This window comes from Streptomyces sp. DH24 (genome assembly GCF_029813775.1).
Lineage (GTDB): Bacteria > Actinomycetota > Actinomycetes > Streptomycetales > Streptomycetaceae > Streptomyces.
In genome coordinates, this window is sequence record NZ_JARVKW010000025.1 from 1 (window position 1) to 57,671 (window position 57,671).

Sequence of the window (57,671 nt, forward strand, 5' to 3'; positions counted from 1 at the left end):
CACCGGCGGTGCCGGCCGCCCCCAGAGCGCCGGCGCCGGCGAGCAGCGCCCGGCGTCGCGTGAGCAACTGATCCTTCTTCTTGACTCATCAGTCGCCCGGTACGGCACCGGCGCTCGCCGACGACACCGGTGCGGCGGCACGATTCCACCCGCACGGCCGAGCCCTCGCGGCGCGGGAGCGGGACGCGGCGTGGGGCCCACCGGGGTGGCGCCCGCCGGGTGGCGCCCGCCGGGGTGGCGCCCGCCGGGGTGGCGGGCGGGGCCGGGCGGTAGCCTCGGCCGCGTGACGGAACAGCACCCCCACCGGTTCGAACGGGGCACGGACGGGCCCAAGGTCATCGTGGTCGGCATGGACGGCTCCGAGTCGTCCCTGCGGGCCGCGGCGTACGCCGGTGGTCTGGCCCGGCGGCAGCGGGCGCTGCTCGCCGTGGTGTACGTGCAGCCGGTCATGGCGGCGGGCGCGGCGCTCGGCGCGCCGGTCGCCGGCACGACGGACGAGATCGCCGAGGACCTGGTGGCGCAGATCCGGGAGGCCGCCGAGCGGGTCAGGGGGATATTCGACGTGCGCTGGGAGTTCCACACGTTCCGCGGCGATCCCTACAACGGCCTGGTGAAGGCGGCCGACGAACTGAAGGCGGACGCCGTCGTGGTGGGCGCGTCCGAGCAGGCGGGCCACCGGTTCGTCGGCTCGGTCGCGGTGCGGCTGGTGAAGGCGGGGCGCTGGCCGGTGACCGTGGTCCCGTAGCCCGTCGCGGAACCTCGTGCGTGGCGCTTCCCCCGGGCCGGGCCCTGACCCGTCATGACCGCCTCAGGGCGACTGCCGATCGCGAAGAGGTGGCGAAAGCGAAATACCGCGGTTCACCCGACGTCGATGTCGATGTCGAATTCGACGTCGGGTGAACCGCCCGGGACACCCGCTCGACAGGGACGTCCGCCGTTACCGCCCCATCACCAGCCCGTCGGCCGCCGCGCCGCGGCTGAGGGTCGTTTCGCGGATGCGGTCCCGCACGGCGCGGACGTCGGCGCCCCGGGCGAGGGCCTCGTTGAGGTTCACCACCCGGCCGGCGTCCACGTCGAACCACTGCGGCACGAACTCGGCGCGGGTCACCTTCCAGCGCCCGCCGGGCTTGGCGGGCGGGGCGAAGGTGAAGCGGGCGACGGTGGACTGGTTGCCGCGCGGGTCCCGGGCGCCCGAGTGGTTCACCATCGAGCCGGCGATCTGGTCGCCCATGCCGTAGACCACCCAGGTGCCGTTGACCTTCTCGTACGCCTGCGGCACGTGCGCGTGGGTGCCGAGGATCAGGTCGATGTCGGGGCGGCCCCCGGTGCGGGACGCGGTCAGGGTCCGGGCCAGGGTGAGCTGCTGCCGGTCGGGCGCGTCCTGCCACTCGGTGCCCCAGTGCAGGGACACCACGACCACGTCGGCGCCCGCCTGCCGGGCGGCTCGCGCGTCCGCCAGGATGCGGTCCTCGTCGATCAGGTTGACCGCCCAGGGCCGGTCCTCGGGCACCGGGATGCCGTTGGTGCCGTAGGTGTAGGCGAGGTGGGCGACCGACGCCCCGCCCGCGCGCAGGACGGTGGGGGTGCGGGCCTCGGCCTCGGTGCGCGCCGAACCGGCGTGCCGGAGCCCGGCGCGGTCGAAGGCGTCGAGGGTGCGGCCGATGCCGGCGGCGCCGTCGTCGAGGGTGTGGTTGGAGGCGGTGGAGCAGCCGTCGTAGCCGGTGTCGACGAGGCCGCGCGCCACCTCGGGCGGGGACTTGAACAGCGGGTAGCCGGTGTAGTCGCCGTCCGCGCCGTACACGGTCTCCATGTGGCACAGGGCGAGATCGGCGCCGGACACGACGGGCCGGATGCCGGCGAGCATCGGGGCGAAGTCGTAGCCGCTGCCGCCCGCGTCGAAGCGTGCCCGCTCGATGATGTTGCTGTGCGGGAGCACGTCACCGGAGGCGACCAGGGTGAAGCCGCGGGAGGAGCCGGACTCGCTGGGGGCCGGGCCGCCGGCCTGTTCCTGCCGGTCGGCCTGACAGGCCGCTCCCGCGACCAGGAGCGCCGTCAGCGCCAGGGCCACCTGCCGTCTGCGTGCGATCATCACTCACCCCGCCGTAGTCGTATTTACGGATAAACAGGTAAGAATCCGCTTGGGGTGATGGGTGGCTCCGACACGCGTTTTAGGCCGTCCGGCGTGCGCGAACGGGTTCGCCGACCGTTCGTCGTACCGTTCATCGACGCGATCGACCGTCCGTCGCACACTCGTGTGCGTGGCCTGTCCCCCGGCAGCGCCCTGCGATGCCATACGGCCATGAACGCCGGAACCACCATCACGAGCGGGACGACCGCCGAGCACGAGCTCGCCGCGCTGCAGCGCGAGCACGGCCGGCCCCTCTTCGCGCTGCTGCTCCGGCTCTGCGACGGCGACCGGCAGCGCGCCGAGGACCTGGTGCAGGAGACCCTGGTGCGTGCCTGGCAGCACCCGGAGGCCCTGCGCGCCGACGACTTCGACTCCGTACGGCCGTGGCTGCTGACCGTGGGACGACGGCTCGCGATAGACGCGCGCCGCGCCCGGCAGGCCCGGCCGCCCGAGGTCGGCGACGCCGTCCTGGAGAACGCCCGGGTCTGCGCCGACCACGCCGAGCGGGCTGCGGCGACACTCGACGTTCGCAAGGCTGTGAAGACACTCACGCCGGAGCACCGTGAAGTACTGGTGCTCGTGTACTTCCAGGGGGCGAGTGTGGCGGAAGCTGCGAAAACCCTTGGTATCCCGCCCGGTACGGTGAAGTCCCGCGCGTACTACGCGCTGCGCGCCCTGCGCCGGGTGCTTCCGGGCTACGCCACCGACCTGCGGTGAAACAGACCGTTGAGTCAAACCTCCGTAAAGCGCCTTGCTGAGGACCCCGGTTGAGTAATCGGCTGTTCCCATCCGTGTTCCGGACCGGGGACCGGCTCGGGCGACGCGCACGTATCCGGAGGAAGGCAGGAAGGGATGCAGCACAGAGGTCGAGAGAGCACGGACGGTGAACTGACCGTCCCCATGGCCTGGTTGTACGCCGAGTACATCGCCGACGAACTGCTGCGCAGTGGCGACCTGATGCCGCCGACGTCCTTCGAGTTCCGCGCGGGGCGGGACGCGCTGGCGCTGACCGTCTTCCTGTCCGACACGGACGGCGAACTGTCCGGCATCCGCGTCGTCACCCAGCTGGAGACCTGGCTGTCGCTCACGGCGTACGACCAGCCGTGGCAGGAGTGGGTGCGCGAGCGGCTGGCCGAGCTCGCCGCCGACGCCGCCGCCTCGGGGCGTCCCGCACCGGATCTCGCGCTGGCCGAGGCGGCCTGGCGCTGGCTGCAGGAGACCGAGCTGCTCGCGCCCGACCTGAACGCGGTGCCGGGCGGCGCGCCCGTGGTCGGCGAGGACGAGGGACCGAAGGTGTGGACGCCCGCGTGGCAGCTGGGACTCCCGCTGGGCCACCTGGCGATCCACCTCTTCTAGCCCGCTCGGGTTTCCCCGGAACGGGACCGGTCCAGGGGCCGGACCGCTCCGGATGCCTTGGCCGCGTTTTCCGTCCGGACCTTGAATGATTCGGACGCCGGGTGCGTACCGGTGGGAGCACCACGTCCCACCCGCTCCCCACCGCACGAGGATTCGGCATGAGGTCCCTGGAAAGGCATCGCGACGTCGGCGCGTACGCGCTCGGCGTGCTGGACGAGGCGGAGGCCTTCCGTTTCGAGGACCACCTCCTCCAGTGCCCCGGCTGCACCGCCCGGGTGACCGAACTCGCGCCGACCGCCCGGCAGTTGCTGCTCTACCGGCGGGCCACGCCCCGCTTCGTGACCCCGGTCGCCCGCCCCGGCGGCCGGCTGCTGGACCTCCTGCTGTCCGTGGTCGCCGCCCGGCGCCGGACGGGACGCCGGCGGATGCTGTGCGCGGCGGCCGCCTCCGTGGTGGTCGCCCTGGCCGGTCCCGCCGTCGCGCTGCACGCGCGGGGCGGGCCCACCCCGGTGCGGGTCACGGCGACCGACGAGCGGTCCGGGGTGTGGGCGCGGCTGACGACCGAGGACAGGACCTGGGGCAGCGGGGTCGAACTGACCGTCAAGGACGGCGCGGGACCGCGTACCTGCCGGTTGATCGCCGTGGGCCGGGACGGCTCGGAGGAGACGGTGACCAGCTGGCGCGTCCCCCGGCACGACGCCCGCCCGAACACCGTGCGGGGCGGGGCGGCCCTGCACCCCGAGGAGATCGAACGGTACGAGGTGCGCACGTCGGGCGGGGAGCATCTGGTGACGCTGCACTCACCGCCCGGCGGGTGAGCCGGACGGCGAACGCGGCGGCCGGCACGGGCCGCACCGTACAGGGGCCCGCGCGTCACTTGAGCAGCCGGGACAGCCTGCGGTCCGCCAGGGGTTTGCCGCCCGTCTGGCAGGTCGGGCAGTACTGCAGGGAGGAGTCGCTGAAGGACACCTCGCGGATCGTGTCGCCGCACACCGGGCAGGGCTCGCCGGTGCGGCCGTGGACGCGCAGGCCGCTCTTCTTCTCCGCCTTCAGCCGCCCGGCCGCCACCCCCCGGGAGCGTTCGACCGCGTCGGTGAGGGTGGCGCGCAGCGCCTCGTACAGCCGGGTGGTCTCCTCGGGGGTGAGGGACGCGGCCAGCTTGAACGGCGACATCTTCGCGGCGTGCAGGATCTCGTCGCTGTAGGCGTTGCCGACGCCCGCGATCAGGCTCTGGTCGCGCAGGGCGCCCTTGAGCTGCCGGCGCTCGTCCTTCAGCAGCCCGGCGAACCGCGCCTCGTCGAAGTCGTCGGCGAGCGGGTCGGGGCCGAGGCGGGCGATGCCGGCGACCTCCTGCGGGTCGGCCACGACGTAGACGGCGAGGCGCTTCTGGGTGCCCGCCTCGGTGAGGTCGAAGCCCGCGCCGTTGTCCAGGGCGACGCGCAGGGCGAGGGGGCCCTTGCCGGGGCGGGGCGGGCCGTCGGGGAGGCGGTCCTTCCAGTGCAGCCAGCCCGCGCGGGCCAGATGGGTGATCAGGTGCGGGCCGCCGTCCGTGGCGAGGTCCAGGAACTTGCCGTACCGGCGCACGGCGGTGACCGCGCGGCCCTCCACCGCGTTCGGCGGCGGGTCGTACGTCTTCAGGACGCTGATCGCCACGGGCAGCACCCGGACGATCTCGTGGCCGACGAGGTGCTCGGTGAGGAAGTCCTTGAGCGCCTCGACCTCGGGGAGTTCCGGCATACGTCCAGAGTGCCACCCGGGGCGTGTGCGGTCAGGTCCGCGCGGGCGATCGGAGGCCGGCCGGGCGGGCCCATCGCGGGTCCGGCGGTCAGGTTCGTGTGGGCGTGAGGAACTCGCTCCACACGCACTTGCCGCCGCCGCGCGCCTCCACGCCCCAGCTGTCGGACAGCAGCTCCACCAGCAGCAGGCCCCGCCCGGACACGGCGCCCTCCCCCGCGTCACGGCGGCGCGGCAGGGCGCTGGAGGAGTCCTCGACCTCGACGCGCAGCCGCCGGTCGGGGCCCGTCAGCAGGCGCAGGGTGACGACCGCCGCGCCCTCGGTGTGCATCAGGGCGTTGGTGATCAGTTCGTCGGCGGCCAGCTCGATCTCGTCGCTCAGGTCGGCGGCGCCCCAGGCGCGGACGGCGGCGCGGACCAGGTGCCGGGCCTCGGCGAGCGCCTCGGCGTCGCCCGGTGCCACGTGCTGCTGGACCCGGCCGCCGGACTGCGGTGTGTCCGGGACGCGGCGGCGCAGCAGGAGCAGGGCCACGTCGTCGTCCCCGCCGCGTTCCTCGGCCACGTCGATGAGCCGGTCGGCGAGGGCGCGGACGTCGACGGGGCCGGTGCGGACGAGCGTGGTGAGGTCGCTCATGCCCTCGTCGAGGTCGGTGCCGGGCTGCTCCACGAGCCCGTCGGTGCACAGCACGAGCGTGCTGCCGGGGTCGAGCTCCACGGTGCCGACGGGGTAGTCGAGGCTCTCGAACTCGGCGGACAGCCCGAGCGGCAGGCCGCCCTCGACGTGGACGCCCCGGCACTCGCCGTCGGCCTGCCGCACCAGGGCGTCGATGTGACCGGCCCGGACCACCTGGACGACGCCGGTGGCGAGGTCCGCCTCGGCGTACAGGCAGGTCGCGAAGCGGTCGGTGTCGAGTTCGTGGAGGAAGACGGAGGCCCGCGCCATCACGGTGGCCGGCGGGTGCCCCTCGGCGGCGTAGGCCCGCAGCACGATGCGCAGCTGGCCCATGACGGCGGCGGCGTGCGTGTCGTGGCCCTGGACGTCGCCGATGACTGCGCCGACACGGCCGCCGGGCAGCGGGATCAGGTCGTACCAGTCGCCGCCGATGTCGCGGCCGAGGGCGCCGCCGATGCTGGCGGCGCGGTAGCGCACGGCGACGTCGGCGCCGGGCACGCTGGGGATGGTGCGGGGCAGCATCGCCTGCTGGAGGCCCTGCGCGAGGTCCATCTCCTGCTCGTAGAGCATGGCCCGCTGGAGGCTCTGGGCGATGCTGCTGCCGAGGGCGATCAGGACGTCGCGGTCCTCCGGGGAGAAGCCGTGCCGGTCGCTGTAGAGCAGGCCCATCGCGCCGATCGGGCGGGCCTGCGCGATCAGCGGCAGGTAGGCGGCCGAGGTCACCTCGAGGTGGGTGATGCGCGGCCACAGCAGCGGATAGCGCTCGGCGAACTCCTCCGGGGACTCGATGAAGCGGGGACTGAGGTCCCGTACGACCTCGCTCATGGGGTAGGGCTCGTCGACGCGGGTGATCCGGGTGCCGGGGACGAAGCTGTTGTCGGGTCCGTCGGCGACGAGCCGGATGCGGCCGGCCTCCACCAGGCCCATCACGAGGCTGGTGGCGCCCAGTCGGGTGATGCCGTGGGTGTCCCGCAGGACGTCGATGACGTCGTCCACGGTGCGGGCGTGGGCGAGCGCGGCGGTGGCGACCTGGACGGTGGTGGTCTGCTGCCGGTGCGCCTCGTCGGGTACGGCCTGGTCGCGGCGGGTGGCGAGCTCGGCCAGTTCCCGGGTGGCGTCCCGGACGATGCCGACGATCCGGCGGGGGCGGCCGGTCTCGTCGCGCCGGATGTAGCCCTGGGTGTGGGTCCAGCGCAGCGTGCCGTCGCGGCAGCGGATGCGGAAGTAGGTGCCGTAGTTCTCGCTGCCGTCCTTCAGGGCGCTGGAGACCAGGCCGTCGAGCCGGTATCCCTCGGTGCGCGGGACGCGCACGGCGAGGCTCTCGGGGTGCCCGTCGTACTCGTCGGGGCGCAGGTCGAACACCTCGAAGGCCTGGGCGTCCATGTGGAACAGGCCCGCGTCCAGGTCCCAGTCGAAGCTGCCCATGCGGTTGAGCGCCAGGATCGGCTCCGAGTGGGCGGGCCAGCCGTCCGACGGTGACAGGGCGCTCGCTCCCCGGTCAGCCATGGGCCCACCTTGCCAGCATTTGTCCGACCCCTTCGCCTGGGAAGTCGCTGGAGCGCGACCACACCGACCACTGTTCGCCCCCTATTGTCCGCTTTGCTCGCCCTGGTTGCGCAAGCACCGCGGTGGTACACGGAGAGTGACCCCGTCCCGCGGCGCACGCGCCCGCGTGGCACCGGAGGGAGGAGCCCACGGCCGTGGAGTGGTTCACCGCATCCGACTACTGGCTGAGCCGACTGGTCTTCCAGCGCGCGCTGGCCGCCGTCTATCTGGTCGCGTTCCTGACGGCGGCCCTGCAGTTCCGGGCCCTGCTCGGGGAGCGCGGGATGCTGCCGGTGCCCCGGTTCGTCGCCCGGGTTCCTTTTCGGCAGGCGCCGAGCCTGTTCCACTGGCGCTACTCCGACCGGCTGTTCGCCGCGTGCGCCTGGACGGGCTGCGCGGTGTCGGCGGCGCTGCTCGCCGGGCTCGACGGGTTCCTGCCGCTGTGGGGCGCGATGCTGCTGTGGCTGGTGCCGTGGGCGCTGTACCTGTCGATCGTGAACGTCGGCCAGACCTGGTACGGCTTCGGCTGGGAGTCGCTGCTGCTGGAGGTGGGGTTCGTCGCCGTCCTGCTCGGCAACGACGAGGTGGCGCCGCCGGTCGTGGTGCTGTTCCTGCTGCGCTGGATCCTGTTCCGCGTGGAGTTCGGCGCGGGGCTGATCAAGATGCGCGGCGACGAGTGCTGGCGAAAGCTGACATGCCTGGACCACCACCACGAGACGCAGCCGATGCCGGGCCCGCTGAGCTGGTTCTTCCACCGCCTGCCGAAGCCGCTGCACCGGGTGGAGGTGGCCGCGAACCACGTGACGCAGCTCGTGGTGCCGTTCCTGCTGTTCACGCCGCAGCCGGTCGCCTCGGCCGCCGCCGCGCTGATGATCGTCACCCAGCTGTGGCTGGTACTGTCCGGCAACTTCTCCTGGCTGAACTGGATCACCATCGTGCTCGCGCTGTCGGCGGTGCGCTTCCCGGGCGACGCGCCGGCCGGGGTGCCCGGCGCCCCCCTGTGGTACGAGGTCATCGTCCTGGCGGTCGCCGCCGGGCTGGTCGCGCTCAGCCACCGCCCGGTCCGCAACATGATCTCCCGCCGCCAGGTGATGAACCGGTCCTTCGACCCGCTGCACCTCGTCAACACCTACGGGGCGTTCGGCAGCGTCAGCCGCGTCCGTCACGAGGTGGTCGTCGAGGGCACCTGGGACGACGTGCCGCGCGAGGACTCGGACTGGCGGGAGTACGAGTTCAGGGGCAAGCCCGGCGATCCGCGGCGCTGGCCGCGCCAGTTCGCGCCCTACCACCTGCGGCTGGACTGGATGATGTGGTTCGCCGCCCTCTCCCCCGCGTACGCCGGGTCGTGGTTCGGGACCTTCGTGGAACGCCTGCTGGAGGGCGACCGGGCCACCCTGCGGCTACTGCGCGCGTCCCCGTTCCCGCCGGACCGGCCACCGCGCTTCGTGCGGGCCCGGCTGTTCCGCTACCGGTTCACGACCTGGCGGGAACTGCGTGAGACGGGGGCGTGCTGGCAGCGGACGTATGTGCGGGAGTACCTGCCGCCCACGCGGTTGGCGGGGCCGCGGCGCGGGGCGTAAAGGCAGGGGACGCGAGGGCGTGGCCGGGTCGGCGGTCGGCGGTCGGCGGTCGGCGGTCGGCGGTCGGCGGTCGGCGGTCGGCGGTCGGCGGTCGGCGGTCGGCGGTCGGCGGTCGGCGGTCGGCGGTCGGCGGTCGGCGGTCGGCGGTCGGCGGGGCAACGCGGGGCGGGCGCGCCGGTGACGGTGCGGCGCCCTGGGCTGTTCAGAGGGTGTAGGTCCTGGTCGCGGTTTCCTCGAAGAGGGCCGTGCGTTCCGGGCCGCTCAGGTCGGTGGTCAGCTCGCGGGCGGCGGTGAGCACCGTGGCGTAGGGCGCGGCGAGGGTGCACACGGGCCAGTCGGAGCCGAACATCAGGCGCCGGGGGCCGAACGCCTCCAGGACCACCTCCGTGCACGGCCGCAGGCCGGCCACCGTCCAGGAGGCCGGGTCCGCCTCGGTGACCAGGCCGGACAGTTTGCAGACGGTGTTCGGCAGCCGGGCCAGGCGCCGCACGGCCCCTGCCCAGGGTTCGGGGGCGCCGTCGGCGACGGGCGGTTTGCCGAGGTGGTCGAGGACGAAGGTGAGGCCGGGGTGCGCGGCGGCGGCCTCGGCGCAGGCGGGCAGCTGGTGCGGGCGGACGACGAGGTCGTACACCAGGCCCGCGTCGGCCACGGCGGCGAGCCCCCGGCGGACGTCCGGCCGTAGCAGCCAGCGGGGGTCGGCCTCGCCCTGGACCTGGTGGCGGACGCCCTTGAGGTGGTGCCCGCCCGGCAGTTCACGCAGCCGGGCGAGTTCGTCGGCGACGCCGGGGCTCGTCAGGTCGGTCCAGCCGACGACGCCCGCGATCAGCTCGTGCCGGGCCGCGAGGGCGAGGAGTTCCGGTGTCTCCTCGGGCACGGTGACCGTCTGCACCAGCACACTGCGGACGACTCCGGCGGCCCGGGCCTCGACCTCGAACTCCTCCGCCGTGAAGTCGCGCCGCAGCGGCGCCAGTCGAGGGCCGGTGAGCCAGTCCTGGTCCCGTACGGACAGGTCCCAGACGTGGTGGTGGGCGTCGACGGTCACCCCGGCTCCCCGGCCGGTACGGGCGCCTCGGGCGGGAGCAGGCCCGTCGCGCGCAGTTCCGCCCACAGGGCCGCGGGCACGGGTGCCGCGAACTGCTCGGCGCAGTCGTCGACCTCGGCCGCCGAGCGGGCGCCCACGAGGACGCCGGCGACGGCCGGGTGCGCGGCGCAGAAGGCGAGGGCGCAGGCGCGCAGGGTGGTGCCGTGGCGCTCGGCGATCTCCTTCAGGCGCAGGGCGCGTTCCAGGAGGGCGGGGGGTGCGGCGGCGTAGTCGTAAGTGGCGCCGGGTCTCGGGTCGGCCAGCAGGCCGGAGTTGAAGGCGCCGCCGACGAGCACCGAGACGCCGCGGCGCCGCGCGGCGGGCAGCAGGTCGGTGAGGGCGCTCTGGTCGAGCAGGGTGTAGCGGTTGGCGCACAGCACCACGTCGACGTCCGTGTCGCGGACGAAGCGGGTGAGCATCTCCGTCTGGTTCATGCCGACGCCGATGGCGCCGACGACGCCCTCGGAGCGCAGCCGTTCCAGCGCCGGGTAGCCGTCGCGGAAGGCCGTTTCGGCGTGGTCGTCGGGGTCGTGGAGGTGGACGACGTCGACGCGGTCCAGGCCGAGCCGCTCCAGGCTCGCCTCCAGGGTGCGGCGGATGCCGTCGGCGGTGAAGTCCCACACGCGGCGGTGGGTGGCGGGGACGGCGAAGCCGTTGGCCAGGTCGTCGCCGGTGCCGTCGGCGGGTTCCAGGCGGCGGCCCACCTTGGTGCCGACGGTGTACTCGGCGCGGGGGCGGGCCGCGAGGGCGGCGCCGATGCGGCGTTCGGACAGGCCGAGTCCGTAGTGCGGCGCGGTGTCGAAGTAGCGGATGCCCTGGCGCCAGGCGGCGTCCAGCGCGGCGTGCGCCTGCTCGTCGGTGAGCGGTGCGTACAGGTTCCCGATGGCGCCCCCGCCGAAGCCGAGTCGGCTGACGCGCACGGCGCTGCGGCCGAGGCGGCCGGTCGCCGCGCCGCCGCCGCTGCTCGCGCCGGCCCCGGTCACCGTGGCTCCGGGCGGAGCCTGAGGCCCTGCATGCCGCCGTCCACGGCGAGGGCCGTGCCGGTGGTGGCGCCGGACAGCGGGCTCGCCAAGTAGGCGACGGCGCCCGCGACTTCGGCGGCGTCGACCAGGCGGCCGGTGGGCTGGCGGGCCTCCAGGGCGGCGCGTTCGGCGGCGGGGTCGTCGGCCGCGTCCAGCAGGCGGCCGACCCACGGGGTGTCCGCCGTACCGGGGTTGACGCAGTTGACGCGGATGCCCTCGCGGACGTGGTCGGCGGCCATGGCGAGGGTGAGGGCGAGCACGGCGCCCTTGCTCGCGCTGTACAGGGCGCGCCCGGGCAGGCCCGCGGTCGCCGCGATGGAGCAGGTGTTGACGATCGCGGCGTGCGCGGAGCGACGCAGGTGCGGCAGGCAGGCGCGGGCCGTGCGGACCATGCCGAGGACGTTGACGTCGAGGACGCGGTGCCATTCCGCGTCGGGGTTGTCCTCGACGGTGCCCTGCGCGCCGATGCCGGCGTTGTTGACCAGGACGTCGAGGCCGCCGAGGGCGGTCACGGCGGACGCGACCGCCTCGCGCACCGACGTGTCGTCGGCGACGTCGGCGCGGTACGGCAGCAGGGGCGGCCCGACCGGCGACGGGTCCAGGTCGAGGACGGCGACCCGGGCGCCGCGTTCGGCGAGGAGTTCGGCGGTGGCCCGTCCGATGCCGGAGGCGCCGCCGGTCACCAGGGCCGTCAGGCCCGTGAAGTCGCCCATGCCGCCTCCTTGCGCGTGCGGTCGGCGTCCGCGGCCCAGTAGGTGCCGCCGGGGTAGGTGTGACGGGCGATCGACTCGGGCCGCATCGCCGCCGAGAAGCCCGGCGCGGTGGGTGCCGTGTAGTGGCCCGCGCGGATCACCACCGGGTCGAGGAAGTGGTCGTGGAGATGGTCGACGTACTCGATGACGCGGTCCTCGGTGGTGCCGGACAGTGCGACGTAGTCGAACATCGACAGGTGCTGGACGAGTTCGCACAGCCCGACGCCGCCCGCGTGCGGGCACACGGGCACTCCGGCCTTCGCCGCCAGCAGCAGGATCGCGAGGTTCTCGTTGACCCCGGCGACGCGGGCCGCGTCGATCTGCACGATGTCGACGGCGCCCGCCAGGAGGAGCTGCTTGAAGACGATCCGGTTGTGGACGTGCTCGCCGGTGGCGACCTTCACCGGGGCGACGGCCCGGCGGATCGCCGCGTGCCCGAGGGTGTCGTCGGGGCTGGTGGGCTCCTCGATCCAGTACGGGTCGCACTCGGCCAGCGCCCGCGTCCGGTCGATCGCCTCGCCGACGTCCCAGCGCTGGTTGGCGTCGAGGGCGATGCGCACACCGGGGCCGACGACGGAGCGGGCGACGCGGCAGCGCCGCAGGTCGTCCTCGGGGTCCGCGCCGACCTTCAGCTTGATCTGGGTGAAGCCGTCGGCGACCGCCCGCGCCGCCAGCCGGCTCAGCTTCTCGTCGTCGTAGCCGAGCCAGCCGGGCGAGGTGGTGTACGCCGGGTAGCCGCGCTCCAGCAGCCGCGCGGTGCGCTCCGCGGCGCCCTCCTTGCCGCGGCGCAGCAGGTCCAGTGCCTCGTCGGGGGTGAGGGCGTCGGTGAGGTACCGGAAGTCGACCTGGCCGACGAGCCATTCGGGTTCGGCGTCGGCGAGCAGCCGCCACAGCGGCCGGCCGGCGCGCTTGGCGGCGAGGTCCCAGGCCGCGTTGACGACGGCGCCGATCGCCATGTGCATCACGCCCTTCTCGGGCCCGAGCCAGCGCAGTTGACTGTCGCCCGTCAGATCGCGGTACAGCGTGCCCGGGTCGGCGCACAGCTCGTCGACGGACCGGCCGACGACGTGGCCGCGCAGCGCGTCGATCGCGGCGACCTGCACGTCGTTGCCGCGCCCGATGGTGAACGTGAAGCCGTGGCCCTCGTGCCCGTCGGCGGCGTCGGTGCGCAGGACGGCGTCCGCGGCCGAGTAGTCGGGGTCCGGGTTCATGGCGTCGGAGCCGTCGAGCTCGCGCGAGGTCGGGAAGCGGACGTCGTGGGTGTCGAGGGCGGTGATGCGGGCGCGGATCGCGGACACTGCGGTGCCTCCCCGGGAAAGCGGTTACCGCATACCTATCAGACCACTTCGCGCGCACAACACCCTCAGGGCGCCGTTTTCCCCGGAGGAGAGGACGGGGAAGCCGTATTGGTCGGACCACTTCGATGGTTAGACTGCGGCGCCGACGGCAGGAGGAGTGCGTGGACGAGGACGGTCGCGCAAGCGCGCGGCGGACGGACACGGCACCGGGGGACACGGCGCCGCAGCGCGCCATCGAGCGGGTCAAGGCGATGATCGCCGACGGCACGCTCCAGCCGGGGCAGCGCCTGCCGGCCGAGCGCGACCTCGCGGCGCAGCTCGGCATCTCCCGCGGCTCGGTGCGCGAGGCCGTCCGCGCGCTCACGGTGCTGGGCGTCCTGGAGGCGCGGCACGGCTCGGGCATCTACGTCACCCGGCTCGGCGCCGTCGACCTGCTGGCGACCTTCGGGGTGATGGCCGGTCTGTCGCGCGGACCGCGGCTGCTGGAGATGCTCCAGGTGCGGCGCGTCCTGGAGTCGGCGGCGGCGGCGCTGGCCGCGGCCCGCATCACGCCGGACGAACTCGCCGAGCTGGAAGGGCACTTGGCGGCGATGTGCGCCACCGACGACCCGGACGAGGTGCTCGCCCACGACCTCGCCTTCCACCGCACGATCACCGCGGCCGCCGGCAACGAGACCCTCGCGGCCCTGCTGGAGGGGCTGTCGTCGCGTACGGTGCGGGCCCGGGTGCGCCGCGGCCGTCAGGAGGAGGGTGCGATCGGGCGGACGCGCCGCGAACACGCCGCCGTGTTGCGGGCGTTGGCCGCCCGTGACCCGGAGGCCGCGCGGGCGGCCGCCGCGGCGCACGTGGGTGCGGTGGAGGAGTGGCTGCGGGGGCGGCTCGACGGCTGAGCGCCCCCGTGGCGCCCGCCGACGCGGGTCCTGTGACCGGCGACGCGGTCGAGCAGGTCGGCGGGCCGGCCTGCTCCGGTCTGCGCCGACTGCAGGCCGGCGCTGGGTGACAGGCCGCGGACCTGCCCGTGGGCGCCGGCCGGGGCGACCCGTCGCGGCAGAGCGTCCAGCAGGCCACCGCCCGGCCAGCGATTCAGGGCATACCGGCGTAGGCTGGTGCACAGAGACTGAGTTGCTCGGCCCAAGCCGGTCACTCTGACAGGCCGTCCGCTCCAAGATCAACCCTGGGGATTCTCCGCCGCGCGGCGGCGGCCGGGCCGGTTCGGGCGCATGAGGAGCCGCGCGAAGGCGAATGGCTCGAACGCACCGGGCCGCCCGCTCCGTCCAAGGAATCCGGTGCACGCAATGTCCATTGCCGAATCACTCGTCGCCGCCGGGGCGCGTCATGCCCTGGCGGGCGGCGCACTCCTCCCCCTGTGGATCGTCCTGGGTTGCTTCACTCTGGTCGCCCTCGGATTGTTGCTGACCCGCGCGCATTCCCGGCGTGGTCACCGATGACGCGCCTCACCTCGGCCGCCGCGATGCTGGTGGTCCTGGCCATCATCCTGGTCACGCGGGGCGGCACCATGGCGTCCGTCTACGGACCGCCGTCTTCGCCCTGATGTTCGCGAAACTGGGCGCCTCCCTGGTCCGCCGCCCGCGGACGACCGTAGCCCCCCAGGACCTGGCGAAGGTGAACAAACTGACGGTCGGCGCGATCATCACCGTCTACAACGAGGACCCGGAAGCATTCGCCAGGTGCCTCAACAGCATTTTGGCCCAGACCCGCCATCCGACCACGCTGGTGGTTGTCGACGACGCCTCGACGGACACCCGCGCGTTGGCCTACGCGCGCTCGCCCGGAGTCGGCCGACGGTACCGTGACGCGGGCATCGACTACCAAGTGGTGGAATTCACGGAGAACAAGGGAAAACGCCAGGGACTGGCGGCCGGTTTCCGGCTTCATGCGGACACGGACATATATCTGGGCATCGACTCGGACACCGTGCTGGACAAGTACGCCATCGAACGGGGAATGATTCCGTTCGCCTCGGACAAGGTGAACGCCGTCACCGGACTGGTACTGGCCCTCAACGCCCGCAAGAACGTTCTCACCCGGTTGATCGATCTCCGCTACGCCAATGCGTTTCTGTACGAGCGCGCCGCGTACAGCCTGCTGGGGGCGGTCCTGTGCTGCTGCGGATCGCTGGCCTTCTACCGCGGCACCGTGGTGCGCGAACACCTGCACGGCTTCCTCAACCAGCGGTTCCTGGGCCGGCTCTCCACCTTCGGCGACGACCGCCACATGACGAACTACTGCCTGCTGACCGGCAAGGCGGTCCTGCAGGCCAACGCGGTGGCCTGGACGCTGGTTCCCGAGAACGTCAGGCACTACCTGCGGCAGCAGGTGCGGTGGAACAAGTCGTTCTTCCGTGAATCGCTGTGGATCATCCGGGTCGGGAAAGTGACCAGGCCGGGATTCTGGCTGGCGGCGCTGCTCGAATTGATTTCCTGGACCTGTTTCACCGGGGTGCTGATCTTCGCCATGGTCATGATGCTGGTCAGCGCTCAGGGCGCCCTGCTGCTGGTGTACCTCATGCACGCGATGCTTCTCAGCTACGCCTGGTCGGCAAGGTATCTGGAGGCCGGCGACCGCACCCGGATCCCTTGGACGGAGCGGCTGGGCACGTTTCTGCTGGCTCCGCTGTACGGCCTGCTGCACATGGGGGTCCTGCTCTGGGTGCGGGTCTACTCCCTGTGCACGCTGCGGGACACCGCCTGGGGCACTCGCGAAGAGGTGGAAGTCTCCCTGCGGCCATGACCGGTCGCACGCAGGGAACGCCCGGGCGCCCGGCGTCTCAGACCGATGGCCGCCCGAGCGCCCGGTAGGTCCAGCCGGCTTCCCGCCAGCGCCCGGCGTCCAGGCAGTTGCGCCCGTCGAGGATCCGTTTGTGGCACACCCGATCGAGGGCTGCGGGGTCCATGTCCCGGAACTCCTGCCATTCGGTCAGATGAAGCACGATGTCCGCTTCAATGGCCGCGTCCCGGGCCGAGTCCGCGTAGTCGAGTGTCGGAAAGGTTCTCCGCGCGTTGCCGTTGGCTTTGGGGTCGTACACGGTGACCTGTCCGCCGTGCAGCTGGATCTGGGCGGCGACGTTCAGCGCCGGCGAATCCCTGACGTCGTCGGAGTCCGGCTTGAAGGCAGCCCCGAGCACCGCCACTCGCTTACCGAGGAACTCACCGCCGCAGTATTCGCGGGCCATGTCGACCATACGTGTCCGCCGACGCATGTTGATCAAGTCGACTTCCCGCAGGAACGTGAGAGCCTGATCGGCGCCCAGTTCGCCCGCACGGGCCATGAAGGCGCGGATGTCCTTGGGGAGACAACCGCCTCCGAATCCCAGTCCGGCGTTGAGGAACTTGCTGCCGATCCGCGCGTCGTGCCCCAGCGCCTCACTCAGCTGCACGACATCGGCGCCCGCGGCCTCGCACACCTCGGCCATGGCGTTGATGAACGAGATCTTCGTGGCGAGGAATGAGTTCGCCGCGGCTTTCACCAGTTCGGCCGTGGCGAAATCCGTCACCAGGAAAGGCGCGCCCTGGGAAATGGGCTTGGCGTAGACCGCCCGCAGAAGGGATTCGGCGCGTCGGCTGCGCACACCCACGACCAGGCGGTCCGGTCGCAGCGTGTCACCCACGGCGTGGCCCTCTCGCAGGAATTCCGGGTTCCACGCAAGTTCCGCCTCCTCCCCCACGGGCGCCAGAGCCGCCAGCCGCTCGGCCAGCCGGGCGGCACTCCCCACCGGGACGGTCGACTTGCCCACCACCAGCGCCGGACGGCTCAGGTGCGGAGCAAGCGCGTCGACGGCCGCTTCCACGTGACGCATGTCCGCCGCGAGCCCACCGTGGCGCTGCGGCGTGCTGACACACACGAAATGCACATCCGCATGTGCGGCCGCCGTCTCCCACGACGTCGTGAAGCGCAGCAAGCCGGTCGAGCCGGGTTGGCCCACCACGTGCCTGCGAAGCAGCTCCTGCAGTTCCGGCTCGTACACCGGCGCCCTTCCGGCGGCCAGCGTAGCGACCTTCTCCTGGTCGATGTCGACCCCGACCACCTCGAAGCCCATCTCCGCCATGCACACGGCATGAGTCGCCCCCAGATAGCCCGTCCCGATCACCGAGATACCGATGGCCATGCCCCGCCACCTTCCCGTCTCGCCGGACCCGACAGAAAAACCCTTGCACATGAGCGGCGGCCCGTCTCGGCAGCGGAAAGCTCCGGTGCGCGCAGGCGGCCGTCCGCCAGGAGCACAGCGACCCGGGGAGCGGTTCACCGCGCGTACCATGTCCCCCTCGGCGTGACCCTTAGTAGCCATACGGTGCAAACTGGGACATCATGCCTTGATGTCCTGGCAGTGCGGCTCCTCGCACTGACGACATCACCAGCTGCGGTTCAGGGAGGTCGCAGTCACGATGCATGGGCCTCGGTCAGGAGCGACGGCCAGTCCGCGGCCGTCGCCCGCGCTCCCGCCGACGGTCCGCCCGACCACGCCCTCGCGTCCGCCGGTCGTCCCCGGGCGGGAGCCGACGGCCGTGGCCGGGCAACCCGCCCGCCCGCGTGCAGGCGCTTCGCAGGTGGCCCGGCCCGCTCCCAGCCGGCGGCGTCGCACCGCCGCCACGGCGCTCCTCCTGGTCACGTGGGACGCGGGCGCCTTCGCCGAGTCGACCCCCGGAGCCGCCCCGTGACGCCGTCGTGCCACCCCGCTTTGCCGCCCGGGACTCCGGAGCAGCAGCACACCCGGACCCCTGCCGCCGCCCATGACTGGTGGCGCAGCGCGGTCGTCTACCAGGTGTACATCCGCAGCTTCGCCGATGGAAACGGTGACGGCATCGGTGACATCGCCGGGCTGCGGGACAGGCTCCCCCACCTCGTGGATCTCGGGGTCGACGCGCTGTGGCTCAACCCCTGGTATCCCTCACCCATGACCGACGGGGGGTACGACGTCTCGGACTACCGCGCCATCGATCCGCTGTTCGGCACCCTCCAGGAGGCCGAGAGCATGATGCAGGAGGCTCACGACCTCGGGCTCAAGGTCTTCCTCGACATCGTTCCCAACCACACGTCCGACCACCATCACTGGTTCCGCGAGGCACTGGCCGCCGGACCGGATTCCGCCGCACGCGACCGGTACATCTTCCGGACCGGGCGCGGCCCGGGAGGCTCCTTGCCGCCCAACAACTGGCGCAGTGGCTTCGGCGGCCCCGCCTGGGAGCGGGTGACCGAGCCCGACGGAACACCCGGACAGTGGTACCTCCATCTGTTCGCGCCGGAACAACCGGATCTCAACTGGGACAACGCCGAGGTGCGCAGCGAGTTCGAGGACGTCCTGCGGTTCTGGTTCGACCTCGGCGTGGACGGCATCCGCATCGACGTGGCCCACGGACTGGTCAAGGAAGTGGGCCTGCCCGACCTGGGCCACTCGGACATCGAACGTATCGGGATGGCGGCCGAGGGCGGGCATCCGCACTGGGACCGGGACGGCGTGCACGAGATCTTCCGCGGTTGGCGCGCGGTCGCCGACTCCTACGAGGAACCACGCGTATTCGTCGCCGAGGCGTGGATGGGTGCCCCCGACCGGCTGGCCCGCTACGTACGCCACGACGAACTGCACATGGCCTTCAACTTCGACTACCTCACCGCGCCGTGGCGCGCGGACCGCCTGCGTGCGGCGATCGACACGAACCTCGTGGCTTTCGGCGCCGTCGGCGCGCCGGGGACGTGGGTGCTGTCCAACCACGACATGGCACGGCACGTCTCCCGCTACGGCAGGCCCCAGCCCGACGAGCCCGTACGGGCTCTGTCCGACTTCCTTGCGGACAAATCCTTCGACCTGGGGCTCGGCACGAGACGGGCGCGAGCAGCCGCGCTGCTGACCCTTGCCCTTCCCGGAGGGGCCTACATCTACCAGGGTGAGGAACTGGGGCTGTGGGAGATCGAGGATCTTCCCGAGGAGCTTTTACAGGACCCCACCTGGATGCGCTCGGGCGGCACGGACCGCGGCCGTGACGGATGCCGGGTCCCCATCCCGTGGTCGGGCGACCGCCCACCGTTCGGGTACAGCCCACCGGGGGCCGGGGCGGAGCCGTGGCTGCCGCAGCCGACAGCGTGGCGGAGCCTGACCGTGGAGGCCCAGCGCGGTGACGAGACGTCCATGCTGGAGCTCTACCGCAAGGCCCTTCAGCAGCGCCGCGCTCATCCCGCCCTGGGCGACGGAACCATGACCTGGGACTCCCCGGCCCGTGAGGGGGTTCTTTCCTTCACCCGCGAGCCGGGGTTCCGATGTGTGGTCAATCTGTCCGAGCGACCGATCGCCCTACCTGCTCACACCGAGGTGCTCCTCTCCAGCGCACCGGTCCGCGACGGCTGCCTGGGGACTGACACAGCCGTATGGCTGCGCCCATGACCGCCTAGGCGTGTCGCCCGAAACGCAGCGTCACCAGTTCGAACGGTCGCAGCCGCAGAGCCACCCGGTTGCCGTCCAGGCTCGGGGAATCGGGCAGCGGACGCTCCAGCAGGTCGGTCGCCGTGACGCCCGTGGTCTCGAAGTCCGCCGTCAGGGTGGCCCGGACGCGTCCGCCGTGCGCCTCGTGCAGCCGGACCACCACGTCGCCGCTGCCGTCGTCCGCGAGCTTGACGGCCGTGACCACGACCGCGTCCCGGTCGACCGTCACCAGCGGTGCGGTCCCGGCCGCGCCGGTGAGCCGCCGCTCGGGCAGGTTGACGCGCCAGCCCTCGCGGACCGCGTCGCCGATCGAGGCGCCGGGCACGAGCGCGTGCCGGAAGCGGTGCACGCCCTGGTCGGTCTCCGGGTCCGGGAAGCGCGGCGCGCGCAGCAGGGACACCCGGACGGTGGTGGTCGTGCCCCGGTCGCCGTCGGTGCGCACGGTACGGGTCACGTCGTGGCCGTACGTCGAGTCGTTGACGACGGCGACGCCCCAGCCCGGTTCCGCCAGGTGCACGAAGCGGTGGTTGCACGCCTCGAACTTGGCCGCCTCCCAGCTGGTGTTGGTGTGCGTGGGCCGGAAGACGTGGCCGAACTGCGTCTCGGACGCGTAGCGTTCGGCGTGCAGGTCGAGCGGGAAGGCGAGCTTGAGGAACTTCTCCGTCTCGTGCCAGTCGACCTCCGTGTCCACCAGCAGCCGCCGCTCCCCCGCCGCCAGCGACAGCACCTGGGTGACGCGGGACGCGCCGAAGGACCGGACGATCCGCACGGACGCGCCGTCCTCGCCGGCCGTGACCTCGTCGGCGTCGGTGAGGTCGGTGACGGTGTTGCGGTAGAACTTGTCGACGTCCCAGGCGTCCCACTTGTTCGGCAGGTCGGTGTGCAGCTGGAGCAGGTTGGCGGCCTCGCCGGGGGCGATCGTCTCGCGGTCGGCGTCGATGTCGTACGCCGAAACGACCAGGCCCCGCGCGTCGATCTCCACCCGCAGCAGGCCGTTGTCCAGGACGTGTCCGCCGCCGTCGCGCGCGGTGAGGCCGGTCGGCGTCCCGGCGTCGGCCGTCTCGCCCGCGCCGCCCGCGGGGACGCCGGCGAGGGCGTGCGGGGCGGCGTTGAACAGCAGGGGCGTGCCGCCGTCGCCGGCCAGGGCGCGCTGGGCCGCGTCGACGATGCCGTCCAGTTCGGCGGTGATCCGCTCGTAGGTGGCGCGGGCCTCCCGGTGCACCCAGGCGATGGACGAGCCGGGCAGGATGTCGTGGAACTGGTGCAGGAGGACCGTCTTCCAGATGCGGTCCAGGTCCTCGTACGGGTAGCGGAATCCGGTGCGTACGGCCGCTGTCGCCGCCCACAGTTCGGCCTCGCGCAGCAGGTGTTCGCTGCGGCGGTTGCCCTGCTTGGTCTTCGCCTGGCTGGTGAGGGTGGCGCGGTGGAGTTCGAGGTAGAGCTCGCCGACCCAGACGGGTGCGTCGGGGTACTCGGCGGCGGCCTTGTCGAAGAACGCCTTCGGGGTCTCCCACGTGACGGTCGCCGAGCCTTCGAGGTCGCGCAGCCGGGCGGCCCTGGCGATCATCTCGCGGCTGGTGCCGCCGCCTCCGTCGCCGAAGCCGGTCGGGGCGAGGGAGTGCCGGGCGGCGCCCTTGTCCTTGAAGTTGCGGGCGGCGTGGGCGATCTCGGCGCCGGTCATGGCGCAGTTGTAGGTGTCGACGGGCGGGAAGTGCGTGAAGATCCGGGTGCCGTCGATGCCTTCCCACTGGAAGGTGTGGTGCGGGAACCGGTTGGTCTGCGACCAGGAGATCTTCTGCGTCAGCAGGTACTTGGAGCCCGCCGCCCGGATGATCTGCGGCAGTCCGGCCGCGAAGCCGAAGGTGTCGGGCAGCCAGGCCTCGTCGTTCTCGATGCCGAACTCGTCGAGGAAGAACCGCTTGCCGTGCACGAACTGCCGGGCCATCGCCTCCGAGCCGGGCATATTGGTGTCGGACTCCACCCACATGCCGCCGGCCGGCACGAACCGCCCGTCGGCGACCGCCTTCTTCACCCGCGCCCACACCTCGGGCCGGTGGTCGCGCACCCACGCCCACTGCTGGGCCTGCGACATGGCGAAGACGAACTCCGGCTCGTCCTCCAGCAGCGCGGTCATGTTGGCGGCGGTGCGGGCGACCTTGCGGACGGTCTCGCGCAGCGGCCACAGCCACGCCGAGTCGATGTGGGCGTGGCCGACGGCGCTGATGCGGTGCGCGGACGGCGCGGCGGGTGAGGAGAGCACGCCGGTCAGACGGGACCGTGCCTCGGCGGCCGTGCCGCCCACGTCCTGCAGGTCGAGGGCGTCCAGGGCGCGTTCCACCGCGCGCAGGATGTCCCAGCGGCGCGCGGAGTCCACGGGCAGCTCGGCCATCAGCTCGCCGAGCACCTCCAGGTCCGTCACCAGGTTCCACACCGTCTCGTCGAAGACGGCGAGGTCCATCCGGTTGAGGGTGTACTGCGGTTCGGCGCCCGCGGTCTCCTTGTCGCCGAGCGGGGTCGGCTGGAAGGGGCGCGGGCCGAAGACGACGGGGTTGGAGGCGGCCTCGATGTGCAGCCGCACCTGCTCGCCGCCCGCGGCGGGCGCGCCGATCCGCACCCACTGGTTGAGCGGGTTGACGCCCTTCACCGGGGTGCCGTCCGGGCGGTAGACCAGGCCCTCGCACTGGAAGCCGGGCATGTTGCCGTCGAAGCCCAGGTCGAACAGCGCCTCGACGGTCCTGCCCGCCCACTGTTCGGGGACGGTCCCGGTGACGGTGAACCAGCTGGTGCCCCAGGGGGCGCCCCAGCGGGTGCCGACCGTGATCGGCTCGGGTTCGGCGGCCAGTCCCTCGGCGACCGGCACGGGTTCGCCGGGGGCGTGCCAGACCGCCACGTCCAGCGGCACGGACTCGGGATACACGGCGGGGCGGACACGGTCGTCGAGGACCCGCCTGAGGCGGTCCTCGACCAGGCTGCGGTCGTCATGCATGCGGGCTGCTCCGTAGGGTCGTCCGTCGCGGGTGGGACGGAGGGGTGCCGGTGGCGCGTGACGGTCAAAGGGCCGACGAGGGGAAGTGCTTTCCAGCGGCACGGGGTTCGAACCGTGCCGGCGCCGTCCGGAAACCGGCACGGCACGGCCTCTCGACGCGGCGGCCCGGCGCGGGCACAGTTCTCCCTGTCGTACTCGCCAGTAATGCCGTGGAGTCCTGCCGTACCGCACCCCGAGGAGCCCGCGTGACCGCCTGGGCCGGCCGTACCGCCGTCGAGATCGCCGCCGCCGTCCGTGCGAAGCGGGCCACACCCCGCGAGGTGGTGGCCGAGCACCTGGCCCGCATCGAGCGGCTCGACGGCCGCGTCGGCGCCTTCCGCGTGGTGCGCGCGGAGGCGGCGCTCGCGGAGGCGGAGGAGGTGGCCGCCCGCGGCGACCTGGACCGGCTGCCGCTGGCCGGGGTGCCGGTGGCCGTGAAGGACAACCTGGCGGTGCGCGGCGAGTCCCTGCGCGTCGGCTCGGCCGCGACGGCGGACACGCCCGCCGGGGAGGACCACGTCACCGTGGCCCGGCTGCGCGCGGCGGGCGCCGTGGTCGTGGGCCTGACGAACGTGCCCGAACTGTGCGTCTTCGGCACCACGGAGGGCGTGCACGGCACCGCGCGCAACCCGTGGGACCCGAGCCGTACGGCGGGCGGCTCCTCGGGCGGCAGCGCCGCGGCGGTCGCCGCCGGGATGGTGCCGATCGCCCTCGGCAACGACGGCATGGGCTCGCTGCGCATACCGGCGGCCAACTGCGGACTCGTCACGATCAAGCCCGGCCACGGAGTCGTCCCGGCGGGCATCGGCGAGGGCGACTGGTTCGGCATGTCGGAGAACGGCCCGCTCGCGACGACCGTGGCCGACGCGCGTGTGATGCTGGCGGTCCTAGCGGACACCGGGCCCGCGCGGCGGGAGGCGCCCGGGTCGCTGCGGGTGGCGCTCTCGCTGCGCAGCCCGATCGCGGGCGTGCCCCTGAGCGGGCCGTACACGACCGCGGCGCGCGACGCCGCCGACGTGCTGATGCGGGCGGGGCACCAGGTGCGGCGCGCCGACCCGCCCTCCCCGGCGTCGCTCGGGGTCACCTCGCTGATGCACTGGACGGCGGGCACGGCCGTGGACGCCGCCGGTCTTGACCCGCGTCTGCTGACGCGCCGCACGCGCGTGCACGCGCGGATCGGCCGGCGCTTCCTCGGCAGGGTGCGCACCGGCCGGGCCCGCGAGAAGCTGCGCGGTCGTCTGGAGCCGTTCCTCACCGAGTACGACGTCCTGCTCACCCCGGCGCTGGCCCGCCGCGCCCCCGAGGCCGCGCCCTGGCACGAGCGGGGCTGGCTGCGCAACATCGCGGCGAACACCGCGTACTCGCCGCTGACGCCGCCGTGGAACCTGACGGGCTGGCCCGCGATGTCCGTCCCGTTCGGCGCTCTGCCCTCGGGCGCCCCCTGCGCCGTGCAGCTGGTGGCGCTGCCCGGCCGCGAGGCGGACCTGCTGGACCTGGCCGCCCGCCTGGAGGAGCTGCGCCCCTGGCGGCGGACGGCACCGCTCGACTAGCCGGACACGGACCGGGCCCGTCTAGAGCGCGCGGTGCATGACGTGCAGGGCGACCCGGCCGTGCCGGGGGTGGTCGTAGGCGTCCGGGACGGTGCCGACGATCGTGAAGCCGAGGGACGTCCACAGGCGTACCGCCGGGTTGGTCTCGACGACGGCGTTGAAGACCATCGCGCGGTAGCCGGCGGCCTTGGCGGCGGCGAGGACGTGCTCGGCGAGGGCGCGGCCGATGCCTCGGCCGGCGTGGTCGGGGTCGACCATGAATCCGGCGTTGGCGATGCCGGCGGCGGGACCGCCGTAGTTGGGGGTGATGTAGGCGGAGCCGACGACGGCGCCGGTGGCGTCCTCGGCGACGTAGACCTGTTTCGCCGGGTTCATCCACAGGGCGCGGGCGTCGGCCTCGGAGGTGTCCGGGTCCCAGGTGTACGTCTCGCCCGCGGCGACGATGCGGTGCCAGAACGGCCAGATCCGCGGCCAGTCGTCGGCGGTTGCTTCCCTGATCGGCATGGGTGTGAGTCTCGCACGCCCCTGCCGGTCGTGATCACGACGGGGGCGTCAGTCCACGCTGGGCAGGATGTGCGGTTCGGCGAGGTCGTCCTCGTAGCCGGCGAGCCGGATGGGGGCGGACCTGGCCCACACGTCGAGGCTGCCGAGCTCGCCGGGGCGGCGTCCCGCGCGTTCCGGGCGTTCCTTGGGGCGTTGCTCGCGAGTCGTCTTCTCCGGTGTCACCGCGCACTCCTTAGGTGTCGGTCACCCTGCCGGATGGCCGTCGACCTACAGACTAACCAAATGAGCGGGGGTCCGCTCGATGGGGCTGAAAACAAGGCGTAACGATCGCGAGTCACCGCGTGACCGGATGGACTGGTTTGTCGCTTCCTGTTAACCGGTGGGCGATTTGGGCGTCATCCGTTCGTCCGATCCGGGCGAACGCGCGCGCGGCACCGCACCGGCCTCCTGCCGCGCAGTTCAGGTCCCGTTGGCTGAGCCGAAAGCTCGCCATGGTCTGCTGCGTGGCGCAACGGCTGACTCGCGGGAGGACTGACGCATGGAGCTGCGCAGCGTCGAGGAGCTGATGGACCTGCTGTACGCGTGCCGGGGCACGCGGGACACCGCGGGCCCGGGCGGCGCCCCGGCCGACCTGCACGACCACGCCCTGCGGACCGCCGCGCTGCTGCGCCGCCGGCGGCCGGCCGACAAGGAGCTCCAGGTGGCCGGCCTGGTGCGGGGCGTCGGCGCCCTGCTGTGGCAGGGCGACGCGGCGACGCGGGCGGAGCGGACCGCGGACGCCGTGCGGGCCCTGCTCGGCGAACGCGTCAGCGGCCTGGTACGCGCCCACGCCTGCCCCGACGCGCCCGCCGACGACGACGTGCTGCGCCTGCGTCAGGCCGGCGAGGAGGGCCGCGTCACCGTGTTCGACGCGGGCGTGCTGGAGGACTGGCGCACCGTGCTGGAGCTGGTGGCTGCCCGCAACTCGCGGCTCGGCGCGGTCGACTGACCGCGCCCGCGGCCCCGCCGGGTCACCACTTGCCGGGCGCGTAGTCCTTCAGGAAGACGCCGTACAGGTCCTCGCCCTGCTCGCCGCGCACGATCGGGTCGTAGACCCGGGCCGCGCCGTCGACCAGGTCGAGCGGAGCGTGGAAGCCTGCCTCGGCGAGGCGCAGCTTGTCGTAGTGGGGACGCTCGTCGGTGATCCAGCCGGTGTCGACCGAGGTCATCAGGATGCGGTCGGTGTCGAACATCTCCTGGGCGCTGGTCCGCGTCACCATGTTCATGGCCGCCTTGGCGGCGTTGGTGTTGGGATGGCCCGCGCCCTTGTAGCCGCGGGCGAACACGCCTTCCATCGCCGAGACGTTGACGACGTAGGCGCGCCCGGCCGACGCCCTGCGCGCGGCCTCGGCCATCGCCGGCCGGAGCTTGCTGATCAGGATGAAGGGTGCCGTGTAGTTGCACAGCTGGGTCTCCAGCAGCTCCACCGGGGAGATCTGCTCGATGGTCTGCACCCAGGTGTTGCTGTCCACGACGTCCGGGAGCAGGCCGCCCGCGTCGATGGCGGTGCCGTCGCGGTGCCGTTCCACGCTGGCGTGCCCGGCGACCAGGGCGAGTTCGGCCACCTGCTGCGCGTCCAGGCCGCTGACGCCGACGGGCAGCGCGGCCAGGCCGTCGACCGCGCCGGAACCGAAGGCACCGATGACGTGGTGGGCGGGCAGTTCACCGGCGGGCAGCGGGGCGCTCTCGCCCTCGACGAGCGCGGCGTAGGCGGAGGGCAGGCGGCGTACGGTCTGGGTGGCGTTGTTGATCAGGATGTCGAGCGGGCCCTGCTCGGCGACCTGGTCGGCCAGGGCGACGGCCTGGGCGGGGTCGCGCAGGTCGATGCCGACGACCTCCAGGCGGTGGATCCAGTCCGCGGAGTCGTCCATGGCCTTGAAGCGGCGGATGGTGTCCTTCGGGAACCGGGTGGTGATCGTGGTGTGCGCGCCGTCGCGCAGCAGCCGCAGCGCGATGTACATGCCGATCTTGGCGCGCCCGCCGGTGAGCAGGGCGCGCTTGCCGGTGAGGTCGGCACGGGCGTCGCGGCGGGCGCGGTTCTCGTCGGCGCACTTCTGGCAGAGCTGGTGGTAGAAGTAGTCGACCTCGACGTACCGCGTCTTGCACACGTAGCAGGAGCGGGGCCGCTGGAGCACCCCCGCGATCTGTCCGGCCGAGACGCGGGAGGACGGCAGGATGCCCTCGGTCTCGTCGTCGATGCGCTCGGCGGAACCGGTCGCGGTGGCCTCGGTGACCGCCCGGTCGTGCGCGGTCTTGGCGGCGCGGCGCTCCTGGCGGCGGCGCTGCTTGACCGTGCGGTAGATGTGCGAGGTCGCCCGGCGCACCTTGATCGCGTCGGGGTGGTCGACGTCCAGCTTGTCGAGTTCCTCCAGCACACCGAGGCAGATCGCCAGCCGTTCGGGGTCGATGCCGGGGCCGTACGGCTCCTGGGGCGCCTCGTCCGTGGTCGCCGGGCCGTCGTCTGTCACCGTCATCGCTCTGCCGTTTCCCCTGATCACGCGCGCGGCGCTCCGGTCGCGCCCGCTGTCGAACGGGGGATTTTACTTCAGCGCCGGGCCGCGCCACCACATCCGGTCGGTCAGGGCCCGCAGGCGGTGATCAGCGCCGCCACTTCGTCGGTGACGGCGGCGGCGAGCCGGTCGAGGTCCGGCACGGCCTCCGCGTCGGCGACCAGCCCGTAGTGGACCCGTCCCCGGTACGTCGAGACCGCGACCGCGAGGGACTGGCCGCGGGCCAGGGGCGCGTACGGGAACACCTCGGTGAGCGGGTTGCCTCCGAGCCGCAGGCCGAGGCCGGGCAGGGGCACGCTGGTCACCAGGATGTCGAACCAGAGCCGGGCGGCCTGGCTGACGAGGGGCCCGCCGAGCCGGTGGCCGAGGGCCGGGACGTGGTCGGCGAGCAGTGCGACGGCACCGGCGCCCCGGTGGGGTCCGGCGTCCTTGTTGCGGTCCATGGCGGTGCGGACGGCGGCGAGGCGGGCCAGCGGGTCCGCGTCGCCGACGGGGAGCCGTATCAGGTAGCCGGAGAGCCGGTTGCCCTGTGGGTGGGCGGTGCGCGGGCGGCGCCGGGAGACGGGGATCAGGGCGCGGGGCGCGACGCCCTCGCTGCCGTCGCCGCGCTCGTCGAGCCAGCGGCGCAGGGCGCCCGCGACGACGGCGATCACGACGTCGTTGACGGTGCCGCCGACGGCCTTGCGGACGAGGTGCACGTCGTCGATGTCGACGACCACGCCGGCGGTGCGGCGGGTGCCGGTGGGCCGGGAGGTGAGCGCCGGCGTGGGGCGGGCGGCCAGGGTGGAGCGGGCGACCGAGGCGCCGATGTCGAGGGCGCGGCCGATGTCGGACACGGCGCCGCGCAGCAGCCCCGGCAGCCGCCGCACGTCCGGGAACAGGCCGCGCGGGGGCTCCTGCGGGCGCGGCCGGCGCTCGGGCAGGTCCACCGGGTCGAGGACGGCGGCGGCCAGGGTCAGCGCCCGCAGCCCGTCGGCGAGGGCGTGGTGGAACTTGAACAGCACCGCGAAGGACGTCCCGTCCTCGCCCGGCAGCACGTGCGCCTCCCAGGGCGGCCGGCCGCGCTCCAGCGGGCGCTGCATGAGCCGCCCTGCGGCGGCCTGGAAGTCGCCGGCCGGGGCGTGCAGCCGGACGTGGTCGAGGGGGTCGAAGTCCGGGTCGGGTTCGCGGGCGGCGCCGCCGAACGCGGGCGGGAAGGCCGGCGGCAGGGTGAGCGGCTGCCACACGTCGCGGATGCGCATCCGCAGCCCGGGCACACCGGCCGCGCGGGCCGCGAGCAGGTCGGCGGCGTGCGCGCCCGCGGTGGGCGACGTGGCCGCGAACACGCCGAGCGCGCCGAGGTGCATGGGGTGCTCGGCGGACTCCATGTTCCAGAACGCCAGGTCGAGTGGGGCGAGCAGGTCGGCAGTCAAGGGCATGGCCTCGCGCTTCGACGACGGGTGGACAAGCAGTGAATCCCCCCGGAGCGATTACGGTCAAGCGCGATCATGCTACGCACAGTCAACAGCGGATTGAGTCCCGCCCCTCCGGTCGGCACCGCGGAGTGCGTGGGAGGGGCGGGGTTCAGGGGGCGGGTGCGGTCACTTCAGGGCGGGCGGCGCCGCGTTGGCCCCCGTTCCCCACTCCGACGGGCGCGGGCCGACCGTGAAGTCGAGCACACGGACCGAGCGGAGAGTGTCCGTCGTCAGATACGTCCGGTCGTAGGACACCCCGTCGGTACGGGCCGACTGGACGTAGCGGTCCGTGGCCGAGGTGCCGGGCGCCGTGACGGTCAGGGCGCCGTGCGGGTAGTAGCGGCGGTCGAGGGCGAGGTCGACGCGGTCGAAGACGGGGGTGGACAGGCCCCAGGTGTCGTGGCCGGGCTGGACCGGGAAGACGCCGATCGAGGACAGGACGTTCCAGGCGGACATCGTGCCGAGGTCGTCGTTGCCGGTCATGCCGGTCGGGGTGTCGGTGAACAGGGTGAGCGCCGCGTGCACCACGTCGGTCGTCTTCCAGGGCTGCCCGGTCGACAGGTAGGTGTACGGGGCGATGAGGTCGGGCTCGTTCTGCGGGTTGTACTTGTCGGCGTCGTAGTAGTCGTACGGCCCGTTCACCCACACCTCGCGGGCGGTCTTCGCCGGGTCCTGAAGCAGCCGGTCGTAGGCGAAGAACGAGTCGAGCCGGTCGTTCGCGGCCTGCTTGCCGCCGATGAGGCCGATCATGCCGGGCAGGTCCTGCGGCACGAGCCACTGGTACTGCCAGGAGGTGCCCTCGTGGAAGCCCTCGCTCTGCGCCGGGTCGGCGGGACCGGTGAAGGCGCCGGAGGCGTCGCGGGCGCGGAAGAAGCCGGTCGAGGGGTCGAAGACGTTGCGGTAGCTCTGCGCCCGGGCCGCGTACCGTTCGGCGTCCTGTTCGTGGCCAAGGTCGCGGGCCATCTGCGCGAGCATCGCGTCGGACAGGGCGTACTCCAGGGTGGCGGAGGCGCCGTGGTCGTAGTCGGAGTCGCCCGGCTTGGCGTGCGGGCGGCCCTCGACGTAGGGGGCGAAGCCGTCGGCGAGGTACTCCCGGTTGGCCTCGCGGCCCACGGCCGGGGAGCCGGCGGGCGGCACCCCGTCGGCGTTCTTCCGCAGCGCGCGGTAGGCCCGCTCCTCCCAGCCGTGCAGCAGGCCCTGCTGGTAGGCGTTGGTGAGGAACGGCGTGACCGGGTCGCCGGTCATGATGTTCGTCTCGACCGTGCCGTAGCCCCACTTGGGCAGCCAGCCGCTCTCCTCGTCGATCCTGATGACGGAGATCGCCATGTCGCGGGCCTCGCGGGGCGCGAGCAGGGCGAGGAGCTGGGACTGGGTGCGGTAGGTGTCCCACAGGGACCAGTTCTGGTAGTACGTGAAGTCCCGGGCCCGGTGGATCTTCCGGTCCCAGCCGGTGTAGCGGCCGTCGGCGTCGCTGCCGATGTTGGGCGCGAGGAACGACCGGTACAGGGACGAGTAGAAGGTCCTGCGCAGGGTCTCGTCGCCGCCCCGCACCCGTACGTCGTCCAGGCGGTCCTCCCAGGTGCGCCGGGCCGCCTCGCGCACCGCGTCGAAGGAACGGCCGCCCTCCGCGCGGAGGTTGCCGGCGGCGCCGCGTGCGTCCACGTAGGACAGGGCGGTGGTGGCTTCGACGGTGCGGTCCTCACTGGTGTCGAAGCGGACGTAGGCGCCGTCGCCGCCGGTGCGCGAACCGGCCGTGACCGTGCCGTCGTCCCAGGTGCCGTGCGCGGTGAACGGCCGGTCGAAGCGGGTGATCGTGTAGAGCGTGTACGGCTCGGTGTCCTGGCAGAAGCCGCGGCCCGTGATGGCGGTGCGCACGGTGCGGCTGTCGAGGATCTCCACCGTCGTGTCCACCGTGCGGTGCAGCGACTGGCCCGCGTTGAGCAGGACGTTGGCCTTGTCGGTGGCGGGGAAGGTGTAGCGCTGCACGCCGGTGCGCTCGGACGCGGTGAGTTCCGCCCGTATCCCGGAGGTCAGGCCGACGCGGTAGTAGCCGGGGCTCGCCTCCTCGTCGTCGTGGGAGAACCCGGCGGCGTACTTCGCGTAGTCGGTCTCCGTGACGTCGCCGGTGGTCGGCAGGACGGGCAGGTCGCCGCCGAGGCCGCAGCCGACGCCGGAGAGGTGGACCAGGGAGAAGCCGCGGATGCGGTCGTGGGAGTGGTCGTAGCCGGTGTTGTGGCCGGTGTCCGGGGAGAACTGCACCATGCCGAAGGGCACGGCGGCACCCGGATACGTGTTGCCCTCGTTCTCCGTCCCGATGAACGGGTTCACCAGGTCGGTGAGCCGGGTCTCGGCGGAGCCGGAGGGGGTGTCGGCGGCCCGGGCCGCCGGTGCGGCGAGCAGCATGAGCGCTGCCGCCGCACCGGCCGTGCCCCGGCGCAGGCGCCGGGCGTTTGTCATGACGCGTTTCCTCCGGTGGCCGCGCAGCCCGCGGGCGCCGCCTGTGACGCGTCGCGGATCAGGGCCTGGTGAGCGGCCTTCAGACGTGCGGTGTCGGGCTTGAGCACCTTGCGGTCGTAGGTGAGGAAACCGTTCAACTCGCCCTCGACGTCGGTGATCTGGGTGTAGACGGCGCCGTTGCTGCCCTTGCAGACCAGGGCGCGCACCTCGTCGAGCTTGGTGAGGTAGTCGTCGGTGTAGGTGGCCGGGTCGACGTCGACGTACGACTGCTGCACCGGCCAGGCGTGGCCGGGCACCGCGAGGCCGAGGCCGCCGTACTCGCCGCTGACCAGGGCGCGTTCGCCGTCCGGCCGGGGCGGCAGGGCCGGGCTCGGGTAGCCGTGCTCGTCCATGATGTCGCCGGCGTTGCCGTCCGCCCCGAGGTTCAGGCCGGACTGGTTGTTGACCAGCCGGGTCGGGTCCCAGGCCTTGGCCTGCTCGGCGACGCGGCCGATGTCGTACTGGCCCCAGCCCTCGTTGAAGGTGACCCACATGACGACCGACGGGCTGCTGATGTGCTCGTCGATCATCTCCTTCATCTCCCGCTCGTACTGGGCGCGCGCCTCGGTGGACGGGTTCACGCCGGCGGTCATCGCGGGCATGTCCTGCCACACCAGCAGACCCAGCCTGTCGGCCCAGTAGAACCAGCGGTCGGGCTCGACCTTGATGTGCTTGCGCACCGAGTTGAAGCCGAGCTTCTTGTGCGCCTCCAGGTCGTACGCCAGGGCCTCGTCGGTCGGCGCGGTGTGCAGGCCGTCCGGCCAGAAGCCCTGGTCGAGGGTGGCCATCAGGAAGACCGGCTTGCCGTTGAGCATCGTGCGCGGCACGCCGTCGACCTTCTGAACGGCGATGGACCGCATACCGAAGTAACTGCTCACGCGGTCGCTGCCGACGGTCACCTTCAGGTCGTACAGGAACGGGTCGTCGGGCGACCACAGGCGCGGCTCGTCGATGGTCAGGGTCAGCGGACCGCCGGTGCGGCCGGTGGCGGTGGCCACCCGCTTGCGCCCCTCGTACGCCGTCGCCGTGACCGGTACGCCGTCCCGGACGCCCTTCGCCTCGACGGTGAGGGTCTTCTTCGCGACGTCGGGGATCAGCTTGAGGGAGTCGACGTGGTCGGCGGCGACCGGCTCCATCCACACCGTCTGCCAGATGCCGGAACTCGGCGTGTACCAGATGCCGCTCGGGTCCAGGCGCTGCTTGCCCATCGGCGGGTTCTCGGCGCCGGACGCGTCGGTCGGGTCGTACACGCCGACGATGAGTTCCTGGGTGGAGCCCGGCTTCAGGGCGTCGGTGACGTCGGCGCTGAACTTGTCGTAGCCGCCCTTGTGTTCTGCGACCTTCGTGCCGTTGACGTAGACGACGGACTGCCAGTCGACCGCGCCGAAGTTCAGCTTCAGGCGCTTGCCGGAGCCGATCTTCCAGTCGGCGGGCACCGTGAACGTACGGCGGTACCACATGCGGTCCTCGTGCCGCTCTATGCCGGACAGCTGGGACTCCACCGGGTACGGGACGAGGATGCGCTCGCCGAGCGTCCGGCCCACGGGCGGCTGCTCACCGGCCTCGGCCGCCGCGAACTGCCAGCTGCCGTTGAGGTTGCGCCACTGGGTGCGGGTCAACTGCGGCCGCGGGTACTCCGGGTGGGCGTTGTCCGGCCCCACCTCGTCGGCCCACTTGGTGCGCAGCTGGTACGTCGAGTGGTTGGGGCCGCTGCTCCAGAACGCCTTGACAACGTTGCCGTCCGTTCCGGCGAGGCCGCCCTGGCCGTCGTAGCGGATGTCGGCGGTGCCGCGTGCGGTGCCGGTCTTGTTGCCGACGACGGGCTGTTCGAGCGTGACGAGGAGCGCCTTGGGGTCGGCCGGGTCCTGACGGACGTCTCCGAGCGGCCACTTGGCGCCGCCGATCACCGCTTCGAGGTGGTCGGCCAGACCCGCCGGGGGTGCGGCCAGGGTCTGCGCGAAGTCCAGCTTGAGGGTGCGGCCCGAGCCGAGGACGGTCGCCGCGGTGGCGCCGTCGTAGTCCCAGCCGTCGGGGAGGCGGAACGCCGACTGCGGGACGGGCTCCTTGGCGCCGCCGGGCTCGGTCCAGCGCAGGTGGAGGTTGGAGCCGCCGAAGTGCTCGAAGTACTCGACCTTGACGTCGTAGGCCGTTCCGGCGTTCAACTCCACCGGCTGGGAGGTCTGTTCCCGGTCCCAGTCGTCGACCCAGTGGTCGATGGCGAGCCGCCCGTCGATCCACAGGCGGAAGCCGTTGTCGCCGATCATCGAGAAGGTGTGGGGGCCGGTCTTCTCCGGCACGATCTTGCCGGTCCAGCGCACACTCGCGTCGTCCGAGCGGCCGGTGGCGAACGCGAGGCGCGGCTCCAGGTTGTCGAAGTCGATGTCGCGGTCGAATCCGGTGGCCTTCAGCTCGTGGAAGTCGAAGGCTCCCGGGGCGGACTGCGTGTAGTACTCGCCCTTCAGGCCGTGCACTTCGGCCGCCGGGTCGGCGGCGGACGCGGACGGCGCGGCGGTGAGCCCGGTGAAGCCGAGAGCCGCGGCGAGCAGGAGCGCGAGTCTGGTTCTGAGTCGTCTGGCGCGCACGGATCCTCCGTGTTGGGGGTTGGCGGAAGGTGGCGTTTTCAGAGGCACGCGGTGGGGGGTTGCGGCGCTGCGCGAGATGCTTTGTGTTCGATGTTGGTCGGTACAACGTTGTCACAACGGGCAGTTGGCATGACAACACGGATTCCGCTTGCCGTCCAGGGACCCGACACGCCACAGCGCGAAGTCCCGCCCTTGACATGGACGGGACTCTCCTGGGTTCGTTCGCGCGCGAGCGGGTTACGGCACCCGCTGGCCCTTGCCGAGGGCGATCACGCCCCCCTTGGACACCGTGTAGAGCGCGGCGTCCCGTTCGGGATTGACGCCGATCGTCGCGCCCGGCGGCACCTCGACGTTCTTGTCCAGGACCGCGCCGCGCACCACCGCGCCGCGCCCGATGTGCACGTTGTCGTGCAGCACCGACCCCTGCACGACCGCGCCCGGATCGACCACGACACCCGGCGAGAGCACCGATCTGGTCACCTGACCGCGGATCAGGCAGCCCGCGCTGACGATGGACTCGCTCGCGATGCCGCCCGCGTTGAAGCGGGCCGGCGACAGCTGGGACGAGTGCGTGTAGATCGGCCAGCTGCGGTTGTAGAGGTTGAACGCGGGCCGCTCCGCGATCAGGTCCATGTGGGCGTCGTAGTAAGCGTCGAGGGTTCCGACGTCCCGCCAGTAGCCCTGGTCGCGGCTGGTCTCGCCCGGCACGTGGTTGGCGCTGAAGTCGTACAGCCCGGCCTCGCCGCGGTCGGTGAGCTGCGGCAGGATCGAACCGCCCATGTCGTGCAGCGAGTTCTCGTCCTCGGCGTCCCGCTGCAGCGCCTCCAGGAGGGCCTTGGTCGTGAAGATGTAGTTGCCCATCGACGCGAACACGCACTCCGGGTCGTCCGCGAGGCCCGGCGGGTCGGCGGGCTTCTCCAGGAACCGCTCCACGGTCTGCCCGTCCGAGCCCGGCGTGATCACGCCGAACGCCGACGACTCCGTGCGCGGCACCCGGATCCCGGCGACCGTCACGCCCGCGCCGCTCTCGATGTGCTGGGCGAGCATCTGGCGCGGGTCCATGCGGTACACGTGGTCGGCGCCGAACACCGCCACGTACTCGGGCCGCTCGTCGTAGATCAGGTTCAGCGACTGCAGGATCGCGTCGGCGCTGCCCAGGTACCAGCGCGGGCCGAGGCGCTGCTGGGCCGGGACCGGGGTGACGTAGTTGCCGAGCAGGCTCGACATGCGCCACGTGGTGGTGATGTGCCGGTCCAGCGAGTGCGACTTGTACTGCGTCAGCACGCAGATGCGCAGGACGTCGCCGTTGACGAGGTTCGACAGCACGAAGTCCACCAGGCGGTAGGTCCCGCCGAAGGTGACCGCGGGTTTCGCCCGGTCCGCGGTCAGGGGCATCAGGCGTTTGCCCTCTCCGCCCGCCAGCACGATGCCGAGCACCGAAGGACCACCACGACGCATGGCCGCTCCCCTCACCCTGGTTGCCCCATGCCTGCCCGTGAGCCGGGCGGGCTAAGCCTGTCCGAGGATCTCCCGGTAGAGCCGCACCGTGCGGCGGGCCACCGCGTCCCAGCCGAACTCCTCCACCGCGCGCTCCCGTCCCGTCTCGCCCATCCGCCGGGCCTTGTCCGGGTCGCCGAGCACCGCGTCCAGCGCCCGGGCGAGGCCCGCCTCGAAGGCGTCGTCGGACTCGTCCGCCGAGACGAGTACCCCGGTCACGCCGTCCTCCACGACCTCGGGGATGCCGCCGACCCGGGACGCCACGACGGGCGTGCCGCAGGCCATCGCCTCCAGGTTCACGATGCCGAGGGGCTCGTACACCGAGGGGCAGACGAACACGGCCGCGTGCGTCAGCAGCTGGATGACCTCCGTGCGCGGCAGCATCCGCGGGATCCAGTGGACCCCGTCGCGGGCCCGGCTCAGCTCCTCGTACAGCTCGCGGAACTCGCGGTCGATCTCGGGGGTGTCGGGCGCGCCGGCGCACAGCACCACCTGCGCGGCCGGGTCGATGTCCCGCACGGCGCGCAGCAGGTGGGGCACGCCCTTCTGGCGGGTGATGCGGCCGACGAACAGGACGTACGGGCGGGACCGGTCGAGGCCGATCCGGTCGAGCGCGTCGGTGCCGTGGTCGGGCCGGTACAGGGCGGTGTCGATGCCGTTGTGCACGACGTGGACGCGGGCCGGGTCCAGCGCCGGGTAGCAGCCGAGGATGTCCTCGCGCATGGCGCCGGAGACCGCGATGACGGCGTCGGCGGACTCGATCGCGGTGCGCTCGGCCCAGCCGGACAGGACGTAGCCGCCGCCGAGCTGCTCGGCCTTCCAGGGGCGCAGCGGCTCCAGGGAGTGGGCGGTCATCACGTGCGGGATGCCGTACAGCAGCTTGCCCAGGTGTCCGGCGAGGTTGGCGTACCAAGTGTGGGAGTGGACGAGGTCGCTGCCCTCGAGCGCGGCCGTCATCGCGAGGTCCACGGAGAAGGTGCGCAGCGCGTCGTTGGCGGTGTCCAGCGCGGGCCACGGCCGGTGCCGCAGCACGCCCGTCGCGTCCAGGGATCCGCCCTCGCCCCAGCAGTGCACGGCCAGGTCCACCAGCGGCCGCAGCTCGCGGGCGAGGAATTCCACGTGGACGCCCGCGCCGCCGTACACGTCCGGCGGGTACTCCCGGGTCAGCAGTCCGACTCGCACCCGCAACCCCTTGTCGTCGCCGCACGGTCTACGTTCCTGGCCACTTCATGGTCACCCAGATGCGGCGCGGGGGGAAGGGTGCGGGAGTGACGGCCGGGGGTTACCCGGGGTCGCGCGGGGGCCGCGTGAAGCAGCAGTCGCCGCACACGCCGCCGGACGGGACGCGGTAGTAGAGGCAGCAGCTGCGGCGGCGGAAGGCCGTGCCGGTGAGGGTGCCGGCGGTGGCCAGCAGAGGGTGGCGCAGCAGTCCGGCGGCGAGGGCCCGGGACCGGGCGGCGGTGTCCGTACGGCCGTGGCGGCGGGCCCAGCGGTCCAGTTCGCGGGCGGCACCGGCGAGGGCGGAGGCCGCGTTGCCCCACAGCAGGCCCGCCGCGAGGTGGTGGCGGGCGCGCACGGCCGCGTTCAGCGGCGCGAGGTGACCGTCGAGGACGGCCTCGGCGAGCGTGGAGGCGCCGCCCGGCAGCGGCCGCACCTCCGCCAGCCACAGGTCGTCGGGCGCGCCGCCGTCGGGGTCCCAGCGCAGCAGCCCCGGGTCGAGGTCGGGGACGGCGCCGTAGAGGGCGGCGCAGCCGAGGGCCACCGACCACAGCCGCGCCGCGAGGCCCTGCTGGGCGACGGACGCCGCGACGCGCGGCTCGGGAGTCCGCAGCGCGGCGCCGACCCTGCGGACGCGGGCGGCGAGCGGGTCGTCGCGGTGAACGTCCGGCGGTCCGGCCGCGTAGGTCCGGGCGAGCGTGGGGAGAGGACGTCCGGGAGCGTGGGCGGGGTCCGCGAAGGTGCGCAGAACGAAGAAGCCGCCGGGGCCGTGCAGGGCGGCGAGCGAGGGATCGAGGCGGAGGGCCTGGCGGGGGGCGAAGTCGGGGTCCACGAGGTGCAGTGGTACCAGGCCCCCTGGGGGACATCCCCCGGGGACCTGGCGCGTTCGGCACCCACCCTGGGGAGGACGGCGCCCGATTCGTACTCCATCGGCAGTAGGAGCCATTGACCCCTCAGGGACGACGACGGGAAGAAGCGGACACGGCATCGTGTTCTTCATGGCAGACGACCCTTCGCCGCGCCGGGCCCCGCGCCCCCACCTCACGCAGAGGAGCAGCCGATGAGCGCCCTCGCGTTGTCCGTGCTCCTCTCACTCGTGTCCGCCGTCGCCTACGCGGGCGGCGCGATCGTGCAGGAGCGGGTCGCGGTGTCCTCCCCCGGCCAGACCTTCGCGCCGCTGCGCCGGCCGGGCTGGTGGGCGGCGGTCGGGCTCAACGGCACGGGCGGTCTGCTGCACGTCGTCGCCCTCGCCTACGGTCCGCTGAGCCTCGTCCAGCCGCTGGGCGCGCTCACCATCGTCTTCGCGCTGCCGATGGCGGCGCTGTTCGTGCGTCGCAAGGCCGGAGCCACCGCGTGGCGGGGCGCCATCATGGCGACCGTCGGCCTCGCGGGGCTGCTGTCCCTGGTCGGCACGGCCGACGCGCAGTCGCTCGACACCGCCCAGCGGGTGGGCGTCGGCATCGTCACCGCCGGCGTCGTCGTGGGGCTGATGATCGCGGCCCGCGCCGCGCACCGCCACCCGGCGGTGCGCAGTGTGCTGCTGGCGATCGGCTCCGGTATCGCCTTCGGCATGTCCTCGGTGTTCACCAAGACGGTCGCCGTCGACTGGACCGGCGGGGTGTCGGCCGGTGACCTGCCGTCCCTGGCCGCGATCGGCGTCTTCGCGACGGCGGGCCTGCTGCTGTCGCAGGCGGCCTACCGGGGCGCGGGCCTCGCGGCCCCGCTGGCCACGCTGACGGTCGTGAACCCGGTGGTGGCCGCCGCGGTGGGCATCACGATGTTCGGCGAGACCTTCCGGTACGGCACCACGGGCACGGCGCTCGCGTTGAGCTGCGGTGTCGTGGCGGCGGGCGGTCTGATCCTGCTGACCACGGAGCGGATCGCGCACACCGAGGGCGTGGAGGCGGGGTCCGTGCCGGGGACCGTGGACGAGAAGGAGCCGGTTCCCGCGTCCGCCGGGCGGCTGCCGGTGGCCGCCGGGCAGGTGCCCGCGGCCGAACTCCTCCCGGCGTCCGCCGAAGACCTGCCCGACCTGCTCCCGGACCAGCCCGAGCCGCTCGGCGCGCTGCGCGAGGAGGCCCTCGTACCGGCGCCCGGACCGGCCGCGGAGGACGACGCGGACGACGAGGACGGCCCGCGCTACTGCACGCCGTTCTACGGCAGTCCGTGGGTGCCGGTCGTGCCCGTGGCCGACCGGCACCGCGTACGCGTCAAATCCTGACGCCGCCGGCCCGGAGATACGCCACCGGGTCGATGTCGCTGCCGAAGCCGGGCCCCGTCCGCACCTCGAAGTGCAGATGCGGGCCCGAACTGTTGCCCGTCGACCCCGAGCGGGCGATGCGCTGGCCCGCGCCCACCGTCTGCCCGGCGCGCACCGAGATCGCCGACAGGTGGGCGTACTGGCTGTAGCGGCCGTCGTCGTGCCGGATGACGACCTGGTAGCCGTACGAGCCGCCCCAGCCCGCGCTGACGACCCGGCCGGCGGCGACCGACTTCACCGACGTCCCGGTCGGGACGGGGAAGTCGACACCGGTGTGGTAGCCCTTCGACCAGGAGGAACCCGCCTGGTGGTACGGCGTGCCGAGGGCGGCGTTGACCGGGGCGACGACGGACTGACCGGTTCCTGCCTTGCGGTCCGCCCGCTCGGGCGACGCCTTCTTCCGGCTGTCCTTGGGAGCGGCCTCCCGGGTGTCCTTCCTGGTTTCCTTCCGCGTGTCCTGCGCGCTGTCCTCGGCGGGCGGCTCGGGCTTGGGCTTGGCCGGGGCGTGCCGGGTGTCCGACTCGCGGGACTCGGAGGGCTTGGCGCTCCGCTTCGGCGGGGCCTCGGCCGCACCGGCGCGCAGCGACAGCCGCTGCCCCGGCAGGATCAGGTCCGGGTCGGACCCGAGGGTCTCGCGGTTGGCGGCGTAGAGCCTCTGCCAGCCGCCCTCGACCCGCCGCTCCTCGGCGATGCCGGAGAGGGTGTCGCCGCGGACCACCGTGTACATCTCGGTGCGGCCCGCCCGGGACTGCGGCGTGGTCTGCGGCCGCACGTCCACCTGGGCCGGCTTCTCCCGGACGCCGGCGGGGCGGACGTCGGGCGCGTCGCCGCCCCGGGTGAGCCCGGCCCGCTCGGAGCACGCCGGCCAGGCACCCGGCCCCTGGCCGTCCAGCACCTTCTCGGCGACGGCGATCTGCTGGTCCCTGGTGGCCAGGTCCGCGCGCGGCGCGTACGCCGTGCCGCCGTAGGCCTCCCATGTGGCCTGGGTGAACTGGAGCCCGCCGTAGAAACCGTTGCCGGTGTTGATGTCCCAGTCGTTGGCCGACTCGCATGCGGCGACCTTGTCCCAGGTGTCCATGTCGGCGGCCTGGGCGGCGCCGGTACCGATGAGCGGGAGGGCCATTCCGGCGCCGCCCGCCGTGACGGTGAGTGAGGCGCGGTTGATCCTGTTCGGCTGATACCGGCGGTGCCGGCCGCGCACGGCCATGAAGCCCCCCATCGACATGCGTCAGGAGGGGCAAAAGTAAGCGGCTCGAACATGCCGTGACAAGGCGGCAATCGGCCTACCGTTCACGCCAAGTGGCCGGGAATCCGCCTTTGTTGGCGAGGCCTGTGCCGGGCTGCGCTGAGGCTCCGGGGCCTCCCCGTCCGTACTGGATCGCGCGGGGACCGGCCGTGATCGTGCGGTGGACGTACCGGCGCGTCACGATGGTCGGAGCGGCAATACTGACGCGCACGACCGGCACCAGCTTTCGCAGGGTCCGCAGGGCCTGCCGGAACTTCCCGGAACTAGGAGCAGGCGGTATGAGCACTACAGCGCAGATCGGCGTCACGGGCCTCGCGGTCATGGGCCGCAACCTGGCCCGGAACTTCGCCCGCAACGGCTACACGGTGGCCGTGCACAACCGCACGTCCTCGCGCACGCGCGCGTTGGTGGAGGAGTTCGGGAGCGAGGGCGAGTTCGTCGCGGCCGAGACCGCCGAGGAGTTCGTGGCGGCGCTGGAGCGCCCGCGGCGCCTGGTCGTCATGGTGAAGGCCGGCGAGCCGACGGACGCGGTGATCCGGGAGTTCGCGCCGCTGCTGGAGCCCGGCGACATGATCATCGACGGCGGCAACGCGCACTTCGCGGACACCCGGCGCCGGGAGCGCGAACTGCGCGAGCAGGGCATCCACTTCGTCGGCACCGGCATCTCCGGCGGCGAGGAGGGCGCGCTGCACGGCCCGAGCATCATGCCGGGCGGCTCGAAGGAGTCGTACGAGTCGCTGGGCCCGATGCTGGAGAAGATCTCCGCGAAGGCGGCGGACGGCGCCCCGTGCGTCACGCACGTCGGCCCGGACGGCGCCGGCCACTTCGTGAAGATGGTCCACAACGGCATCGAGTACGCCGACATGCAGCTGATCGGCGAGGCGTACCAGCTGCTGCGCGACGTCGCCGGGTACTCCCCCGCCGAGATCGCGGACATCTTCCGCACCTGGAACACCGGCCGGCTCGACTCGTACCTGATCGAGATCACGGCCGAGGTGCTGTCGCACGTGGACGCGGCGACGGGCAAGCCGTTCGTGGACGTGGTGCTGGACCGGGCCGAGCAGAAGGGCACCGGCCGCTGGACCGTCCAGATCGCACTCGACCTGGGCGTTCCGGTCTCGGGCATCGCGGAGGCGGTCTTCGCCCGCTCGCTGTCCGGGCACGCGGCACTGCGGGAGGCCTCACGGGGCCTGGCGGGCCCCAAGGCGTCGCCGCTGGGCAAGGAGGAGGCGGGCGCGTTCGCGGACCGGGTGGAGCAGGCGCTGTACGCCTCGAAGATCGTGTCGTACACCCAGGGCTTCCACGAGATCGCCGCGGGCAGCGAGGAGTACGGCTGGGACATCGACCTCGGCGCGGTCTCCTCCATCTGGCGCGGCGGCTGCATCATCCGCGCCGCGTTCCTGGACCGCATCCGCGCGGCCTACGACGCCCGGCCCGGTCTGCCGAGCCTGCTCGCGGACGAGACGTTCGCGCGGGAGATCGCCGACGCCCAGGACGACTGGCGCGAGGTCCTGATCGCCGCGACCCGCCAGGGCGTGCCGACCCCCGGCTTCGCGGCGGCCCTGGCCTACTACGACGCCCTGCGCGCCGAACACCTCCCGGCGGCCCTCACCCAGGGCCAGCGCGACTTCTTCGGCGCGCACACGTACCGCCGCGTCGACCGCGAGGGCTCGTTCCACACGCTGTGGGGCGGGGACCGGTCGGAGGTGTCGGAGTAGGGCGCGGGCGCGAGGCCGCCGCCCCGGCCCCCCGCCTCGCCCCCACCGCCTGTGCCGGGCTCGCCCGCCGCGCCCGGCCGACCGGTGCCGGGCTCGGCCACCGCGCCCGGTCACCGCACGACGGGCGGCCGTCCGTTCAGCTCAGCGGCGGTCCCGGTTCCGGGTTCGGTACCGGCTCCGGGCCGGGCGGAATGGGTGACGGGTCGGGGTCCGGGACTGGGCCAGGACCAGGGCCTGGACCCGGACCAGGGCCAGGGCCAGGCGTGGGGCCCGGCTGCGGTGGGCCCGGCTGCGGTGGTGGCGGGGTGGGCTCCGGGCCGGGTGGTGGTTCGGGGGTCGGGACCGGGTTGGGCCCGGGCTGCGGGTCCTTCGGGTCCGGGCCCGGGGTGGGCCCCGGTGGGACGGGGTCCGGGAACGGGTTCGTCATCGTGTCCTCCAGCCAGTCGGACGACGTCGGCTCTGGACTACTCCCCCGCCTACCCGGCGGCGGCGCGGCCAGTCACACGACGGCATGACACACGGGGGCCCACTGGGCTACTGCCGCAGCGCCACCCGCGCGCCGGCCTCGAGGCCTCGGCGAGGGCTGGAGAGCACTGGCACGGAGGTGGTCGTCAGCCGCTCGGCCGGGGCCATGGAGGCCTGGGCGAGGACGATCGCGTCGGCGTCGGCGGTGCCGATCGCGTCGGCGGCGTTCGCGACGAGGCGCGCGCAGCGCTCGGTGTCGCCGGCCTCGAAGGCACGCCAGGCGTCGCCCAGGACCCGCGTCCGTACCTCGACGGGACGACCGGCGCGGGCGGCCTCCTCCTCGACGAGGGTCACCGTCGGCCCGAGTGTGCTCTCCAGGGTGGCGAGGACGGCGACGCGCGGCCCGAGGGCGACCGCGGCGGCGGCCGTCGGACGGTCGACGCGCAGCACGGGCACGCCGGCGTCGTCGGCGCCGGCCTCCGCGACACCGCCGAGGGTGGAGCAGGTGCACAGGACGGCACGCGCGCCGTCGGCGACGGCCTGCCGCAGGGCGGTCCGGACGTCGTCCGCGACAGCCGCCGCCCCGTCGCGGCGGGCGCGGTCCAGCAGTCGGGGCAGGACGACGTGCCGCAGTTCCAGGCCGGGGTGGTCCTGGTCGCGGAGGGCGTCGAAGACGGGGACGTGGACGGGTGAGGTGTGCAGCAGGGCGAGCATCGCCGGGCCGCCCGCCGGGCTCAGAACCGGTCCGGGTGGGTCTTGAGCCAGTCCTTCGCCGCGCGCAGCAGCTCGGGATCGGCGGCCGGGGCCTCGTCGGGGTGCCGTTCGGCCCACTTGACGACGTAGGGGCACAGCGGGGCGACGGGGACGTCCTCACGCCGCGCGGTGGCGTAGAGCTCGCGGGCGAGGGAGCCGGCGATGCCCTGTCCCTCGTGGGCGGGCTCGACGATGGTGTGGACGGGGACGAGGGCGCGCCCCGGCGACTCGAGGACGAAGTACTCGACGCGGCCGACGACCTCGTCGCCGGTCACCGCCTCCAGGCGGCCCGCCGCCCGGTCGTCGCGGATCTCGATGTCGCGCATGGGCACGCTCCTCGCGCTGCGTCGGTCAGGCCGTGACGGCCTGGGGGCTGCGTTCCTGGTCCGAGCCCGGAACCGGCTCGGACGGGTCGGCGCCCAGCGCCACGATGCGGTTGTCGCGGTCCACGTGGACGACCCGGGGTTCGAGCGCCCGCGCCTCGGCGTCGGTCACCTGAGCGTAGCTGATGATGATCACCAGGTCGCCGGGGTGGACGAGGTGGGCGGCGGCGCCGTTGATCCCGACGACCCCGGACCCGCGCTCGCCCTCGATGACGTACGTCTCCAGGCGGGCGCCGTTGGTGATGTCGACGATGTGCACGAGCTCACCGGGCAGCAGGTCGGCGGCGTCGAGCAGATCCGCGTCGATGGTGACCGATCCCACGTAGTGCAGGTCGGCCTGGGTGACGGTGGCGCGATGGATCTTGGACTTGAACATGGTACGCAACATCGGGGCACTCCCACGAGTAGGCTCCCTGCCTGCGTTTTTGCAGGTCAAGGGCTGCTTCAGCACCTCACAGCGAGTCGCACGTTCGGGCAGCTTTCCCCAGGTTTTCAGGACTCGTGCTGACCGAATGCCGACTTTTCTGATGGGACATCAGACGTCGAGAAGGGCGCTCGCGGCGTCCTCACGCCCCGTGCCACCCGTCAGTGACGGCCGCAATCAGCGTACGCAACAGGCACCGAAGACTCTCGTGACGATCGCCACAGCAGGGTGTACCTACCTGACCAACAGGTCGATCAAGGTCCGTCGCCGATCCGGCGGCGCGCAACACAGCCGCTCATCGCACCCCACGGCCAGCGGATCGTCCTCGGAGTCGACGGATCCCACCACTGCACCCGCGACACGGCCGCACACCCGACACCCCCAAGTACGCGGAGATGACGGCCGGCGACCGGGACCTCAAGCTCCGGGGCCACGAGGTCTACCGCTCCGGGCACGACGAACTCCGCGACGAAACCTCGGCCCATACCCTCCTGGGCAGCTTCCTCCCCAAGCCTTTCCAGCGCTACGGAATGGGTACTTCTGGGAGGGCCATGTGCAGTTCGCCTGGCCGGATCTCGCTGAGCACCTCGATTACGACAGCGAGGGCGGCATGTTCTGTGCGCTCGGGAGCCTGAGTGACCTCACGCAGCACAACGAGCGGCCCGGCAACAGTTTCCGGTCACAGCACTAGGAGCGCGGGAAGCCCCGTCGGGGCAGGGTGACCGAATGGGTCCCCTGCCCCGACGGAGCTCGGTCGGCCGGGCGGCGGGTTACCGGCGCCCGGCAGAGTCCGGTGCCGTGTGCGGCGCTCCCCGGCTCAGCCGAAGTTCACGTCGCTGCACCACATGTAGGCCTGGTCGAGGTGCGAGGCCTGCCAGATCACGAACACGATGTGGTGTCCGGTGTAGCCGGAGGTCTGGACGGGGAACGTGATGTTCTGTGCCGGGGCGAAGCGGCCGGTCTGCGTGATGAAGTCGAGGTTGCCCCAGCCCAGGGTCTGGGTCTTGGGGTCGAAGCCCTGCTTGCTCACGTAGACCTTGAAGTAGTCGGCACCGTGGGACGCCTGGTCGTACAGCTGGATCGAGAAGTTGTTGCCGACGGTGGTGGTCTTCCACGGCCCGGGCTTGTTCAGGCTGGCGTTCCTCGACAGGTTGTTGCTGCAGAGCGTCCCGTCGGGGGTGCGCGCCTGGAACTGGCCACCGAGGCCGTCGCGGAGCGCGCTCATCCAGTTCCACATGGTGTCGGGGTTGGCCTGCCAGGCCTGCCAGCACATGGGGTCTTCGGTCTGCATGGCCGGGTTCGTGTGGTTGCTGCCCCACGTCTTCCAGCACTGGTACGCGCGGGTGGCGGGGCCGACGACGGTGCCGTGAGCCTGGGCGGGGGCCGACCAGGTCAGTGCACCGACAACCACGGCGAACAGCATGACGAGCGCCTGGAGAGGCCGGCGGAGGGACGACCGCGCACGCCCGGTTAACGGACTCTGTTTGCGCATGGGGGGAACTCCTTCCAGTTGCGGAGGCTGTCATGGGAGCGCTCCCAACGGTAGGTCTTCTGAGGGAAATGTCAATGAGACAAACGGAGTTGATTACTGGGGTGGGTGGCGAGCAGGGGATCTGCCGTGAGCCGGGAGTCAGAACCGTTACCGGGACCGGAAAGCGAGGATGCGGCCTGGACTGGTGTGCGGGGCGATGCCAGGGAGGGGGGTTCGCAGCCTGGCAACGGGACCTGGTTTCGGCGTGAGGGCTGGCCAGTTCCACAACACGCGAGATCCCAGGCCCCGATGGTGCGCTTCCGTACACCCGAGTCGGCCTCGCCGGGCAAGTTGCCTGGTAGGAGCTGTGACCGTATGGCGCATCGGGCGGGGAACGCGGCCCCCGAGCCCTCCGCCCTCACCCACGTAGCGGCCGCCGGCTCGACGATCCGTCGGCAGTCCACCGCGAAGACCTCCACGGTGGCCGCCTCGTGCCAGTGCGGCACGACAGCCCTCGCGTCAAGTGCTTCCTCGACCACCGCCGATGCCGCCACGCGCACCCGCAGCGGGCACTCCCGCCACGTCCGGAGCGGCCAGGGCCTCGACGAGCTCCTCCCGGTCGGTCACCCGACGCTCCAACTCCGCTTCCGCCTCGGCGAGTCCGACCGCGATTCGTTCCGCCCGGGGGTGAAGCTCCTCCGCCCGCACCCGGCCAGCGCAGCCGCCTTCCGCTCCTCCGGCAATCCCGACCATCGGCTGTGTCGGCCAACTCCCCTTCATGGAGCCCGAATTGATCTGGCGAACCCTGCCACGGCGACACCGGGAACATGCCTGACCAAAAAAAGCCCAACCATCACATCGGGCGGGACATCGGCCTACCATGACGCCGCGTCAATTCGCGGTCTTGCAGATCCGGACCAGCCGGGGAGACTGCCTTCACGGCCGGGTCCGCCCGGTTCCCCGGCAGCACCACGCCAAGCCGGTCGGTCCACCGTCACTCCACCGAGATGAGGTCTCATGAACCGAAACCGAGCTGCCGTCAGCGCGGTCGCCGTGACCCTGTTCACCGCCGGCCTCGCCGTCGGCCCGGCAGGCGCCGCCACCGCCACCGCCACCGAGGCGAAGGCCCGCGTCGGAGCCGACTGGGCAACTCAGTCGATCGTCTTCACCGCCGCTGCAGGGCAGATCAACAACCTCAGCATTTTCTCCATGTACACCAGCGACGGGATCCGGCGGATCGGCTTCAGCGACGTGGTCCCGCTCGAACCGGGCGACCACTGTGCGTACTCCAGAGCCGAGGACACCACTTCCGTCGTCTGCGAACTGCCCGCCGACAGCCCCCGGCCCGACAGGATCGACGCCTTCCTCGGCGACGGTGACGACACGATCGCCGCCTTCACTCCCGGGATCGGCACCGTCAGCGGCGGCCCCGGCGACGACGAACTGCACGCCCACACCGCACGCACGGTGCTGGGCGGCGCGGGGAACGACATGGTCATGGGACCCGCCGCCCTGCACGGCGGCGACGGCATGGACCACCTGATGGGTGACAGCAGCAACCAGCAGATGTGGGGCGGCCGGGGCGACGACATGATCGAGGGCTACGGCGGTGACGACACCGTGCACGCCGGCCCGGGCGACGACCACGCCATGGGCGGGGACGGCCGCGACATCCTCCTCGGCGGCCCCGGCAACGACACACTGGACGGCGAAGGCGGCGACGACCTCGTCTGCGGTGGCACCGGAGAGGACACCCTCGAAGGCGGACCCGGCCGCAACATCGTCCTCCCGTAAGTGCGCCTCCATGCCCGAAGGCCCGGGCCCGCGGCGCCAACAGCGTCGCGGGCGCCGAGCCACCGCCGTCGGCGACCCGCCACCCGAGCCGCGTCAACCGCGAACGCCGCAGACGGCAGGTCCCCGCGCGACACGAGGTGACCGGCGGAACCGGACCGTCGAACCGGTCGGTCGGCGCGGGCGCGAGTCTCCACGTTGCTCGGCCTACCCGATGACGCAGAACGGATACGGCTACGCGGGAAACAATCCGCTGACGTTCTCCGACCTCACAGGAATGTGCCTGGACCCTGGGAATGGGCGCTGCCACCAGAGCACAACCACCGGATCCGGCAAGGGCGGCGACACGCGCGACAAAACCGCCAACGGCTTCCCACGGCCGCCCGGCGTCGAGCGCCGGGCGGCCGTGGCTGTGTGTCGGTCCGCGTCAGAACAGGGAGTGCAGGAGCCTGTTCGGGGAGCCGCTGCCGGCGCTCTTGACGACGCCTGTGGTGGCGTTGGCCGTGATGGCGTCGCTGACCTGGGCCGGGGTGGCTGAGGGGTGGGCGGCCAGGTAGAGGGCGGCCGCGCCGGCGACGTGCGGGGTGGCCATGGAGGTGCCGCTGATGGTGTTGGTCGCGGTGTCGCCGGTGTTCCAGGCGGCGGTGATGCCGACGCCGGGGGCGAAGAGGTCGAGGCAGGTGCCGTAGTTGGACCAGGACGCCTTGGTGTCGGTCTTGTCGGTGGCGCCGATGGTGAGGGCCTGGGGGACGCGGGCCGGGGAGTAGTTGCAGGCATCCTGGGCCTTGCCGCCCTGGTTGCCGTTGCCGGCGGCGACGGCGTAGCTGACGCCGGAGGCGATGGAGTTCTGTACGGCGGTGTCGAGGGAGGAGCTGGCGCCGCCGCCGAGGCTCATGTTGGCCACGGCCGGCTTGACGGCGTTGGCGGTGACCCAGTCGACGCCGGCGATGACGCCGGACCAGGTCCCCGATCCGTTGCAGTCGAGGACGCGGACGCCCACCACTGAGGCGGCCTTGGCGACGCCGTACGTCGAACCGGCGGCGGTTCCGGCCACGTGCGTGCCGTGCCCGTTGCAGTCGTTGCCGTTCTGGCCGTCTCCGACGGTGTCGGTGCCGATGCCGGCCCGGCCGCCGAACTCGCTGTGGCTGACGCGTACGCCGGTGTCGATGACGTAGACGCGGACGGTGGAGGCGGTGGTGTGGTAGGTGTACGCGCCGTCGAGCGGCAACTGGCGCTGGTCGATGCGGTCCAGGCCCCAGGTGGCGTTGGTCTGGGTGGCGTTGATGCGGACCGTGGCGTCCTGCTCGACGTAGGCGACGCGGGGGTCGGCGGCAAGGCGGTGGGCCTGGGCGGCGGACATCTGCGCCGCGAAGCCGCGCACCGAGGAGCCGTACACGTGGGTGAGTTTGCCGTCGAACGCGCTGGTGAGGGCCTGGGCGGTCGGCCGTACGGATGCCTTGGGGGTGTCCTTCAGAACCACGATCCAGCCGTCGGCGACGGCGGTGGCGGCAGGGGCCAGACGGACGTCGGGGCGGTCCGCGCCGTGCGCGGGAGCGGTCGCGGTGAGCAGTCCGGCGGCCAGAGCGGCGGCGGGGATGAGCACGCGAAGGTGTCGCGCGGGGGATCTCATGCGATGAACCTGACCTTTCGTTGTCCGGGTTACGGGCAATCCGGGTCGTGCGGGTGTCGCCGTCCGGGGTCTGCGGTCGGCTCCCGGCCACGGGTGGTCAGGCCGCGAACGGGCATATGAGGACGTGCGGCGCATCACCCCCGGGCGGTCGCGCGTCCTGTTTGAGTCGTTCATGACAGTGCCATGGGGTATGGAGCGCCCGCAAGATGCCGGATGCGTGCGCGTCAAGCGGCCTTCCGGGCCGTTCGGTTGCTGCGGCCTCGCGGGAACCGCCCACCGGGGCAGCCGGGTGTCGGACACGCGCCCTGGTGGCCGCTCACCGAACGGTGCCGGACCTTCCACGCCGTGAGCACCGGCTCGGTCAACGGCCACTGCCCGTCGGACAAGTCGCTGGGGAACGGCCCGCGTTCACTCAGACCGCCACCCCAGCGACGTTCTGGACGGGGTTGGCAGGGTGGGGCTCCGACGAGGGCCGTGTCCCTCGCGGGCAACGGCCCTCGAAGGCTCTCGTCCCCTCGTCGCAGGGGCCGGCCTTCACCCGTGGGCTCGGGCAGGCCGGGGCCGGTGCCTCTCGGAGGCGTCCGGGTCGGCCGAAGGCGCGGTCCCGTGGTACTCCGTGCAGGCGTCGACGAGCCAGGTGGCCAGGTAGAGAAGCTGATGCGGGCACACGCGCGCGGGGATGCCGGCGACGGTGGCGTCGCGCCAGGTCATGAACGGGAAGGCGTCGTTGCCGACGTCGAGGCCGGGGGCCACCAGGGCCAGTACGTCGCGGGAGCGGGGGCCCACCAGGGGGATGGTCGCCCAGTGTTCGGTGACGGAGGTGAGGTGCACGCGCAGGTCGGGCCACTCCGTCTGGAGCCACTCCTCCATCCACTCCAGGAGTCTGGCGGCGTTGCCGGTGGTCGTGGTCAGCAGGAACTCCTGCTCGGCCACCCGGATCACGGTGCCGTCGTCCAGGGCCACGCCGTCGACGCCGCACATCACGCCGTACCGGATCCGGCCCACCTTGAGCGGGCTCATCAGGCTCGTGTAGAGCCGGTCCAGCAGTACGCCGGCGTCCGGGCCCTGCACATTGATCTTGCCGAGCGTGGAGCCGTCCATCATCGCGACGCCCGTCCGGGCGGCGCGGCACTCGCGCAGTACCGCCTCCTCCGTCGTCTCGCCGGGCCGCGGGTAGTACCAGGGGCGCTTCCACTGGCCGACGTCCTCGAAGAGGGCGCCGTGCTCGACGTGCCAGGGGTGCAGCGCGGTCACCCGGACCGGATCGAAGAGGTCCCCGCGGTTGCGGCCCGCGAGGGCGGCGAACGCCACCGGGACGGCGGGCGGACGCAGGCGCATGGTGCCGAGGTCGGCGACGTCCACGCCGAGCGCCTCGGCGACGATGCCCGAGGTCATCACGCCGGACGTGCGGCCCTGGTCGTGGGCGGTGCCGATGGTGGTGTAGCGCTTGACGTGTTCCACCGACCGCAGGCCCGCCCCGGTCGCGCGCAGTACGTCGCGGACCAGGGCGTCGCGCTGGAGGTCGACGAACTGGTGGGAGCCGTCCGGACCGTCCTGCGGGCTGGGGACCCGCCACAGCACCCGGCCCGGCGCATCCTCCGGCAGCGGCTCGGGCGTCGGCAGAGTGGGCGTCCGGCCGGTCCTGCCGACGGCCGACAGGGCCCGTCGTGCGGCGTCGACGCCGTCGGCGAGGCAGCCGGCCAGCGTGAAGGTGCCGCCGGCCGAGCCCGCCGCGCGGACGCCGTCCGGGGCCTGCGCCGGTACGAAGGCGCCGATCGCGGCGTCGTAGCGCAGGCTGCCGCGGGCCTGGCTGAACAGGGCCACGGCCGGGTTCCAGCCGCCGGAGACGAGCAGCAGGTCGCAGTCGATGCCCCGCCGGTCGCCGGGGCGGCCGTCGCTGAAGGGGGCGACGTGCGCGCGACAGACGTGTTCGACGCCGCTGGTTCCGGTGACGACGTGCCCCGCGCGGATCTCGATGCCGTGCTCGCCGCAGGCTGCGCGCCAGTGCGCCGGCACCTCCTCGCGGGCGTCGACCACGGCGGCGATCCGCACGCCCGCGGCGGCCAGTTCGAGCGCCGCCGGGTAGGCGCTGTCGTTCGTGGTGAACACGACGGCCCGCCTGCCGGGCAGGACACCGAAACGGTTGAGGTAGGTGCGCGCCGAGCCGGCCAGCATGATGCCGGGGCGATCGTTGTCGTCGAAGGCGACCGGACGCTCGTGGGCGCCGGTGGCGAACACGACCTGCCGGGCCCGGATGCGCCAGATCTGACCGGCGGCGTACGCCCTTTCGCACCCGGTGCGGACGCACGCGGTGGGCGGGAGCGAGCGCGGACGAGCCTTCGGGCCGCGGTCCGCCCCGGTGTTCGAGGCGGAGCACCGGGGCGGACGCCCGCCGGGCGCGGTCGGCGGGCTGTCAGCAGTCGAGGGGAGCGGGGCCGACGGCCACGTCGTCGAACCACAGGGTGTCGTCGCCCGTTCCGTAGCTCTCCCAGCCCAGGCGCAGGGCGGTGGGCCGGGGCGGGGTGGTACGGACGAGCCATTGCTGGTCGATGTCCTGGGTGGGGACGCCGTCGGCGTGCAGGCCCGGAATCCGCTCGTCGCCGAGCCAGGTGTCGAGCCCGGGGGCCGTCGTGTCGATCGCGAAGCGCAGGCACTGCCAGCTTCCCGTCGGCAGCGGCCTGCTCAGCGCCACGCCGGCCGGGCTCTGGGCCGGCAGGGTGGCGTCGTCGACCTCCCGGTTCCACTGCAGGGCGCCGTTCTGGCCCCCGACGCGCAGGCTCCGCCCGCCCTGGGAGGCGTCGGGCAGGGACACGAAGGTGACGTGGGCGGAGGGCAGCGCGGTGGTGTGCCGCACCCACATGCGGACGTGCATCACCGGGCCGACCGAGGACAGGTCCGCGGTGGAGGCGACGAAGGCGTGGTTGCAGTAGCCGGCCCGGCCGTCGACGCGCAGGGACGTGCTGCCGCTGTGTGCGACGGCGGTGTCGACGGCGGCCGTGCCGCTGCCCTGGCAGTCGGGTGCGGTGAACCGCCAGTCGCCGGACGGAGCGGGACCGGTCTGGTTCTCGAAGTCCGAGCAGATCACCGCGCCACCGCAGTCCGCGCTCGGCGGTGGGGTCGTGGGCGGTGGGGTCGTGGGGGGTGGGGTCGGCGGCGTGCTGCCGTCGCCGCCGCAGGGCACGCCGCCGAGGGTGAAGTCGCTCGGCGCGGGGTCGGCCGACCGCCAGGTTCCCTGCAGGCCGAACTCGGCGGTGCTCCCCGTGGCCAACGTGCCGTTCCAGCTCGTACCGGCGGCGACGACGGACCTGCCGGTCTGGGTGACGGTCGCGTTCCACGCCGATGTCACCTGCTGGTCGCCGGTGTAGGTCCAGGCCAGACGCCAACTGTCGAGCGTGGGGCCGAGGTTGGTGACCTTGATCTGGGCGGTGAAACCGCCGGTCCACTTGTTCACGGTGTAGTCGACCCGGCAGCCGGCCTCCACGCCGCTCGCGGGCAGCGCCGTGAAGCCGGACGCCGACAGCACGACCGCGGTGAGGACCGCCGCCCAGGGCCGGCGCGGTAATCGTGAGAGCCAGGGCCGGCGCGGTAATCGTGGGAGAAGGACGCGCACGTGTGCCTCCAGGTGGGGGGTGCTTGCAGGCCGGGGTGCTTGCGAGAGAGCGATGGGAGCGCTCCCAATCGCGGAGACGGGGCTCCGGACGGGCCGGAGCCCCGTCGGGGGTCAGCTGGTGGGGAAGTTGTCGGGAGTGCTGATCCGGCTCTTGAGCAGCGCGCCGGACTCGGTCAGTACGCCACTGCTGCTGTAGTCCGTGCCGTTGCAGGTGCCGGGCTTGAACGAGGCACTGCCCTCATTGGCGTCGGAGTAGGTCCAGTTCGCGTAGCCGATCTTCAGCCGGTCGAGCAGGTCCAGCCAGGCCGTGCTGCTCTCCCGGTCCACCGCTCCACCGCCGGTATAGGTCACCGTGCCGAACTCGGTGACGAACAGCGGCAGTTGCGAGGCCGCCCGGCTCACCGTGGCGCGGTAGTTGTCCTTGTGGCTGGCGGCGTAGAAGTGGAACGCGTACATGATGTTGGTCGCGTTGACGGGGTTGTTGACGACCTCGCTCTCGTTGGAGCCGTCGGAGACTCCGAGCGAGGACCAGCCGCGGGTGCCGACGATGATGACGGCGTCCGGGTCGGCGGCCCGGATGACCGGGATGACCTGCTCGGCGTAGCTCTTGATGGCCGCCCAGCTCACGCCGTTGGGCTCGTTGGCGATCTCGTAGATCACGTTCTTCTTGTCGGCGTTGCGGGTGGCGACGGACTTGAAGAACGTCTTGGCGCGGTCGAGGTTGTAGTTCGGGTCGCCCGGCGTCAGGGTGTGGAAGTCGATCATGGCGTACATGCCGCGGGCCTCGGCCATGTCGACGAGGCTGTTCACGCGGCTGGTGAAGCCGGCCGGGTCGGTCTCGTAACCGCCCTCCTGCACGTACATGGCGATGCGGAACAGGTCCGACTTCCAGTCCTTCGCCAGCGCATCCAGGGACGCGTTGTTGTAGCACTTGCTGAACCACTGGATGCCGTGCGTGCTCATGCCCCGCAGCTGTATGGGGCGGTTGTACTGGTTGCACAGGTGCACGCCGCAGACGTGGAGCTGCCCGTTGATGCCCACGGGGGTGCCGTTGTCCGGGGCGGGCGGGGGCTCCTCGACGGTGCCCGTGCAGGCGACGCCGTTGAGCGTGAACGCCGCGGGTTTCGGGTTGGCGCCGGTGAAGGTGCCGGTGAAGCCCAGGTCGGCCGTGGCGTTGGTGGCCAGCGTGCGGTTCCAGTCGGCGCCGACGGCGGTGACCGTGGAGCCGGACTGCGACCAGGTGGCGTTCCAGCCCTGGGTGAGCTTCTGTCCGGCGTCCGGCATGGCGAACTTGAGCGTCCAACCGGTGACGGTGGAGCCCAGGTTGGTGATTTTCACGCCGGCCTGGAAGCCGCCCTGCCACTGGCTGGTGACCGTGTAGTCGACCCGGCAGCCGGTGGCGGCCACGGCCTGGGGGGCGACCAGTGCCGTGAGGCCCAGGACCGTCGCACAGGTCGCGAGTAAGGCCAAAAAGCGTTTCAAAGCGTTCCTCCTCGTGCGATACGGGAACAGCGCGATGGGAGCGCTCCCAAAGCCCATCGGCCCGAGACCGTACACCGACGCGCCGACGCGCGATAGGCATTCGACGGCCGAACGATGCGACGGGTGTGGGTGATTGCCGCTCGCACGGACTCCGCCCGGCCGCAGAGGCACGCCGTCGAAGCGCCCCCGAAGCGCTCCGCGGAGAGCGGGTTCGGGGGCGGTGGGCCCGTGAACCGGGCCCGGAACCGAGGCGGTGGGCCGGCACTTCGCCGGGGTGCGGCGGCCACGACCCTGCGCAGGGTGTGGCAGAAGTGCTCGCACGGCGTACCGGCGCGACCGCCGGCGCCGTCGCCCCTCACGTCGAGGCCGTAGCGGTCGCCGCGGACCTGTTCGTCGCGGTGCCGAAGGCGAAGGGCCGGGCGGCTGAAGTGCGATCCACGTCACGAGCCTCGCGCCCCGTTCGCCGGAGACAATTGGCAGGCACACGTATCCGCCCGGCCGACGAAACACGAGGCATCCCTTGAGCAGTTCCGCCCAGGCGCCCGACAGCTACTTCGAGCGCATCGACGAGCACCGTTTCAAGCCCACCGTGCACGCGGGCGGGGCCTGGGACACCGACGAGATGCACTTCAGTCCGCTCGGCGGGCTCGTCGCGCACGCCGTCGACCGGCATCGGGTCACCGTGGGGGCGGACGGCGGCCTGCTGCTCTCCCGGATCAGCTACGACATCCTGGGGCGGCTCGCCCTGGACGAGTGCGAGGTGCGGGTGGAGACCGTGCGGCCGGGGCGCACCATCGAGCTGGTCGAGGCCGTCGTCTCCATCGCCGACCGGCCCGTGGTGCGGGCCCGGGCCTGGCTCCTCGCCGAGGTCGACACCCGCGCGGTGGCCGGCGGCGGTGCCGAGCGGCTCACCCCGCCCGACGCGCTCGCGCCCTGGGACATGGCCGCGCTGTGGCCCGGCGGTTACATCGCCTCCATCGACGTCCGGCCGGTGACGCCGCCCGAGCCGGGACGCGCGACCACCTGGATCTCCAGCGCGCTGGATCTCGTCGCCGGTGAGGCCAGTGGTCCACTCGCGCGCTACCTCGCGCTCGTGGACACCGCCAACGGCATCGCCGTACGGCAGCCGCCCACGGAGTGGATCTTCCCGAACGTGGATCTGACCGTCCATCTGCACCGGCAGCCCACCGGCCGCTGGACCGGCCTGGACACCAGCGTCACCTTCGGCCCCGCCGGACAAGGGCTCACCAGCACTGTGCTGCACGACGTCGACGGCCCGGTGGGACACGCCCAGCAGTTGCTGACCGTACGGCCCCGGCCGGGCCGCTGACCGTGCGGGCGATCCCTCGGGCGGGGCGGGCGCGGTCTGGGAGAATGGCGGGCCGAGCACCGGCGGAAGGTGCTGGTCACGCAGGAGAAGAGCGCACCGTGTCCCGACCCCCGGCCGAACCCGCGCCCGAGCATCGCCGGCCCCGCGACGATCTCCGGGCCGACTGCGGGAGCTGCTTCGGGCTGTGCTGTGTCGCGCTGCCCTTCGCGCGGTCCGCCGACTTCGCCGTCGACAAGGCGGCGGGCACGCCGTGCGCGAACCTCCGGACGGACTTCCGCTGCGGCATCCACGCGCGGCTGCGCGACAAGGGCTTCTCCGGCTGCACGGTCTTCGACTGCTTCGGCGCGGGCCAGAAGGTCTCCCAGGTCACCTTCGGCGGCACGGACTGGCGGCGGGCACCGGAGAGCGCCGGCGCCATGTTCGAGGTGTTTCCCGTCATGCGGCAGCTCCACGAGCTGCTGTTCTACGTCACCGAGGCCCTCGGTCTCGCCCCCGCCCGCCCGGTGCACGAGGAACTGCGGCGGGCGCGGCAGCACCTCGACGCCCTCACCCGGGGCAGCGCCGAGGCGGTCGTCGCCCTGGACACGAACGCACTGCGGGGCGAGGTGAACGAGCTGCTGCTGCGGGCCAGTGAGCTGGTGCGCGCCCAGGTGCCCGGCCGCCGCAGGAATCACCGCGGCGCCGATCTGATGGGCGCCCGCCTCGCCGGCGCCGATCTGCGGGGCGCGAGCCTGCGCGGTGCCCTCCTCGTCGCCGCCGATCTGAAGAGGGCCGACCTGCGGACGGCGGACCTCATCGGTGCCGACCTCCGGGACGCCGACCTGCGCGGGGCCGACCTCACCGGCGGCATCTTCCTCACTCAGGCCCAGCTCAACGCGGCGCGCGGCGACGCGGCCACCAGGCTGCCGACGGGACTCGACCGCCCCGCCCACTGGTGACCGCGGCACCGCGACCGCCTGTCCGGGGCGCCGAACCGGGCTGCCGTCACCGCCACTTGGCCCGTCCGGACACCGAACCGGCTCTCACTCTCGGCCAGTTGGCCCGTGCGCACGTCGCACGGGACGTCCGGCTCCGTCACTCACCCGTCCGGGGCCCCGACTAGGCCGCCGGTTCCGCGACTTCCTCGGCTTCCACGGCTTCCACGGCTCCCGCTGCTTCCCCGACTTCCGCGGCCTCCACGGCTCCCCCCGGCGTCCGGCTCGCGAACTGCGTGCGGTGCAGTTCCGCGTAGCGGCCCCCGGCCGCCAACAGCTCGTCGTGCGTGCCGCGTTCCACGATCCGGCCCGCCTCGACCACCAGGATCTGGTCGGCCGCGCGGACGGTGGACAGCCGGTGCGCGATGACGACGGCCGTCCTGCCCTCCAGGGCCTCGGCGAGCGCCTCCTGCACGGCCGCCTCCGAGGTGTTGTCCAGGTGGGCGGTGGCCTCGTCCAGGATGACGACGCGCTGGCGGGCCAGCAGCAGGCGGGCGATGGTCATGCGCTGGCGTTCGCCGCCGGACAGCCGGTAGCCGCGTTCGCCGACCACCGTGTCGAGGCCGTCGGGCAGGGACCGTACGAGGTCGTCGAGGCGGGCGCGGCGCAGCGCGTCCCACAGGTCGTCGTCGGTCGCGGCGGGCCGGGCCAGCAGGAGGTTCGCGCGGACCGTGTCGTGGAAGAGGTGGCCGTCCTGCGTGACCATGCCCATCGTGTCGCGCAGGGACGCCGCGGTCAGGTCACGGACGTCGACGCCGCCGACGCGCACCGCGCCCGCGTCCACGTCGTACAGGCGCGGCAGGAGTTGGGCGATGGTGGATTTCCCGGCGCCGGAGGAGCCGACGAGCGCGACCGTCCGGCCGGGTTCGGCGCGGAAGGAGACGCCGCGCAGCACCTCGTCGCCGCCCCTGGTGTCGAGGGAGGCGACCTCCTCCAGGGATGCCAGGGAGACCTTGTCGGCGGACGGGTAGCCGAAGCGGACGTCCTCGAACTCGACGGCGACCGGGCCCTCGGGTACCTCGCGGGCGTCCGGGCGCTCGGTGATGAGCGGCTTCAGGTCGAGCACCTCGAAGACCCGCTCGAAGCTGACCAGGGCGCTCATCACCTCGACGCGCGCCCCGGCGAGCGCGGTCAGCGGCGCGTACAGGCGGGTCAGCAGCAGCGCCAGCGACACGACCGCGCCGGGTTCCAGGGCGCCGCGCAGGGCGAAGAAGCCGCCGAGGCCGTAGACGAGCGCGAGGGCCAGGGCCGAGACGAGGGTGAGGGCGGTGATGAAGGCGGACTGGGCGGTCGCGGTGCGCACGCCGATGTCCCGGACCCGCCGGGCGCGCTCCGCGAACTCCGCCGACTCCTCCTCCGGGCGGCCGAACAGCTTCACGAGGGTGGCGCCGGGCGCGGAGAACCGCTCGGTCATGCGGGTGCCCATCGCCGCGTTCAGCGTCGCCGCCTCGCGCTGCATGACGGCCATGCGGCGGCCCATGCGCCGGGCCGGGATCACGAACACCGGCAGCAGCGCCAACGCGAGCAGGGTGATCTGCCAGGACAGCGTGAGCATCACGGCGAGCGTCAGCAGCAGTGTGACCAGGTTGCTGACCACTCCGGACAGGGTGTTGCTGAACGCGCGCTGCGCGCCGATGACGTCGTTGTTGAGACGGGA

Annotated in this window: 42 protein-coding genes and 2 pseudogenes (1 of these 44 running past the window's edge); 15 read left to right on the forward strand and 29 right to left on the reverse strand. The window is 72.8% G+C overall.

Annotated features, from left to right (window positions below; all coding sequences use genetic code 11):
- Positions 1–283 precede the first annotated feature (283 nt).
- Positions 284–745, forward strand: coding sequence for a universal stress protein (locus QC282_RS20465; protein ID WP_279550964.1), 462 nt, complete (start codon positions 284–286; stop codon positions 743–745).
- 192 nt (positions 746–937) lie between these two features.
- On the opposite strand, the gene QC282_RS20470 is transcribed toward QC282_RS20465, so the two are convergent.
- Positions 938–2,089 carry a CapA family protein gene (locus QC282_RS20470; protein ID WP_279550965.1) on the reverse strand — a complete coding sequence of 384 codons (1,152 nt, stop codon included), beginning with the start codon at positions 2,087–2,089 and terminating at the stop codon, positions 938–940.
- A gap of 210 nt (positions 2,090–2,299) precedes the next feature.
- On the opposite strand from QC282_RS20470, the gene QC282_RS20475 reads away from it, so the two are divergent.
- The 3 genes from QC282_RS20475 to QC282_RS20485 all read left to right on the forward strand — a co-directional run bounded on the left by QC282_RS20475 (position 2,300) and on the right by QC282_RS20485 (position 4,302).
- The gene (locus QC282_RS20475) at positions 2,300–2,845 is read left to right on the forward strand and encodes a sigma-70 family RNA polymerase sigma factor (protein WP_279550966.1); all 546 of its coding nucleotides are present in this window, start codon (positions 2,300–2,302) and stop codon (positions 2,843–2,845) included.
- Positions 2,846–2,980: 135 nt separating this feature from the next.
- Positions 2,981–3,484: a hypothetical protein gene (locus tag QC282_RS20480; protein WP_279550967.1), complete on the forward strand. Its 504-nt coding sequence runs from the start codon at positions 2,981–2,983 to the stop codon at positions 3,482–3,484.
- Positions 3,485–3,642: 158 nt separating this feature from the next.
- Positions 3,643–4,302, forward strand: a complete 660-nt coding sequence (locus QC282_RS20485) for a zf-HC2 domain-containing protein (protein ID WP_279550968.1) — start codon at positions 3,643–3,645, stop codon at positions 4,300–4,302.
- Between the two features lie 55 nt (positions 4,303–4,357).
- On the opposite strand, the gene QC282_RS20490 is transcribed toward QC282_RS20485, so the two are convergent.
- Both QC282_RS20490 and QC282_RS20495 read right to left on the reverse strand, forming a co-directional pair.
- Complete coding sequence (locus tag QC282_RS20490) at positions 4,358–5,221, reverse strand: Fpg/Nei family DNA glycosylase (RefSeq protein WP_279550969.1); 864 nt, start codon at positions 5,219–5,221, stop codon at positions 4,358–4,360.
- An 88-nt stretch (positions 5,222–5,309) separates the two neighbouring features.
- On the reverse strand, positions 5,310–7,397 hold the full coding sequence (locus QC282_RS20495) for a SpoIIE family protein phosphatase (protein ID WP_279550970.1): 2,088 nt from the start codon (positions 7,395–7,397) through the stop codon (positions 5,310–5,312).
- 194 nt (positions 7,398–7,591) lie between these two features.
- Here QC282_RS20495 and QC282_RS20500 point away from each other — a divergent pair, with 194 nt between their 5' ends.
- The gene (locus tag QC282_RS20500; RefSeq protein WP_279550971.1) at positions 7,592–9,016 is read left to right on the forward strand and encodes a lipase maturation factor family protein; all 1,425 of its coding nucleotides are present in this window, start codon (positions 7,592–7,594) and stop codon (positions 9,014–9,016) included.
- A 202-nt stretch (positions 9,017–9,218) separates the two neighbouring features.
- Here QC282_RS20500 and QC282_RS20505 read toward each other — a convergent pair whose 3' ends face one another.
- The 4 genes from QC282_RS20505 to QC282_RS20520 are packed head-to-tail and all read right to left on the reverse strand — an operon-like array spanning position 9,219 to position 13,169.
- Entirely contained in the window at positions 9,219–10,058 is an 840-nt protein-coding gene (locus QC282_RS20505) for an amidohydrolase (protein ID WP_279550972.1), read from the reverse strand.
- Positions 10,055–11,080 (reverse strand): aldo/keto reductase, encoded by a 1,026-nt coding sequence (locus tag QC282_RS20510; RefSeq protein ID WP_279550973.1) that lies wholly within the window; start codon positions 11,078–11,080, stop codon positions 10,055–10,057. Before QC282_RS20510 ends, QC282_RS20505 begins: the two co-directional genes overlap by 4 nt.
- The gene (locus tag QC282_RS20515; protein WP_279550974.1) at positions 11,077–11,832 is read right to left on the reverse strand and encodes an SDR family NAD(P)-dependent oxidoreductase; all 756 of its coding nucleotides are present in this window, start codon (positions 11,830–11,832) and stop codon (positions 11,077–11,079) included. Before QC282_RS20515 ends, QC282_RS20510 begins: the two co-directional genes overlap by 4 nt.
- Positions 11,811–13,169, reverse strand: coding sequence for an enolase C-terminal domain-like protein (locus QC282_RS20520; RefSeq protein WP_279550975.1), 1,359 nt, complete (start codon positions 13,167–13,169; stop codon positions 11,811–11,813). Before QC282_RS20520 ends, QC282_RS20515 begins: the two co-directional genes overlap by 22 nt.
- Before the next feature lie 233 nt (positions 13,170–13,402).
- Here QC282_RS20520 and QC282_RS20525 point away from each other — a divergent pair, with 233 nt between their 5' ends.
- Positions 13,403–14,059 carry a FadR/GntR family transcriptional regulator gene (locus QC282_RS20525; RefSeq protein WP_279551046.1) on the forward strand — a complete coding sequence of 219 codons (657 nt, stop codon included), beginning with the start codon at positions 13,403–13,405 and terminating at the stop codon, positions 14,057–14,059.
- Between the two features lie 661 nt (positions 14,060–14,720).
- Entirely contained in the window at positions 14,721–15,920 is a 1,200-nt protein-coding gene (locus QC282_RS20530) for a glycosyltransferase (protein WP_279550976.1), read from the forward strand.
- A gap of 37 nt (positions 15,921–15,957) precedes the next feature.
- Here QC282_RS20530 and QC282_RS20535 read toward each other — a convergent pair whose 3' ends face one another.
- On the reverse strand, positions 15,958–17,295 hold the full coding sequence (locus QC282_RS20535) for a UDP-glucose/GDP-mannose dehydrogenase family protein (RefSeq protein ID WP_279550977.1): 1,338 nt from the start codon (positions 17,293–17,295) through the stop codon (positions 15,958–15,960).
- Positions 17,296–17,865: 570 nt separating this feature from the next.
- Here QC282_RS20535 and QC282_RS20540 point away from each other — a divergent pair.
- Positions 17,866–19,563 (forward strand): alpha-amylase family glycosyl hydrolase, encoded by a 1,698-nt coding sequence (locus tag QC282_RS20540; RefSeq protein WP_279551047.1) that lies wholly within the window; start codon positions 17,866–17,868, stop codon positions 19,561–19,563.
- Positions 19,564–19,567: 4 nt separating this feature from the next.
- Here QC282_RS20540 and QC282_RS20545 read toward each other — a convergent pair whose 3' ends face one another.
- The gene (locus tag QC282_RS20545; protein WP_279550978.1) at positions 19,568–22,588 is read right to left on the reverse strand and encodes a glycoside hydrolase family 38 C-terminal domain-containing protein; all 3,021 of its coding nucleotides are present in this window, start codon (positions 22,586–22,588) and stop codon (positions 19,568–19,570) included.
- Positions 22,589–22,833: 245 nt separating this feature from the next.
- On the opposite strand from QC282_RS20545, the gene QC282_RS20550 reads away from it, so the two are divergent.
- Positions 22,834–24,177: an amidase gene (locus tag QC282_RS20550; RefSeq protein WP_279550979.1), complete on the forward strand. Its 1,344-nt coding sequence runs from the start codon at positions 22,834–22,836 to the stop codon at positions 24,175–24,177.
- Between the two features lie 21 nt (positions 24,178–24,198).
- On the opposite strand, the gene QC282_RS20555 is transcribed toward QC282_RS20550, so the two are convergent.
- Positions 24,199–24,681 carry an N-acetyltransferase gene (locus tag QC282_RS20555; RefSeq protein WP_279550980.1) on the reverse strand — a complete coding sequence of 161 codons (483 nt, stop codon included), beginning with the start codon at positions 24,679–24,681 and terminating at the stop codon, positions 24,199–24,201.
- A gap of 48 nt (positions 24,682–24,729) precedes the next feature.
- Positions 24,730–24,903, reverse strand: coding sequence for a hypothetical protein (locus QC282_RS20560; RefSeq protein WP_279550981.1), 174 nt, complete (start codon positions 24,901–24,903; stop codon positions 24,730–24,732).
- A 316-nt stretch (positions 24,904–25,219) separates the two neighbouring features.
- Between QC282_RS20560 and QC282_RS20565 the strand changes: the two genes are divergently transcribed.
- On the forward strand, positions 25,220–25,669 hold the full coding sequence (locus tag QC282_RS20565) for a hypothetical protein (RefSeq protein ID WP_279550982.1): 450 nt from the start codon (positions 25,220–25,222) through the stop codon (positions 25,667–25,669).
- 22 nt (positions 25,670–25,691) lie between these two features.
- Here the strand turns inward: QC282_RS20565 and QC282_RS20570 are convergent, their stop codons facing one another.
- The 7 genes from QC282_RS20570 to QC282_RS20600 form a co-directional block, all read right to left on the reverse strand.
- On the reverse strand, positions 25,692–27,194 hold the full coding sequence (locus tag QC282_RS20570) for an SDR family NAD(P)-dependent oxidoreductase (RefSeq protein ID WP_279550983.1): 1,503 nt from the start codon (positions 27,192–27,194) through the stop codon (positions 25,692–25,694).
- 104 nt (positions 27,195–27,298) lie between these two features.
- Positions 27,299–28,642: a wax ester/triacylglycerol synthase family O-acyltransferase gene (locus tag QC282_RS20575; RefSeq protein WP_279551048.1), complete on the reverse strand. Its 1,344-nt coding sequence runs from the start codon at positions 28,640–28,642 to the stop codon at positions 27,299–27,301.
- 168 nt (positions 28,643–28,810) lie between these two features.
- Entirely contained in the window at positions 28,811–31,141 is a 2,331-nt protein-coding gene (locus QC282_RS20580; RefSeq protein ID WP_279550984.1) for a GH92 family glycosyl hydrolase, read from the reverse strand.
- Positions 31,138–33,762, reverse strand: coding sequence for a PA14 domain-containing protein (locus QC282_RS20585; RefSeq protein ID WP_279550985.1), 2,625 nt, complete (start codon positions 33,760–33,762; stop codon positions 31,138–31,140). The genes QC282_RS20580 and QC282_RS20585 overlap by 4 nt, the downstream gene beginning before the upstream one ends.
- 237 nt (positions 33,763–33,999) lie before the next feature.
- The gene (glgC, locus tag QC282_RS20590; RefSeq protein ID WP_279550986.1) at positions 34,000–35,220 is read right to left on the reverse strand and encodes a glucose-1-phosphate adenylyltransferase; all 1,221 of its coding nucleotides are present in this window, start codon (positions 35,218–35,220) and stop codon (positions 34,000–34,002) included.
- 51 nt (positions 35,221–35,271) lie between these two features.
- Positions 35,272–36,441 (reverse strand): glycogen synthase, encoded by a 1,170-nt coding sequence (gene glgA, locus QC282_RS20595; protein ID WP_279550987.1) that lies wholly within the window; start codon positions 36,439–36,441, stop codon positions 35,272–35,274.
- A 100-nt stretch (positions 36,442–36,541) separates the two neighbouring features.
- Entirely contained in the window at positions 36,542–37,309 is a 768-nt protein-coding gene (locus QC282_RS20600) for a (2Fe-2S)-binding protein (RefSeq protein ID WP_279550988.1), read from the reverse strand.
- A 228-nt stretch (positions 37,310–37,537) separates the two neighbouring features.
- On the opposite strand from QC282_RS20600, the gene QC282_RS20605 reads away from it, so the two are divergent.
- Entirely contained in the window at positions 37,538–38,698 is a 1,161-nt protein-coding gene (locus tag QC282_RS20605; protein ID WP_279550989.1) for a DMT family transporter, read from the forward strand.
- Here the strand turns inward: QC282_RS20605 and QC282_RS20610 are convergent.
- Positions 38,688–39,944: a transglycosylase family protein gene (locus QC282_RS20610; RefSeq protein ID WP_279550990.1), complete on the reverse strand. Its 1,257-nt coding sequence runs from the start codon at positions 39,942–39,944 to the stop codon at positions 38,688–38,690. The genes QC282_RS20605 and QC282_RS20610 overlap by 11 nt on opposite strands.
- A 317-nt stretch (positions 39,945–40,261) precedes the next feature.
- Between QC282_RS20610 and gndA the strand changes: the two genes are divergently transcribed.
- Entirely contained in the window at positions 40,262–41,701 is a 1,440-nt protein-coding gene (gndA, locus tag QC282_RS20615; protein WP_279550991.1) for an NADP-dependent phosphogluconate dehydrogenase, read from the forward strand.
- A 534-nt stretch (positions 41,702–42,235) separates the two neighbouring features.
- On the opposite strand, the gene QC282_RS20620 is transcribed toward gndA, so the two are convergent.
- The 4 genes from QC282_RS20620 to QC282_RS20635 form a co-directional block, all read right to left on the reverse strand.
- Entirely contained in the window at positions 42,236–42,880 is a 645-nt protein-coding gene (locus tag QC282_RS20620) for an aspartate/glutamate racemase family protein (protein WP_279550992.1), read from the reverse strand.
- 20 nt (positions 42,881–42,900) lie between these two features.
- Positions 42,901–43,245 (reverse strand): GNAT family N-acetyltransferase, encoded by a 345-nt coding sequence (locus tag QC282_RS20625; protein ID WP_279550993.1) that lies wholly within the window; start codon positions 43,243–43,245, stop codon positions 42,901–42,903.
- Between the two features lie 25 nt (positions 43,246–43,270).
- A complete protein-coding gene (gene panD, locus QC282_RS20630) occupies positions 43,271–43,690 on the reverse strand; it encodes an aspartate 1-decarboxylase (RefSeq protein ID WP_279550994.1) in 420 nt (139 codons plus the stop codon).
- An 853-nt stretch (positions 43,691–44,543) separates the two neighbouring features.
- Positions 44,544–45,149 (reverse strand): lytic polysaccharide monooxygenase, encoded by a 606-nt coding sequence (locus QC282_RS20635; protein WP_279550995.1) that lies wholly within the window; start codon positions 45,147–45,149, stop codon positions 44,544–44,546.
- A 1,065-nt stretch (positions 45,150–46,214) separates the two neighbouring features.
- On the opposite strand from QC282_RS20635, the gene QC282_RS20640 reads away from it, so the two are divergent.
- Positions 46,215–46,991, forward strand: a complete 777-nt coding sequence (locus tag QC282_RS20640) for a calcium-binding protein (protein WP_279550996.1) — start codon at positions 46,215–46,217, stop codon at positions 46,989–46,991.
- 424 nt (positions 46,992–47,415) lie between these two features.
- On the opposite strand, the gene QC282_RS20645 is transcribed toward QC282_RS20640, so the two are convergent.
- From QC282_RS20645 to QC282_RS20660, 5 genes and pseudogenes are all read right to left on the reverse strand, one after another.
- Positions 47,416–48,618, reverse strand: coding sequence for a S8 family peptidase (locus QC282_RS20645; protein WP_279550997.1), 1,203 nt, complete (start codon positions 48,616–48,618; stop codon positions 47,416–47,418).
- Between the two features lie 299 nt (positions 48,619–48,917).
- A pseudogene (locus QC282_RS32345) lies at positions 48,918–49,034 on the reverse strand (IS5/IS1182 family transposase); the annotation flags it as partial.
- Positions 49,035–49,281: 247 nt separating this feature from the next.
- Positions 49,282–50,883: pseudogene (locus tag QC282_RS20650) on the reverse strand (ferredoxin); the annotation flags it as partial.
- A gap of 148 nt (positions 50,884–51,031) precedes the next feature.
- The gene (locus QC282_RS20655; protein ID WP_279551049.1) at positions 51,032–52,141 is read right to left on the reverse strand and encodes a cellulose-binding domain-containing protein; all 1,110 of its coding nucleotides are present in this window, start codon (positions 52,139–52,141) and stop codon (positions 51,032–51,034) included.
- Positions 52,142–52,339: 198 nt separating this feature from the next.
- Complete coding sequence (locus QC282_RS20660; RefSeq protein WP_279550998.1) at positions 52,340–53,710, reverse strand: cellulase family glycosylhydrolase; 1,371 nt, start codon at positions 53,708–53,710, stop codon at positions 52,340–52,342.
- Between the two features lie 520 nt (positions 53,711–54,230).
- Here QC282_RS20660 and QC282_RS20665 point away from each other — a divergent pair.
- A complete protein-coding gene (locus tag QC282_RS20665; protein WP_279550999.1) occupies positions 54,231–55,040 on the forward strand; it encodes a thioesterase family protein in 810 nt (269 codons plus the stop codon).
- A gap of 98 nt (positions 55,041–55,138) precedes the next feature.
- Positions 55,139–55,978 (forward strand): pentapeptide repeat-containing protein, encoded by an 840-nt coding sequence (locus tag QC282_RS20670; RefSeq protein WP_279551000.1) that lies wholly within the window; start codon positions 55,139–55,141, stop codon positions 55,976–55,978.
- Positions 55,979–56,138: 160 nt separating this feature from the next.
- Here the strand turns inward: QC282_RS20670 and QC282_RS20675 are convergent, their stop codons facing one another.
- Positions 56,139–57,671: the 3' portion of an ABC transporter ATP-binding protein gene (locus tag QC282_RS20675; protein ID WP_279551050.1), read on the reverse strand. The gene runs 417 nt beyond the window's last position; the window shows 1,533 of its 1,950 coding nt (coding positions 418–1,950); its start codon lies off the right edge, out of view; the stop codon is at positions 56,139–56,141.

Coding starts and splice junctions, on each gene's coding strand:
- QC282_RS20475 (WP_279550966.1), top strand. CDS start 2,300: ATGAACGCCGGAACCACCATCACGAGCGGGACGACCGCCGAGCACGAG.
- QC282_RS20565 (WP_279550982.1), top strand. CDS start 25,220: ATGGAGCTGCGCAGCGTCGAGGAGCTGATGGACCTGCTGTACGCGTGC.
- QC282_RS20580 (WP_279550984.1), bottom strand. CDS start 31,141: ATGACAAACGCCCGGCGCCTGCGCCGGGGCACGGCCGGTGCGGCGGCA.
- QC282_RS20515 (WP_279550974.1), bottom strand. CDS start 11,832: ATGGGCGACTTCACGGGCCTGACGGCCCTGGTGACCGGCGGCGCCTCC.
- QC282_RS20495 (WP_279550970.1), bottom strand. CDS start 7,397: ATGGCTGACCGGGGAGCGAGCGCCCTGTCACCGTCGGACGGCTGGCCC.
- QC282_RS20535 (WP_279550977.1), bottom strand. CDS start 17,295: ATGGCCATCGGTATCTCGGTGATCGGGACGGGCTATCTGGGGGCGACT.
- QC282_RS20645 (WP_279550997.1), bottom strand. CDS start 48,618: ATGAGATCCCCCGCGCGACACCTTCGCGTGCTCATCCCCGCCGCCGCT.
- QC282_RS20555 (WP_279550980.1), bottom strand. CDS start 24,681: ATGCCGATCAGGGAAGCAACCGCCGACGACTGGCCGCGGATCTGGCCG.
- QC282_RS20545 (WP_279550978.1), bottom strand. CDS start 22,588: ATGCATGACGACCGCAGCCTGGTCGAGGACCGCCTCAGGCGGGTCCTC.
- gndA (WP_279550991.1), top strand. CDS start 40,262: ATGAGCACTACAGCGCAGATCGGCGTCACGGGCCTCGCGGTCATGGGC.
- QC282_RS20620 (WP_279550992.1), bottom strand. CDS start 42,880: ATGCTCGCCCTGCTGCACACCTCACCCGTCCACGTCCCCGTCTTCGAC.
- QC282_RS20570 (WP_279550983.1), bottom strand. CDS start 27,194: ATGACGGTGACAGACGACGGCCCGGCGACCACGGACGAGGCGCCCCAG.
- QC282_RS20635 (WP_279550995.1), bottom strand. CDS start 45,149: ATGCTGTTCGCCGTGGTTGTCGGTGCACTGACCTGGTCGGCCCCCGCC.
- QC282_RS20640 (WP_279550996.1), top strand. CDS start 46,215: ATGAACCGAAACCGAGCTGCCGTCAGCGCGGTCGCCGTGACCCTGTTC.
- QC282_RS20480 (WP_279550967.1), top strand. CDS start 2,981: ATGCAGCACAGAGGTCGAGAGAGCACGGACGGTGAACTGACCGTCCCC.
- QC282_RS20490 (WP_279550969.1), bottom strand. CDS start 5,221: ATGCCGGAACTCCCCGAGGTCGAGGCGCTCAAGGACTTCCTCACCGAG.
- panD (WP_279550994.1), bottom strand. CDS start 43,690: ATGTTGCGTACCATGTTCAAGTCCAAGATCCATCGCGCCACCGTCACC.
- glgC (WP_279550986.1), bottom strand. CDS start 35,220: ATGCGTCGTGGTGGTCCTTCGGTGCTCGGCATCGTGCTGGCGGGCGGA.
- QC282_RS20470 (WP_279550965.1), bottom strand. CDS start 2,089: ATGATCGCACGCAGACGGCAGGTGGCCCTGGCGCTGACGGCGCTCCTG.
- QC282_RS20625 (WP_279550993.1), bottom strand. CDS start 43,245: ATGCGCGACATCGAGATCCGCGACGACCGGGCGGCGGGCCGCCTGGAG.
- QC282_RS20530 (WP_279550976.1), top strand. CDS start 14,721: ATGTTCGCGAAACTGGGCGCCTCCCTGGTCCGCCGCCCGCGGACGACC.
- QC282_RS20485 (WP_279550968.1), top strand. CDS start 3,643: ATGAGGTCCCTGGAAAGGCATCGCGACGTCGGCGCGTACGCGCTCGGC.
- QC282_RS20605 (WP_279550989.1), top strand. CDS start 37,538: ATGAGCGCCCTCGCGTTGTCCGTGCTCCTCTCACTCGTGTCCGCCGTC.
- QC282_RS20610 (WP_279550990.1), bottom strand. CDS start 39,944: ATGGCCGTGCGCGGCCGGCACCGCCGGTATCAGCCGAACAGGATCAAC.